Origin of the sequence: Pseudoalteromonas sp. NEC-BIFX-2020_015 (genome assembly GCF_012952265.1) — a bacterium.
Taxonomy (GTDB): Bacteria; Pseudomonadota; Gammaproteobacteria; order Enterobacterales; family Alteromonadaceae; genus Pseudoalteromonas; species Pseudoalteromonas neustonica.
The window spans coordinates 57,672-106,678 of the sequence record NZ_JABCJL010000017.1 but is presented as its reverse complement, the minus strand read 5'-3'; the positions used below and the strand labels follow the sequence as shown (position 1 = coordinate 106,678).

At 42.1% G+C, this 49,007-nt stretch carries 18 protein-coding genes and 1 pseudogene (1 of these 19 only partly in view); 7 read left to right on the top strand and 12 right to left on the bottom strand.

The annotated features are described in order from the left end of the window. Nucleotides 1-205 precede the first annotated feature (205 nt). Both HH219_RS13715 and HH219_RS13710 read right to left on the bottom strand, forming a co-directional pair. The gene (locus tag HH219_RS13715) at nucleotides 206-4,000 is read right to left on the bottom strand and encodes an AMP-binding protein (protein WP_169327792.1); all 3,795 of its coding nucleotides are present in this window, start codon (nucleotides 3,998-4,000) and stop codon (nucleotides 206-208) included. After that, on the bottom strand, nucleotides 3,997-20,364 hold the full coding sequence (locus HH219_RS13710) for a non-ribosomal peptide synthetase (RefSeq protein ID WP_169327791.1): 16,368 nt from the start codon (nucleotides 20,362-20,364) through the stop codon (nucleotides 3,997-3,999). Before HH219_RS13710 ends, HH219_RS13715 begins: the two co-directional genes overlap by 4 nt. A 591-nt stretch (nucleotides 20,365-20,955) precedes the next feature. Between HH219_RS13710 and HH219_RS22055 the strand changes: the two genes are divergently transcribed. The 4 genes and pseudogenes from HH219_RS22055 to HH219_RS13690 all read left to right on the top strand — a co-directional run bounded on the left by HH219_RS22055 (nucleotide 20,956) and on the right by HH219_RS13690 (nucleotide 23,960). After that, on the top strand, nucleotides 20,956-21,279 hold the full coding sequence (locus HH219_RS22055) for a transposase (RefSeq protein WP_249118527.1): 324 nt from the start codon (nucleotides 20,956-20,958) through the stop codon (nucleotides 21,277-21,279). A 97-nt stretch (nucleotides 21,280-21,376) separates the two neighbouring features. Beyond that, nucleotides 21,377-22,243, top strand: a complete 867-nt coding sequence (locus tag HH219_RS13700; protein ID WP_349251623.1) for a PhzF family phenazine biosynthesis protein — start codon at nucleotides 21,377-21,379, stop codon at nucleotides 22,241-22,243. A 266-nt stretch (nucleotides 22,244-22,509) separates the two neighbouring features. Further along, nucleotides 22,510-22,973 (top strand): annotated as a pseudogene (locus tag HH219_RS22050) (transposase); the annotation flags it as partial. 459 nt (nucleotides 22,974-23,432) lie between these two features. Next, nucleotides 23,433-23,960 carry an SMI1/KNR4 family protein gene (locus HH219_RS13690; RefSeq protein ID WP_169327789.1) on the top strand — a complete coding sequence of 176 codons (528 nt, stop codon included), beginning with the start codon at nucleotides 23,433-23,435 and terminating at the stop codon, nucleotides 23,958-23,960. Between the two features lie 653 nt (nucleotides 23,961-24,613). Here the strand turns inward: HH219_RS13690 and HH219_RS13680 are convergent. Genes HH219_RS13680 through HH219_RS13660 form a run of 5 tightly spaced genes read right to left on the bottom strand, consistent with a single transcriptional unit; the run spans nucleotide 24,614 to nucleotide 37,742 of the window. Next, nucleotides 24,614-29,044, bottom strand: a complete 4,431-nt coding sequence (locus HH219_RS13680) for a type I polyketide synthase (RefSeq protein WP_169327787.1) — start codon at nucleotides 29,042-29,044, stop codon at nucleotides 24,614-24,616. Nucleotides 29,045-29,046: 2 nt separating this feature from the next. Beyond that, entirely contained in the window at nucleotides 29,047-34,290 is a 5,244-nt protein-coding gene (locus HH219_RS13675; RefSeq protein ID WP_169327786.1) for a non-ribosomal peptide synthetase, read from the bottom strand. A gap of 11 nt (nucleotides 34,291-34,301) precedes the next feature. Then, nucleotides 34,302-35,027 (bottom strand): alpha/beta fold hydrolase, encoded by a 726-nt coding sequence (locus HH219_RS13670; protein ID WP_169327785.1) that lies wholly within the window; start codon nucleotides 35,025-35,027, stop codon nucleotides 34,302-34,304. Then, entirely contained in the window at nucleotides 35,014-35,244 is a 231-nt protein-coding gene (locus tag HH219_RS13665; RefSeq protein ID WP_169327794.1) for an MbtH family protein, read from the bottom strand. The genes HH219_RS13670 and HH219_RS13665 overlap by 14 nt, the downstream gene beginning before the upstream one ends. A 59-nt stretch (nucleotides 35,245-35,303) precedes the next feature. Then, the gene (locus HH219_RS13660) at nucleotides 35,304-37,742 is read right to left on the bottom strand and encodes a penicillin acylase family protein (protein WP_169327784.1); all 2,439 of its coding nucleotides are present in this window, start codon (nucleotides 37,740-37,742) and stop codon (nucleotides 35,304-35,306) included. A gap of 184 nt (nucleotides 37,743-37,926) precedes the next feature. Here HH219_RS13660 and HH219_RS13655 point away from each other — a divergent pair, with 184 nt between their 5' ends. After that, on the top strand, nucleotides 37,927-38,436 hold the full coding sequence (locus tag HH219_RS13655) for a sigma-70 family RNA polymerase sigma factor (RefSeq protein ID WP_169327783.1): 510 nt from the start codon (nucleotides 37,927-37,929) through the stop codon (nucleotides 38,434-38,436). Nucleotides 38,437-38,531: 95 nt separating this feature from the next. Next, on the top strand, nucleotides 38,532-40,556 hold the full coding sequence (locus HH219_RS13650; protein WP_169327782.1) for a S9 family peptidase: 2,025 nt from the start codon (nucleotides 38,532-38,534) through the stop codon (nucleotides 40,554-40,556). An 858-nt stretch (nucleotides 40,557-41,414) separates the two neighbouring features. Here the strand turns inward: HH219_RS13650 and HH219_RS13645 are convergent. Then, nucleotides 41,415-43,016: an isocitrate lyase gene (locus tag HH219_RS13645; protein WP_169327781.1), complete on the bottom strand. Its 1,602-nt coding sequence runs from the start codon at nucleotides 43,014-43,016 to the stop codon at nucleotides 41,415-41,417. A gap of 235 nt (nucleotides 43,017-43,251) precedes the next feature. On the opposite strand from HH219_RS13645, the gene HH219_RS13640 reads away from it, so the two are divergent. Next, nucleotides 43,252-45,438, top strand: a complete 2,187-nt coding sequence (locus tag HH219_RS13640) for a malate synthase G (RefSeq protein ID WP_169327793.1) — start codon at nucleotides 43,252-43,254, stop codon at nucleotides 45,436-45,438. Between the two features lie 751 nt (nucleotides 45,439-46,189). Here the strand turns inward: HH219_RS13640 and HH219_RS13635 are convergent. From HH219_RS13635 to HH219_RS13620, 4 genes are all read right to left on the bottom strand, one after another. Continuing rightward, on the bottom strand, nucleotides 46,190-46,915 hold the full coding sequence (locus HH219_RS13635) for a YebC/PmpR family DNA-binding transcriptional regulator (protein ID WP_054203953.1): 726 nt from the start codon (nucleotides 46,913-46,915) through the stop codon (nucleotides 46,190-46,192). 164 nt (nucleotides 46,916-47,079) lie between these two features. Continuing rightward, nucleotides 47,080-47,724 (bottom strand): HAD family hydrolase, encoded by a 645-nt coding sequence (locus HH219_RS13630; RefSeq protein ID WP_169327780.1) that lies wholly within the window; start codon nucleotides 47,722-47,724, stop codon nucleotides 47,080-47,082. A gap of 165 nt (nucleotides 47,725-47,889) precedes the next feature. Beyond that, the gene (locus HH219_RS13625; RefSeq protein WP_054203951.1) at nucleotides 47,890-48,408 is read right to left on the bottom strand and encodes a DUF6702 family protein; all 519 of its coding nucleotides are present in this window, start codon (nucleotides 48,406-48,408) and stop codon (nucleotides 47,890-47,892) included. Then, nucleotides 48,408-49,007: the 3' portion of a M1 family metallopeptidase gene (locus tag HH219_RS13620; RefSeq protein ID WP_054452533.1), read on the bottom strand. It continues 1,842 nt past the right edge of the window; only the last 600 of its 2,442 coding nucleotides appear in the window; its start codon lies beyond the right edge, outside the window; the stop codon is at nucleotides 48,408-48,410. The genes HH219_RS13625 and HH219_RS13620 overlap by 1 nt, the downstream gene beginning before the upstream one ends.

The following is a 49,007-nucleotide window of genomic DNA, read 5'->3' as shown; positions in this document are numbered from 1 at the left end:
TGAAATCATTGATGACGATAGGTATTTCATACCATTAGAAGAGTACATTTATGTATTGTCCGAACTCTCAAATTTAACAGTCAATATTGAGGGATTACATGAATAAATATTCGTGGGGATCCCTCAGGTTTGGGTATATATGAAGTAATAAAAAACCGCGTCATTTTACTGCGCGGTTTTTTACATCATGAAATAGCCCGCGATTCTAGATTGTCAGTAACTGGGTTAATTCAGTGCTGCTGACAATTTGTTCATGGGTCATATCAAGGTATACAGAAGTAATAGACGCACCTTGCGTTGCTAATGTCGTGGTAAATTGTGTACATGCCGAAGAAGCACGCTCACTTGCCCACACCACTTGTACATCTTGCATATTGCGAGGTAAATGCGGTACACGACAGCCTTTATCTCGTAACACTAATAGCCTATTACTCGTGGCATAAGTACGCGCAACTTGCTCACCTCGAATTGCGTTAAATGGTTCAGCTAACTGTGCAGCATGAAGATCCCAACACTTGGCAATACACTGGCTTAAATTATCTCCAGATAATCTCTCTACGCTCTGGTCAGTTAAGAAAGCCGCAACAGATTTTATCCATTGGGTATTTTCCCCATCAACCAAATCTTCTATAAAGCCCCTAACAGACATATTCTCATCAATACGGTTATTCACATTTGCTAACCACGTATCTGCAATCACTAACCGGTTGACCTGTACCCCCATATTGCTTAAGAGTGCACTTACTTTAGCCGCTAACACCCCGCCCATCGACCAACCGAGTATTTCTACTGCCTGCTGATCAAACTGAGATGCAATTGTAGTTGCATAGTAATTCGCTAATTCGTCAAAGTTATCGACTTTGGCTAAATCTGCAAGCTGTGGTGCTAATCCATAAACGTTTACATGTTTAGGAAGTTGCTCAGCCAATGCTCTATACGCTAAGGTCAGACCTAAGCCATCGTGAATACAAATCAATTGCTTCGTTGCAGATTGACTATATTTGAGTGGTTCAATTAGTGCGTGCACTTGCTGTCCAATCGCCTGTGCTAGCAAAGCAACACTAGGCGCTTGAAATAACGTAGCAAGCTCAAAATGCAACGAGCTATCGTATTTATCAGCCCACCGTTTTACTAATTTAATAGCCGCAATTGAATGACCGCCCAGTAAGAAAAATGACTGATCTGTACTGACTCTTTGCACGCCTAAAACATCTGTAAACATCTGTGCTAAGTTTTGTTCTAATTCACCTTTTGGTGCAATAAATGTTTCACTCATGCCATGTTGATATTTGGGTAATGATTTTTTGTCAATTTTGCCATTGCCCATTCTTGGCCATTCATGCACATAATAAATACAATTAGGGATCATCACATCAGGCAAGCTCTCACGCAATTGTTGCTGTATTTCAGCTATGCGCTCTGCACTAACTTGTCCTACTTGTGAGTCAGTACCGTACAAGTACGCAATCAACACATGTTCGTTGTTAATCACATCACTTAATACGACACAATGTTCAACACCCAAGGTAGATTCAATAACGTGAGCGATTTCTTGTGGCTCTATTCGAACACCACGAATTTTAACCTGATCATCTTTTCTGCCTAAAATCATTACTGAATTGTCAGGCATATACCGCGCCAAGTCACCCGTGGCATAAATACGTTCTGCCCATGGTGTATCCGTAATAAACGCTGAGTTTTGTGCGTTCAAATAACCTAAAGCTAGCTGTGAGCCCGCAATATATAATTGCCCAATTTCACCCGTCGCACATAGCTGTTTCTGATCATTTAATATGAAGATTTCAGTTCCATTAAATACTTCAGATAACTTCGCTACACCTCCGCCATTTCTAGCGTATAAATGACTCATCACGCCAACCGTTGCTTCGCTCGGCCCGTAATGGTTATACACTTCACTGTTAGGAGCCCATTGCTGCAGGCTGCATAAAAATGTGGCTGGACACGCCTCCCCACCCAATATCAACTTGCTCGGTAAGTAGGTTAATGCCGCGGTATCGCATAATGCTTGTAAATGTGAAGGGACTATTTTGATGCAATCAATCTCATTAACCGTCAAAAAGGCTTCAAATGCGCCACGCTCTTTACTTTGCAATTCATCTGCAATATGTAACGATTTTCCTAAATACAAAGCGTTGAACAAGCAGGTGTAACCCAAATCAGCAGTCACGGCAGCGGTCAATGCAAAGTTTGATTGCTCATCTAATTTCATAGCATTAGACGAGGCATAGCAATACTGCGCAAGTTGCTGTTGGTTGACTTGCACACCCTTTGGCGTGCCCGTTGAGCCAGACGTAAAAATAACATATGCCAGCTCCCCTAATGCATGGGGCGTAGTCGTCGCATTTACTCCTAGCTTGGCAATTGTTGAAAATGCATGGCCTATATTTCCCTCTAGGTCTATCACCTGCATGTTATTAAACTGCCTCAACACTTGCTCAATGCGAGTCTTAGGCCAATCAGGATCAAGTGGCACATAACCAATCCCCAATTGCATCGCAGCCAACATCGCTACCACCATGTCTGCACTGCGAGGCAACAGGAGTGCGACAGGTTGATTTATACCCTGCGTTTGGATATGAAGCCCAACTGTAAATTCTGTGACCTGTGTTTGCAATTGCGCATAAGTGAGACTATGATGACCATCATTAATGGCCAATGCATTTGGCTGAGATACCGCAAAGTGTGCGATTCGTTCATGTAACAATGCAGGCTGACTACTATCCGCTTTATTAAGCGCCAGATGTAGTTGCTTTTCACCCTCACTCAACAACGAGATAGCAGCGTTAATTACTTCACCACCGGTATCAATAACCCCTTTTAATACCTGCTCAAGCTGCGTTAATATACTTGAAATCGCTGCATTTGAGTAACACTGGTCTGCGAAGCATACCGATACAGTGTGCGCACCTAACATTGTGAGTTGTAGCTCTGATTGCTGCTCACTTACACACTCTAATGTTGCTGTACATCCGCTATTTACCGCTCCATTATGCGTCGCAACTAGCGCCAGCTGATCAACGGTAATACATTCAGCCCACTGAAAGTGACGTTCTATAACTTCAGCTGTGTTCATCAACCATGATTTGAACGTTTGCTCTGCGTCATACTTAACGATGATAGGTAAGCCTTTGTTATAGCAACCTAAAGCGCCCTCAAATTCCTCACTTTCCGAGCGAGGGTCATAATTAAGCTGCGTTAAGAAAGTATGTTGTGGTGCTAATCTTGCCAATAACCACCACCATGATAACTGTATTACTTGAGCTGTTGTCAGGTTGAGCGTTTCAGCGAACCCTTGAAGCTGGCTTAATAATTCATCCGTAAACTGATGACTCAATTGTGAATAAGTAACCTGTGACGTGTCTATTTCACGCTGTTTATACGGTAAATTAAGTGCATCAGGTAAACTATTGCTCAAATAGTGCTGCCAATAAGCTTGACCGGCTAAACCCTCTTCGTCATTAAACATATCTAATTGCCATGAAACAAAGTCAGGAAATTGCAGTGCCTCTTCCAATTCATCATCACTGGTAATGTACTGAGCAATTAATTGTAAAGAGGTAATGTCTAACGCCAATGCAAACGATCGCACAGCAATATACATGTCACCTGCTGATGTTACGACACAAACATCAAGATTAACCCCTTGCTCAGGGGCAACATCTAAGGGGGCACTCAAGTTCAATTGTGCTAAATTCGGCTCACGCTGGAAAGGCCAAACACATTCTTGAACATTAACGCTCGCACCAATAAAAGGCACTCCCCTTGGAGAGGTAAAGCCCGCTATCTTTTTATAACAAGAAGAAACACTGATATGACCCGCCAATAACGACTGTGCACGTTGACGAATAACATCAATAGCTAACACCGTTTCACATTTATACAGTATCTGATTTACCGCAGAGTCTTGCTTATTAAGCAATTGCTGGACTTCCGTTAGCGGAACACCTTCTTGATATTCTTCGACGTAATCTGCAATCATGCGGTTTCTCCACTTTCATATACTTTGGCTGATGCTAAATCAGCTTGGTTCACCATATCGCCCATCGCGACAACAATTTTACGTGGCCCTTCATATGGGTCTCGCGCATGTGCTGCAAGCATATTATCAACCATTACTACATCACCTTTTTGCCAATCGAAACGCACGGCACAATGCTCATAGGCTTCACCGATGATTGCCATTTCTTCGTAACTGATCGCAGAGCCATCACCATAAAATACATTTCTTGGTAATAAGTCTTGCCCAACCATAGCAATTAAATCACTGCGTACGTCAGGTGCTAAACATGATTCATGATGCAGCTGTACTTGGTTAAAGAAGCTGCGAGCCCCCGTGTTCGGATGCGCTATCACACCATGCGCCTTAGTTCGCGTCTGCAAACCATCATTATCTAACCACTTAAACTCGGTATTACTTGCACGCAGTAAACTTTCGACTTCCTGCTTAGAGTCTGTTTTATAAAAGTCTTGCCAGCTTACATCTAAATTTTTTATAAAATTACGCACATACAGCAACCCTTTGGTAGAAAATTTTTCAACTATGTCTGCCGGTAAAACCTGTAACATGCGTCGGCAATCAACGATAGGAGTTGCTCCACCAACGACTGATGGCAGTTCACAAAAGAACCACTGTTTGCGTGGCCACTTGCTTAAATGCGCACTTTCATTGTGATAAAGGATCATTTGTTTTTCTGGATACGGGGTCGATTTATACGTTTTCTTGCCCCCTTCTTTTTTAGGTAGATCTCCATACTGACCATACAACCCTGGCTGAATAGCATCAGCAAACTTCTCAAAGTCTTGCGGTGTTGCCAGTGCAAAGTTTCTAAAAATAATACCTGCTGACTGATTTAAATACTGGTCGATGACATCACGGTTTTGCTCAGCCCAAGCAATCGGATCTAAGTCCGGAGTGCTCGGTTCAATGATCACTGGAAATGATTCTGTGTCTGGTAAAAATCGCGTTTTAATTGCCGCCACTTTTTTTACTGAACGTTTTTTTAAGCCTTTCTTTAAGCCTGAGAATTTTTTGCCTTGAGTTGCTTTTTGCATGGTTTTAATGTCCTGATTCATTGGAGAAAGCAAGTCGCGAATGGTTTTTTCGCTCTCTGTAATGAGTTGCATCACACACTGCTGCCAGCGCCCCAATAATTGCTGCATAATACTTGTGTTGTAGAGCTGTTTTCTAAACACCCAACTACATTGCAACTCATTTTCATCCATGACGAAAAGTGCACTATCAAATTTACTGTTTATTACTCCTTTACTTTCTAGTGGCTCAAGCGATAGAGCTGCCACTGGCCACATTTCTTGAGGCGTATTCTGCATAACAAACAACTGCTGAACCAGTGGTTGAACCCCTTGAATTCTATCAACTTTTGATATCTCAATGAGTGTTTCTAAACCAAGCGCTTGATGCTCAACCATGTCTAATGAACGTGCTTGTGTTGTCCGTAAGTAATCTGCCAAGGTTTGATTTGGATCAATAGTACTGCGCTGTGGTAATACCCGAATAAAGAAACCAATGAGCAATTCTAAATCAGGGTGATCACGGCCCGCCAAATCAGAGCCTATTATCACATCATCTTTTGCCGTCACTGCATGCAGAAATAACTGATAAGCCGATAATAAAACAGTATGCAAAGAGATATTACGACACTTCGCAAAGGCTTTTATTTGCGCCGTTTGCGTTTCATCGAAATTAAGTTCAACACTCGCGCCATCAGAACTAATTTGTTCAGGACGTGGAAAATGAGGAGGTAATGCACTATTCGCTGGTGCAGACGCCAATGATTCACGCCAAAACTGACGAGTGTCTTCACCTTGCGAACCGGTCAATTGTGCTTGCTGCCATGTGGCATAGTCCACATATTGAATAGGTAATGCATGCCAACTAGGCGCAGTGCCGTCTAGCAACCCTTGGTATGCTAGCCCCAAATCTTGCACTAAGACACCAATAGACCAACCATCAGCAATAATATGATGCAGATTCACATATAAGTGATAAACGTCGGTCAACTTCACTAAACAGGCTTTGATCAAGGGTGCTTTTGTTAAATCAAAAATGGCGTGCTCTAACTCAGTTTGTAACTCTTTGGCTTGTTGCTGAGCAAGCTCTGGCGCTAATTGACTGAAATCATGAAGTGGTAAATCAAACGCCACATGAGACAGGATCTCTACACTCGCATCTCCCAAATTATCAATAAATTGCATTCTTAAGGTTTCATGTCGTGCAATGGTCGCGTTGAAAGCGCTTTGCAATGTATCTGCGCATACATCACCCATCAAGCTCACACCACCAGAAATATTGTACGCTTGTTTATCCAATGGATTATCTATCAATTGATCATTGAGCCATAAGCTCAACTGTGCTGGAGATAACGCATGCTGCTTCACTCTCTCAATAGGGACTAAATTCGGTTTTGTCGTTGTACCAAGCGCCGCAACTTTTGTCGCCAATTGTGCTAATACAGGTGCTTCGAACATCACTTTAACTGGGCATTTAACAGAGAGAGCTTGCTCAATTCGACTCACTACTCTTAGGGCGGAAATGGAATCGCCTCCTAAAAGAAAGAAATTATCCAACCGTCCAATCTCCGATCTGCTGAGGACCTCTGACCAAATCACAGCTAACTGATTCTCCACCTCACCAATGGGCGCTTCATAGTGGCGGTCTGAACCAAAAGTGACGTCTGGTAATGCCTTACGATCTATCTTCCCGTTAACCGTAGTTGGCCAGCGCGTTAGCACCATGATCGTTTGAGGTACCATGTATTGTGGTAATTGTTCTGCTATCGCTTGGCGCAATTGTGCTTCATCAACCTGCGCACCCACAACATACGCGACTAACCGTGCGTGTTCCCCGCTGTTATCTACCATCACCAATGATGAGTCAATTCCTGCTTGTGCATTTAATGCCGCTTCGACTTCACCTAGCTCAACCCTAAACCCTCGAATTTTAACTTGGTGATCGATACGCCCTACGTACTCTAATTCACCCAACTCATTCCAACGTGCTAAATCTCCAGTGCTATATATCCGCTCTCCTGTATCGGCAAATGGGTTGGCAATAAACCGCTCTGCCGTAAAGTCAGCACGTCCTACATACCCTCGAGCCAGCGCTGAACCACCAATATAGAGCTCTCCTGTCATACCTGCTGTGAGTAAATTCAGCTGTGCATCTAAAATATAAAGGCACCGCTGACCCACTGCTCTCCCGATAGGTACGTACGCTGAGTTCACTTGTGTGCGCGCATCGCCACGCCACAAGGTGGGGGTGATCACAGCCTCTGTAGGGCCATACGCATTCACTAAGGTCGCATTTGATAGTTGCTGCTGTGCATGCTCAAAATCATGCTTTGACCACGCTTCTCCCCCCACTATGCCTAACCGTACATTAGGTAATGGCGCTAACTGCTTTAAGTACACACTCGGTAAATCAACCGTGGTAATATTTTGATTATGGCATAATGCATTAAAGTCATTGGGGGTTGTCTGTTTTGCATCCACAATAACCACTTTGCTGCCTGCCATAAGTGGCACCAATAATTGCTCAAGCCCCGCATCAAAGCTTAATGATGCAAATAACACGCAGCTATCTTGTGGGGTTAATTGATAGCTGTGTTGCATTGCTTGACAATGATGCGTCAGCGCTTCATGTGACACCGCAACCCCTTTAGGTACCCCTGTAGAGCCTGATGTGTAAATAACATAAGCGGTTTGTTGAGGGTGAATAACTAACCGCGTATCTGACCCCGCTAATTGCTGGTAATCACACGTACTGATATCAATGACTGGTACTGTGCTTGTATGCGCAAAATGCCCATCACTTATCAATAAAGCCAGATCACTTTGTGCGTTAATTTGCGTAAAGCGTTCCACAGGTAAATCAGGCTCCATCGGGATAACACATGCCCCGGCTTGCCAAGCGCCCAATAGCGCAATCACTATGTCGTGAGAACGACTGCACGCGATGCCAATAGGGGTCTCATGGCCTACTCCTTGAGCCCTTAAATAATGCGCGAACTGTGCTACACGATGTGTGAGCATTGCATAACTCAGAGTAACCTCATTACATACAAGTGCTGATTTTTCACCACCTTGTAACGCTTTTTCCACAATGATTTGATGCGCGAGTATTGGTTCCCAGTCGCACACTTGTGCTTTACCGAGTGCTAATATGTCTGCTGTGGTATTGGCTGGCAACACTGCAATATTGGCCACACTCTCATGCGAATTCTCAGCAAAGCTTGTCAAAATTGTCTGATACCCATCAACCAACATTTTCATGCGCTGTGCGCTGAATAGCTCTACTGCATATTCAAAACCAATATTAACTGGCTTATTCGGTGCCTCTAATACATTTAGTACCAAGGCAAATTGTGCACTGGTATTAGGCAGCTGTGTCTCAACAATATCTAAGCCTGGTAGTGTCGCCAAATTATCTTCTTCTTGACGCTGATGGTTCATCATCACTTGGAATAAAGCGTTATCGCCCAGACTCCGATCTAATTCAAAGCTATTAACAAGTTTCTCAAATGGTAAGTCTTGATTTGCCTGCGCACCTTGCAACGCAGTAACAATCAATGCCATTACATCATCTAATGTTTCTGCTCCAGTCATGTGGGTTTTAATTATTTGGGTATTAACAAAAAAGCCGACCATGTCTTGCGTATCTGCATGCTGACGATTCGCAATCGGCATGCCCACTCGCACCTCTGATTGCCCACTTACGCGTTGTAATAACACATGCCAAGCAGCCATTAGCACACTGAATAATGTTGTTTCATGACGTTTAGCGACCACGACTAATTTGGCGTATAATGATGGCTCGATATCAAAGTTCGATTCTGCACTGTGATATTCTTGCTCAGCACTGTGTAAGTCCGTTGGTAACGTAAGTACCGGATGCTCATCTCCCAGTACGCTATGCCAATAGGTTAGCTGGCGCTGCTCTGCGCCATCTTCTAACCAAGATTTTTGCCATTTAGCATAATCACTATAGCGTGCAGCCTGGGCATCAATGATTAACGCTTGCTGCTGCTTCGCCGCTTTATATCCAATCACAAAGTCATTAATGATTAAATTCATCGACCAACCGTCAGATATAATATGATGCATCACAACGATTAATTCATGTTGTTCATCATCGTGTGCAATGACTGCAAGTCGATACAAGAGCTCATTAGCAAGGTCAAAAGGTTTTGACACTAAAGCCGTGCGTAATCCCTGTTGTTCTGTTGCGGATGCAGAAGCTGGTAATGTTGTAATATGACAGGCCGTATGCGCTTGCACAAACTGTGTTACGTCGCCATTGTTATCATCATGGAAACGTGTTCTCAAGGCACCATGCTTACTCACAGTGTGATCCAAAGCACTTTGTAACGCATGCATATCCAGCTGTCCGCGTAACATCAAACCACCACAAATGTGATATGCGTCACTGTCGGGGGCTAATTTCCATAAAAACCACTGCCTTTGTTGAGCATACGATAACCCGCTATATGCAGGCTCTAACCTTGCAAGTGGCTGCAGCTTTTCAGGTGCTTGCGTACTGGCCAACAACGCCAAAGCTTGTAAATTGTGCGCTTTAAATACATCTGCAATATCTAAGTAAACCTCGGCTTGTTTAGCCGCTGCAATAAAACGTAAACTCGTGATCGAGTCGCCACCTAATGCAAAAAAGTTATCCAAACGGCTAATTGATTCCTGCGAAAATAGTTCGGACCAAATGGCTGCTAATGTGTGCTCAATTTCGCCTCTAGGCTCAACAAATTCACTTTGTACAACATAATTTGCTTCAGGCAATGCCTTACGATCTATCTTCCCGTTAACCGTAGTTGGCCAGCGCGTTAGCACCATGATCGTTTGAGGTACCATGTATTGTGGTAATTGTTCTGCTATCGCTTGACGCAATTGTGCTTCATCAACCTGCGCACCCACAACATACGCGACTAACCGTGCGTGTTCCCCGCTGTTATCTACCATCACCAATGATGAGTCAATTCCTGCTTGTGCATTTAATGCCGCTTCGACTTCACCTAGCTCAACCCTAAACCCTCGAATTTTAACTTGGTGATCGATACGCCCTACGTACTCTAATTCACCCAACTCATTCCAACGTGCTAAATCTCCAGTGCTATATATCCGCTCTCCTGTATCGGCAAATGGGTTGGCAATAAACCGCTCTGCCGTAAAGTCAGCACGTCCTACATACCCTCGAGCCAGCGCTGAACCACCAATATAGAGCTCTCCTGTCATACCTGCTGTGAGTAAATTCAGCTGTGCATCTAAAATATAAAGGCACCGCTGACCCACTGCTCTCCCGATAGGTACGTACGCTGAGTTCACTTGTGTGCGCGCATCGCCACGCCACAAGGTGGGGGTGATCACAGCCTCTGTAGGGCCATACGCATTCACTAAGGTCGCATTTGATAGTTGCTGCTGTGCATGCTCAAAATCATGCTTTGACCACGCTTCTCCCCCCACTATGCCTAACCGTACATTAGGTAATGGCGCTAACTGCTTTAAGTACACACTCGGTAAATCAACCGTGGTAATATTTTGATTATGGCATAATGCATTAAAGTCATTGGGGGTTGTCTGTTTTGCATCCACAATAACCACTTTGCTGCCTGCCATAAGTGGCACCAATAATTGCTCAAGCCCCGCATCAAAGCTTAATGATGCAAATAACACGCAGCTATCTTGTGGGGTTAATTGATAGCTGTGTTGCATTGCTTGACAATGATGCGTCAGCGCTTCATGTGACACCGCAACCCCTTTAGGTACCCCTGTAGAGCCTGATGTGTAAATAACATAAGCGGTTTGTTGAGGGTGAATAACTAACCGCGTATCTGACCCCGCTAATTGCTGGTAATCACACGTACTGATATCAATGACTGGTACTGTGCTTGTATGCGCAAAATGCCCATCACTTATCAATAAAGCCAGATCACTTTGTGCGTTAATTTGCGTAAAGCGTTCCACAGGTAAATCAGGCTCCATCGGGATAACACATGCCCCGGCTTGCCAAGCGCCCAATAGCGCAATCACTATGTCGTGAGAACGACTGCACGCGATGCCAATAGGGGTCTCATGGCCTACTCCTTGAGCCCTTAAATAATGCGCGAACTGTGCTACACGATGTGTGAGCATTGCATAACTCAGAGTAACCTCATTACATACAAGTGCTGATTTTTCACCACCTTGTAACGCTTTTTCCACAATGATTTGATGCGCGAGTATTGGTTCCCAGTCGCACACTTGTGCTTTACCGAGTGCTAATATGTCTGCTGTGGTATTGGCTGGCAACACTGCAATATTGGCCACACTCTCATGGGTATTATTGATAAGCTCTGCCAGTATCTGTTGATAACCGGTGGCGAATGATGCGATGCGTTGTGTACTGAATTGCTCTTTCGCATATTCGAGGTCACAACTAATATGCCCATCTTGATCTTCCAAAATATTTAATATTAGCGAGAATTGTGCATTCCCCGCAGGCAATTCACCTTCTGATACATTTAATCCAGATAAACTGACAACCTCTGAAGATTGAATCTTTTGATGATTAATCATTACTTGAAATAGTGGGTGCTCACTTTCTCTGCTGACATCCAAATTATCTAGTAGCTTTTCAAACGGAATGTCTTGATTTAACTGTGCTCCATGCAATGCATCCGTTACTGCACTAACCACATCTTGTAATGATTCAGCACCGCTAAACTGGGTTTTAATCACTTGCGTATTAACGAACAAACCAACCATGTTCTGAATACCCGCAATATGACGGTTCGCAATCGGCATACCAGTACGAATATCTGATTGACCTGTCACTCGGTATAGGAAGACTTGCCATGCAGCAAGTAACATCCCAAATGTCGTTACGCCTAATGTATCGGCTTGCTGCGATAACTTTTGTAATTGCTGTTCACAAAGCACAATTTCCTGCTTTGCACTGGTCAGGTTTTGCTGTGATGTTGTTAAATCTTTCGGTAATACGAGTTCAGGGTGTTCACTACCTAAAACCTCTTGCCAATACTGCAATTGCTCATTTTGTACATTATCCACATGCTGCTGTTGCCAAAGCGCAAAATCGCTATAGTCTAGATCTACACTGATACTCGGCAACTCGCGCCCGACGATACACGCTTCATAGATAGTCATAAAATCTTGCACAATCATAGAAATAGACCAACCATCAGCAACGATATGGTGCATTACCACAACCAATTCATAAACATTAGGCCCAGTGCGAACTAGCCCAACTCTAAAAGCGCCTGACTGAGTTAAATTAAATGGCGTATTTTTCCATGACGACTTTAGCGATTCTAAAGTCTGGGTATTTTCACGACTCGTTAAATCGACAAGCTCTACCTGTAAATTAGAGTCTGGTAATAAAGATTGTCTCGGTGTACCATCTTCGGCTTCACTGAATATGCTACGTAATACGCTATGCTTTTTATAGATATACTGTAACGCTATATGGCATGCAGATTCATCCAGTGAACCCGATAGAACTAATGAACCTGAAATATGATATGCACTACTTTGTGAGTCCAATTTCCACAAAAACCACTGTCGTTGCTGCGCATAAGATAAGCCACTATAACGCTCGATATTACGGATAATCGTTAAGTTATTCTGCGCGTCCTCACGCATCAGCTCAGCCATAATGTGTAACACAGGCTCAGCAAATATGTCTTTTATTGATAATTGATACCCAGCTTCTTGCGCAGAGCCAATCAAACGCAAGCTGCTAATTGAATCCCCCCCTAAAGTAAAAAAATTATCAGTAGTACTGACTTCATTACACCCTAGTATTTGTTGCCATAACCCAGCAAGAACCTGCTCTTTTTTCGTTCTTGGTGCGATAAACTGCTGCGCGTTTTCTAGTACAGGGAGTGATAATTGCGCACGATCGATTTTACCATTTTGATTTGTCGGCATACTAGACATGATAGTAATGTGACTTGGCAGCATATACTCAGGCAAGGCTTGAGACAGTGCATCCATTAACTTCACATCAGATAAATTAGCACCTGCAACATATGCAATTAGCCGTGATGAATGACCAGAGTTATCAGCGATCACCAGTGCGTTCACTACCCCATCTTGCGCCATCAATAACGCTTCTATTTCACCAAGCTCAATACGAAAGCCTCGGATCTTAACTTGATGATCAATTCGACTGACATATTCTAATTCTGCAGCACGATTCCAACGTACTAAATCCCCCGTACGGTAAAGTCGCTCGCCATGATCATTAAAAGGGTTAGCTATAAAGCGTTCAGCGGTTTGACCTGCCCGATTGACATAACCTTGCGCAAGGAGTTCACCACCAATATAGAGCTCACCGACTTGCCCTGACTCTAGTAAGTTTAAATGTTGGTCTAATATAAAGACACTTCTGCCAGGTAGTGCTTGACCAATTGCGACATAATTAGCTGTTGGCGCTTCATGTAAGGCACTGTGCCATACAGTTGGCGTGATCACCGCTTCTGTTGGGCCATATGCATTCACAAACTGAACATGTTGATTTTTTTCACTAAGCGATAAGTAATCACTGGCAAGCCATGCTTCTCCACCTACAATACATAATCGCGTTGTTAACGGTAGCTGTGGCATTTGCTGCATATATGCAGGTGGGCAATCAAGTACTGTGGCCTTGCAAGCTTCCATTTTCTCATATAATGCTGCGGGAGTTGTCTGCTTTGCATCAAGTAGGATTTGTGATGCCCCACTTAATAAAGGTAACCAAAGCTGCTCTTGAGCCGCATCAAACCCAACCGATGCAAACATCACTGATATATCTGTTTCACTGTAACCATACATCACTTTTGCTGCACATAAATGATGTGCTAAAGCCTTATAACTTACCATGACCCCTTTCGGCTCGCCGGTAGATCCTGAGGTATAAATAATATATGCCTCTAACGAGTCTGAATACACAGCTGCCTCTGTGCATATCGCAATATCAGTATATTGCAGTGCTTGATATTGCCACTGCTCACATTCACTGAACATCTCTTCTAGCTCACAGATCAATAAACGCACCTGTGCATCTGACAGGATATATCGCTGTCTTTGCACCGGTAAGCTTGGATCTATGGGTACTAACGTTGCGCCAATATTAAACACAGCCAATTGGGCAATAACCCAATCAACTGACTTATTCATCTTGATAGCAACACGGTCACCGGCGGTGATCCCCTTTCCACTAAGCAATGTGCCAAGCTGGATTGCTTTATGGTAAAGCGTGCCATATTCCACCTTTTGCTCATTATAGATGACTGCCGTTTTTGCTGCGTGATGCTCAGCTTGCTCGTACAGTGCATGCCACAATGTCACAGACTCCAAAGACTCCAACGCAACAATCTGTTCTGTTCCTCGGTCGAGTAACGTGGCTGCCATTTGTTCATCGACAAGATTAATTTCATTGATCGAGACTAATTCTGTGATTGAGTTTAATGCCCTCTCTAATAAAGAAAGTATCTTTTCAGCTAATTCAGTATTAAGTAGATGACCTTGATAAGACAGTTCAAATTGAACTGCCTCCGCCAAAATCACACTTAACGTCACAGGATAAGTGGTTTCTTCTTTTGCCGCCAAGAAACTAAACTCACTACCTCCATTGCCTAGTGCATCTAGCGCCTCAGACATTGGGTAGTTTTCAAACACTAAAATGCTATCGAATAAACCCCACTGCTCTTGCTCTATGTGTGAAGCACCACGATTTTGTAACGTCGTGAGCGAGATAAATTCGTGTTCTCTGCTTGCAAGGTTTTGTTGTTGGAGATCACCTAACCACTTAACAGTTTGCATATCTGACAAAGTCACGACAATCGGCATAGTATTGATAAACATACCTTGAATGGTGTCAATACCCGTTAATGTGGTTGGCCTTCCAGAAGTTGTTGCGCCAAAGCACACATGATTTTGCTGACAAAGATGACCTAATACTAACGCCCATGCACCTTGCACCAACGTATTCAACGTCAAGCCTTGGTCTTTAGCAAAAGATTGCCACTTTTGTACTTGCAAACCCACCGGGCACCATATTTGTTGCGTATACCCAGATGTTAGTGGCATATCTGAAAAGCTTGCCGCCGTGCTATGTATATAAGTTGGGGTGCTAAGTGGCGCTAATTGCTGTTGCCAATACGCTAAACTCTGCGCTTCATCTTGCTGACTCAAATACGCTATATAATCTTGATACTGAGCATTTTTAGGGGGTAGCGCATCGCCTTTATATGCCTTGAGCAACTCACCAAACAAGGCTGAACTACTCCAACCATCCGTAATTAAGTGATGACACGTCCAAATGAAAATATATTCATCATCAGCTATCTGAATTAACGTTAAATCCATCAACTGTGCATCATTAAACTCAAAATTTTTACGTCTCAGTTCGTCTGAATACTCCGCTACTGCAACCAACAATGTTGCCTGTTCGCGATATCGATCACGCCAGTCTAATTGCTGCCATATTGGCGTGTTTGCTCTATAAACGAATTGCAAAGGCTGTGCCGCTGTATTAATAAAACCAGTGCGTAATACATCGTGTTGGCTTATTACGTGAGACCACGCATCTTGAAACGCAGTTACATCTAAACGCTTTACTCGTAAGCATGTTTGGTTGATATATGCTTCACTATCTTGGTGCTGCATACCGTGAAAGAACATACCTTTTTGCATCGGAGAAAGTGGGTAAACTTTGCTGACTTCGCTAAGGTTTAACCCTAGTCTTTCCAAGTCATCTTGCGTTATATCCACCAGCGGTAAGTCTTCAACCGTCAAGTACGTCACAGCACTTTGCAAATGAGCCACTATCTGCTCACAACTAAGAATCAGCTGTTCTGCAATGGCGTTAGCTTCAGTGGTCGCTATTCGATTACCATCATAAACAAAATCAAATACTAATTGATCATGTTGTATTTTGGCATTAATCATTAACGCTACATGCAATGATTCACGCGCGTCAATAAATGAACCAACTGGCGCGTCACTGACCACCCAACCAAGTGGATTAGCCATATTATCTAGTTGCCCTAGATAATTAAATTCTATGTCAGGAAGTACTTTGTGGTGCTCGGTTAAAGAAATTCTCTTGCTGTCTACTAACAATCCATATCCAACACCATGCTCAGGTACACGGTGTGCTATGCGCTTGTGAGCTAACAATAGTGACTTAAGGTCATCATCAACTCCTAACTTTACTGGATATCTCGCTGTAAACCACCCCGCAGTTTGGCTAACATCTAGCTGAGTATTATGGGTGGTTCTACCATGCCCTTCTAACCAGATACTGGCTGCCTGTTCTCCACTAAACGGTCGTAAACTAACGCTTAAAGCCGACAATAATATGTCATTAATTTTTACATTGTACGGTTTACCCACATCTTGAATCAGTGCTTTTGTCATTGGCGCTGCAAGCTTAACTTGCAAAGATTCACTATCGCCAAATGTAGCCGGCAGTTTATCCGAAGAAAACACGGTGGTGTCCGATAATTGTGATAACCAATAAGGAACCTGATTGCCTAGATCAGACTCATGGAGTGAGCTCATATAACTTCGGGCGCTGTCCGTTTTGAGTCCAATTGCAACAGATTGCCCTACGATAATTTGTTGGTAAGCTTGGGCCAAATCACTTAATAAAACTCGCCAAGAAACACCATCGACAATTAAATGGTGCGCCACCCATAGTAAGCGATTACCAACACCCTCGATATTACACAACGACACAGTATGTAAATGTGCTTTCGAAATAGATAAACTGGCCTGCTTTATTTCGCAATGTTCAACCCATTGTGTTTGGTCACATACCAATTGATCGAAGCACTCCTGTGCTTCATCTGCGTTTGATGCATGATATGTTTGTACCCAGTTATTATTTTCCTTACTAAACCTGCTTCTTAGAACATCATGTTTTTCTATCACCGCTTGCAAAGCCATTTTCAACACGACTGCATCGGTACCTGTTGGTAAATCAATCGCAATAGCTTGATTATAATGATCAGGGTTAATGCGCTCTGTATTGAAAAATGCATTTTGCATCGGTAGTAATGGTACGATGCCTTCAACAATTTGCTCAATCGTGGGTTGTGCTATCACCTCAACCTGCTGAGCTAATGCTGCAATAGTTTGCACCTCGAATAAAGTTGCTCCACTAAAATGCAAACTGTGTTGCTTTGCTTTTGCGATAATTTGCAGACCAACAATGGAGTCACCTCCCAATGCAAAAAAGTTGTCAAAACGTCCTACTTGAGTAATGTTAAGGGCCGCCTGCCAAATATTTGCAAGGGTACGTTCTACATCTCCTTCTGGCGAGAAATAGTCAACATCACTACTGATCGTAACTTTTGGTAGTGCTTTTCGGTCAATTTTACCATTACTGCTCAATGGCAATTCTGGCAATACCATGATCACGCTAGGCACCATATAATTTGGTAAACGTTCTCCAAGAGCGTGTTGCAACTCTTTGCTATCTACATCAGCGCCATTATGTCCTGATACATACGCGACTAAACGTTGGCCTGACGGGCCTTGTTCTGCAATAACCACCGCTTCGCGCACAGCTGAAATACCATATAAGCTAGCTTCAATTTCACCAAGTTCAATTCTAAAACCTCGGATTTTGACTTGATGATCAGTGCGCCCCAAATACTCTAATTGGCCGCTGGTATTCCAACACACTAAATCACCCGTGCGATACAAACGGCTGCCATCGCCCGCAAATGGATTAGCAATAAACCGTTCAGCGGTTAAATCAGGCCGGTTCACATATCCTCGAGCTAACCCGATCCCGCCTATATATAATTCACCGGCAACGCGATTTGGGCTTAGATTAAGAGCGTGATCGAGTACATATAACTGAATCCCAGCAATAGGCTCACCAATGGGCACTGGCAAGCTCGCATTGCCATGACATGTAAAATGACTCACATCGACCGCAGCTTCTGTAGGTCCATATAAATTATATACATTTGCATTAGGTAACTTTTCTAACGCCGTAGCTTGCACTTCACTCGGTAGCGCTTCTCCGCTACACAATATATGTTTGATACTGGTTGCACTTCTTACATCTACATGGCCTATAAAAGCCTGTAGCATTGACGGTACAAAGTGCAACGTTGTAATGTTATTTTCAATGATAATATCAAGTAGCTGCGTACTATCTTTATGAGCATTGGGCGGAGCAACAACTAATTGAGCACCGTACATTAACGGCCAAAAGAACTCCCATACGGATACATCAAAACCAAACGGTGTTTTTTGTAATACCACATCCGCTGCAGTCAAAGGATACGCAGACTGCTGCCAAGCAATACGGTTATATATTGCTTCATGGGTATTCCCTACCCCTTTTGGTTTTCCCGTAGATCCCGAAGTATAAATAGCATAAGCCAACTGAGTTGGCGCAATGGTTATATCTGTCGCTTTACCTGCATAGGCACTCAATGGAATATCGTCGAAACAACAAACCGACGCAACCGCTTTAAGACTTGCTAACTTCTGAATAGAATCATCGCATAGTAACAAAGCCAGCCCGCTACTTTGGGCAATATACTCAACCCTATCAATGGGTAAATTTGGATCAATGGGTACATACGCCGCACCCGCCTTAATCACGCCAAGCAGGCTTATTACCATTTCCAAACTACGTTCAAAGACGACCCCCACTTTATCTTCCGCTTTAACCCCTTGAGATATTAAATAATGCGCTAATTGATTTGTTTTTGTCTCAAGCTGCGCGTAACTCAATAGCGTGTCAGCAAAACGTACTGCGATCGCATCTGGCGTTTTGGTACTTTGCGCTGAAATAACTTCGTGAATGGGCTGTATAAATGGATGCGACTGTTTACCTTGGCTTAGGCTGTGCAACTGTGAAACTTCCGCGTTAGCCAATAATGGTAAATTAACTAAGGGCGAATCAATATCCCTCAAAACACGCTTTAATAAAACATCCAAAGTTGCTAGGCATTGCGTAGCAAATTCCTCATTATATAGTTCATTGGCATAAATTAAGTTAAGTATTGTCCCTTCTACTTTATCCTCAATAACATCTAACTGCAGGTCAAACGGGATCCCAAAACGATAAAATTCATAATCGTCTAACGCGACATTTCCTAATTGCTGTAGGCTGCTTTTATCTCTACGTAAGTAATTAAACATCACCTGAAATATTGGATGAACCCCGGTTTGACGTTCTGGGTTAAGGGCTTTTAATAACAGCTCAAATGGGAGATCTTGATTGCCTAATGCAGTGCGTGACGTTTGCGATGCTTGACTCAGTAATTGCGAGAAAGTGTCTGTATTGTTAATGCTCAAAGGGATCACTTGAGTATTAACAAAAAAACCGATTAAGTTCAGTGTTTCACTCATATGCCGATTTGCAACCGGAACACCTACATTTACTCTGTCCGTGTTTGCAAAGCGAGAAAGTAATAATTGCCATGCTGTTAAGATAATCAAGTATGGGGTGACGTTACGCTCATGTGCTAATTGTGTGATCTGCTGCCAAGTATCCCCCCCCATTAACTGAGTCGCTGTGCTCACTTTATAGTGTACTTGCTGACGTGATTGGTTATTGGCTGGTAACCTTAGTTGCTCATCATCATTAAGTAACTCACGCCATACCGTCAGTTGTGAATCATATAATGCGGTTTTATCTTGCTTATTTAACCATTTTGCAAAATCAAGATAGCCAACCTGCTTTTCTACTACCTGCACAGCATGACCCGCATCCAGCGATACATAAATAGCGACAAATTCATCGAGTAACTGCTGCATCGATGTGCCATCGGCGATGATATGGTGTAATGTGACAACAAGGCTACTATCACCATTGATAGTAACTAAGCCGACTCGTAACAACTGCCCAATCAGTAAATCGAATGGTTTCGATACGACAGCTTTTAATTTTTCGTCTCGGCTTGTACGACACTCTGCCTGGGTTTCATAGAGCCTAAATGTACGGTGTGATACATCGAGCTGCCATACATCTTGTGCTTCATCTTCAAAGAATTTGATGCGTAAGGCATCGTGCGTCTGGCACAAGTAATCAAATGCTTGCTCTACTAAAGCTGCGTTTAATACACCTTTAAAATGCAGTGTCCCACCAAGATTATACGCCGTGTCTTTTGGGTCTAATTTCCATGCATACCACAATATTTTTTGTGCCGGTGTTAATGGGATCAGCTCACCTTGGGCAACGCTTTCGGTTATTTGAGTGGTCTCGCTGGCTTCTGCACCGCTAATAAGTTGTTGTAACTTGCTGCGTTCAGCTTCTGATAAAGAAGAAAGCTGTCTATTTTTTCTAGTACGTCTTTGGCGTGACATTCTGGCTCCACTCAACATAAATTGGTTCAAATTTAATATGAGAGATAGACGAATAGAAACCAAAAAAATCAAGCTATGCAGCGCCTTTATTTCTACCTAAGACACCACACTCGCAACATAATAGAGAATACACAGTTCAGCTTGATTCGTTATCTGCTCACAGATACAGCTAATCTGTATACCCAAGCCACCTCAAGATCTAACCGTCCCCCTTCTAATACCTCATATTCGGTAAGAGCTGACAAATCGCCACTTGATAGTGCATAGGTAAATTACATGAATAGAGCGTTGAGTGCGTATAATTACCCCTTGCAAGAACTAACAGCACCTTTTTCGACTTGTTGTTTTTAAAGTCAAATCCACAGGATTGCTGTGTTCTAATAGATATTATTCGTAAACTGTTATGGCCAACTATAAGCCTGGTTTCTCCTGCCAAAATAAATTCATTCCTATCAATCTTTCTGAGCAAATCCTGCCAGGCACATTTGAGTATGCGCTTGTTATATTATCGAAAATAAGCTCGATTTATCAGGATTAGATGCGTGGTATAACAACGATAAAACGGGGGCTGCGGCGTATCAGCCTTCGGTGATGTTAAAGGTTATTTTATTCGGTTATGCACATGGTTTGATCAGCAGTCGCCGTATTGCTAAAGCGTGTGAGACTAATGTTTTGTTCATGAGTGCGTCAGGTGATATCCAACCGCATTACACATCGATAGCAGGCTTCGTGGCCAAAATGCATGAACAGATTGAGCCGTTATTTACGCAAGTATTAATGATATCCGATGATGAAGATTTGATAGGCCGCAACATGCTTGCCATTAATGGGTGGCACTTTATTTTAATACCTTCCAAAACGCCCATTAAAACAACACCAAGTCTTCTTTTTATATTGTACGTAAAATGGAAGTAACCAATTGAATCAAAATTTAAACTCAGTTATGGTTGATGCATCAATAAAAATAAATTAAAAACGAGTTATTCTACAGGCTCGTTATACGGGAGACTGAGTGTTGGTTAATATCGAAGTTGCTTTGGTAAACTCATTTACAATAAATGGAAAAGGCGGAAACCCTGCAGGTGTTGTCTTGAATGCCGACCAACTATCGGATGCTCAAAAACTGAAAATTGCACAAGCTGTAGGATATTCAGAAACGGCTTTTGTTTCCAGTGATGACGAAGCTGATTATGAAGTTTCTTTCTATACTACAACAGGCGAAGTTGACTTTTGCGGCCACGCTACATTAGCAACTTTTGCTATTCTGTACCAAAAGGGTATTCTTGCAGCAGGCTCTTATGTTCAACGCACGAAAGTTGGAATGTTACCAGTGATCATCGAGTCAAATGGTAAAGTAGTGATGGAGCAGCAATTACCGCAAAAATTAGATACCTTTTCATACCAAGAAATTTCAAAAGTTATTGGTATTGAAAGCAGCATACTAGAAAGCACGAAGTTACCTATTGAAGTCATTTCAACGGGGCTACCTGATGTGATTATTCCTGTTCCTAACGGATATTTAGATGTAATAGAACCAAATGATGAACTAATCGCTAACTTTTGCGAAAAGCATAAAGTTGTTGGTTTTCATGTTTTTGAGCTTTGTGACCCTGAAAGTAAACTTACAGCAAGCTGTCGTAATTTTGCTCCATTATTTGGTATCTCAGAAGAGTCAGCCACGGGCAGCTCTAGTGGTGCTTTAGCATGTTATCTCACAGAGTATCTAACTTTGGGATGTGACTATGTTTTTGAGCAAGGTAGATCTATGGATTGTACTTCTATAATTACAGCATCTGTTGAATCTGATAACTCTACTGTAATCAATGTAAAAGTTGGTGGTTTTGCGAGTACCATTGGTAAGGTGGTAATTCCCGTATAACACATATGAGCCTTAAATCTGTCAATAGGCACTAGTGTTCTTTTTGGCCGTTTTTATACAGTGACGGTCAACTCTAAAGCAATAAACAAATTCGTTTATTTCGTCTGTGGATGTGGCAGTTAAGCAAGTAGCTTCTTACGGCAAACACATATAGCTGCTCTCTTATTACGATCTCATGAAATAAAGCAAGACAGGCATAAATTTTTTGCAAAATCTGCAGCATCAATTACTGTTATATTATCCAGCTGTTGATGATTTTATATTTTATGACTCGCGCAAAGAAAAAGCTTATTGATTTAGCATCCACATCCTATTACCACTTAATCTCACGATGCGTGAGACGCGCATTCTTGTGGGGTGATGATAAATTGATCACCGTAGGAGTGGCCTGTAAAGCGAATTAAGTTATTAAGTAATGTGTTCGCCATAGAAATGGCTGCCTACGCGATAATGAGCAATCACTACCACCTTGTCGTGAACGTCAATAGGCGCCAAGCACTTGATTGCTCTTATGATGAAGTAATTAAACGCTAGTATCAGCTTTATAGCGGCCATGTTTTGGTTGATCGTTACTGAAATGGTGAGCAGCAAGATATGGCAAGTGCGTTCTTTTTCAATGAGATCATCGCTAAATGGCGAAAAATTGTATGACATCAGCTAGTATATGAAAAATCTCAATGAATACATTGCACGCGAAGCCAATAAAGAAGATAACTGCACGGGCAAATATTATTCACTGCCATCCTTGGTGCCCACCTAATTTAGCCTTTTTTGCCTAAAATTCCTGCCAAACTATTCAATTCTAAGCTCTGTAACTAACAGTGTGCAAAAGAATAATGATAAGGCTCCCCACGACGGGGAGGTGCTAAATTTTCTGTCAAAATATATGCCTGTCTTTTTTACTTTTTGTTGCCTTGTTCATAATCTAGAAAAGCTGAGAAACACGATGCATTACTAAGGATAAACACTTACTACCTCAAATAAACCACTCACACCTGCAATCCCTTCCAAAACGCCCATTAAAACAACACCAAGTCCGCTTTTATATTTTACGTAAAATAGAAGTAACCGATTGAACCAAAATATGAACTCAGTTATGGTTGAGGCATCAATAAAAACAAATTGAAAACGAGTTATTCTACAGGCTCGTTATGTTTCAAAATCAAATTTAGGTGTACTCAAGATAATTATGGAAATACTCTACGAAGGTTTCGACCTTAATAGCTTCTGGGAAGAATGTGAATATGCCGAAAAAGAATATGTTTGTGAACCTTTTACGGATCAACTAGTTGAAGAAATAGAAATTGAATTGGGCTATAAATTACCTCCTTCTTATATTGAGTTAATGAAAACTCAAAATGGTGGAAGCCCCAATAATACAGCTGTACCATGTAACGAACCTACATCGTGGTCTGATGATCATGTGGCAATTACTAGTATCTTCGGTATTAGTAAAAATAAAAGTTGGTCTCTTTGTGGTGAACTCGGTAGCCAATTTATGATCGACGAATGGGAGTACCCTGAAATTGGAGTGTATATCTGCAATTGCCCATCTGCAGGACATGACATGGTCGCTCTAGATTACCGTAAATGTGGTAATAATGGTGAACCTGAAGTTGTACATGTCGATCAAGAGTCTGATTATAAAATTACATTTCTCGCTTCTAATTTCGAGAGCTTTATAAAGTCACTTAAACATGACGATTATTACGGGTAAGTGAACATAATAAATAAGGATAGGTTGCGCGAAGCCGCTACTTAATCCTATTGCTGGACAAGCCCGTTGCTAATGTTGACGCTTATTTATAGTAAATAAATTGATAGGCGCTTTGCTTGGCTGCTTGATTATTTTTTTCAGGCCGAGTGTGGCTAAGGCTGCGTATTGGTTTAATTCACGCGTTTAGTTTTGTTATTACGTCGACTCCAACTCCTTAGAATAAGATCACATCCGTGTTTTATATCGTCAGCCCGACAGCGCGTATTGGCCTCATAATATGACGGCCAATACGCGCCAGATACAACGTCATGTGCGCTTTGCATTGCCATGTAGAAACCCGCAGTTACGCGAACGTTGAAAGCCTTTTGACAGGACGTGCTTTATACTCGCCATAAAAAATCACAGCCTGGCTCAGTGATGTATTTATCTTATTTGGTGGCACTCTCGCGGTAACGAAAGGTCACATTCCCGTGTTGATTTTCAATGATGTTTTGCTCATTAATCACCCCGCGATACAAATAACGCGCTAAATAGGTGAGGACAAAGCCATTGTCTGTATCGCCAAGTTCATGGGCCGCTATTTTTTAATTTTAGCCTCTGAACAATTGCAATAAAAAGCCCAAATCTATTCAGATTCGGGCTAACATTTTCTTCTATGATGAAAGCTGTTCTATAAGCTTTCCTTCAATAATATAGGCCAAGTTATCAATGCTCGGATCTTCAAAGAACTCCGCTGGCTCTAATTCAATGGAGAACTGCTGCTTTACTTTCGCCAACATTTGAATCGCTATCAATGAGTCACCACCCAAGGCAAATAAACTGTCAAATACACCTATTTGATCAAAACCAAGAAACTCGCGCCAAACAGCTACCAGCTTATGTTCAAGTTCACTCTCAGGTGCTTCATATTCGGTGTCTAAATCTGGGCGACCATGTCCTGCAGGCTTCGCTTTAGCGTTTAAAATCGCCTGCTCCGTCTCGCGCGTTACCCGTACTAGTTGTGACCAACTCATGCTCGCTGCATACACTTGCGACTGACCACAAGCAAAAATATCAGCCAACATGGCAGCGCCAATATCACCTTGCAGCCCTACCCCCTCAGGCAAGTCAAACTTAGCAGCCATCCCGGTTTGAGCCCAAGCATCCCAGTTAATACTGACAACGGGGAAATTATGTGATTGCCGAGCCAATGTATCTAAATATACGTTGGCCGCACAATAGTCACTTTGTCCATATGCGCCTAATACAGAGGCTAAAGAAGAACACACCGCGAACTGCTGTAAAGCATGCTCTTTAAACACATGTAAAACGTTCTGCGTACCTTGAATTTTGCTCGATAAGGTCACGCTAGCGTGTGCCATTGACATCCCAGCAATGAACCCACCACCCGGTAGCCCTGCACTATGAACAACATGCGTGATCGTGCCAAATTGCTGCTCAGCTAACTTTACAGACTGCCCAAGCTGTACGAGGTCCAGTACGTCAGCAGTGATCACCATTACATCAACATTCTGCGCCTGCAGTGATAATAAAGCCGTTACCTGCTTATGTAACTTCTCGTCAGTATCACTGGCTTGCTGTAATGCTTGCCACTGAGACTCAGGTGCAAACTGGCTACGAGTTTGCAAAATAAGCTTGTGACCTTGCTCACCTAGGTATTTAGCCAGATGTAACCCTACACCACCCAAGCCACCGGTAATTAACGTAACACCCGACTCTATCGATGTATCAGCACTCACAGGAATCGCTTGCTGACTGAGCACAAAACGTTGCTTACCTCGATATGCAATTTCATTATGTTCTGGCTTATCAGCCACTAAATCAGCCACTAATTTTGTCAATACATCTTCACTGAACGTCGTATCTGCATCTGTGAATTCAATCACACGCGTGACCGTATTATGCTCTAGAGGCAACCCGCGGGTTAGACCCAAGAGCGTGGCCTTCTCTGGTGATAAACTTTCATCATCCAATACTGAGAACAACTGGGTAGCTAACACACTTAAGCGCACATTAAAGGTGGCGACTAGGTGCTGTACCAGTGGCAGTAATGCCTCATAACCAATGACATCATCCGATTGTGCCGACATAAAAAAGCGCGTATCTACAAAATGTGTTACCTGTGTACCATCCGCTAAATAGGCATGTAACTTTTCCCAATGAGTGGGGTTTTTGTGATCAAAATTAATGTGGCCATTGTCTTGAATCGTAAACTCTATGTGACCTTTCTGTACTGCCCATAACGTGGTTAATTGTGCGCCACGTTCAATAAGCGCCGTACTCAGTGCGCTGCATACCTGAGAGTCTGAAGCCAATAATAAAAAGTGCTCTGCGCTCAAATCTTGACGCTTAGCATTCAACGGCTGCTGTTGCCAAATAGGTTGCAATAATTGCGGCTGTAAACTAGATGACTCTGTTCCCCGTGTCGCTGACACACTACGGTCTTGATTTACCTCAACCCAATATTCTTCCTGGCTAAACTGATATTCTGGCAATACTTTAGCCATACTCGGCGTAAGCTCTCCAACAAGTTGCCAATCAATATTTAATCCTAATTGCCATAACGTTGCAGCCGTTTTAGCAAAAGGCGCTATGACTTCTTTAATATCGCGCACATGAGCAATAGAGTTTAAAACCGTCAACTCTTTCGTAATACCCACCTGCTTAACCAATTTATGCAGCGTATCACCAGGCCCTGCTTCAATGAGCACATCACACTGCTCAGATAACGTGTGTACCCCTTCGGCAAATTTGACTGGCTGACGAATGTGATCTAACCAATACTGTACCGATGTTGCTTGCTCATCTGTGATCAACTGTCCAGTGACATTACTCACAAACGCAATGTCAGGCGCACTTAAGTCCGCTTTCTCTAAAGCAACTTTAAACTCCGGTAATACCGATTCAGTTAAATGGCTATGAAATGCATGAGATACATGGAGTCGTGTGCAACTTATCTGTTCAGCCTTTAATTGTGTCTGTAATGCTTTTATTGCCTCTTTTGTCCCAGCAATCACCGTATTAGTCGGGCTATTTAACGCGGCAATATCCAGCTCAGCAGTTAAATAAGGGGCAATACTTTGCTCATCTGCCACGACAGATAACATGCTACCAGGTGCCATACCTTGTAGCGCTTCTCCTCTGGCCGTTACCAACGTAACCGCCGTTTCTAATGACATCACATTTGCCAAACATGCTGCGACATACTCGCCGATACTGTGCCCTAGCATGCCCGTAATCGTTACACCTAATGCCTGATACGTACGCGCCATCACATAACCTACTATAAATAATGCAGGCTGCGTCACTCGCGTTTGGTTAAGGTGTTGATTCGCTAATAAAACTTGATCTTCATCAGGTGAAAACACCGTATTAAGTTGCTGTTGTAATTGTTCAGAAAAATGGCTCATTGTGTCGATAAACACGGATTTAAAATACGCGTTATGTTTGAGCAACGGCTGAGCCATCGTTACATACTGAGAACCCTGTCCTGAAAACAGTAAGCCAATACGCGTATCCGTTACTCTCTTAGCAACCACTTCACGACTTAGCATCGCGACTGCTTGTTCTTGGTCTTTGACCACAAACGCTTTTCTATAGGCCAGTGCTGCACGCTTTTGCTGTAATTGAGCAGCTGCCTCAGGGAGATTATATGGCTGCGCGACCAACATCTTTTGAAGCGCAGCAACTTGATCTATCAGCCCGCTTTTGGTCGCAGCGCTCACGGGTAAGATATACCAAGGAGCTCGAAGTGCTGACGCTGCTAATACCGGTTGCTCCTGCGAGACATATTCTTCTAAAATAACATGTGCATTGGTACCACCCATCCCTAACGAACTAACAGCCGCCCTGCGAGGTGTATCACTTTCCCATGCTTTTAATGTGTCATTAACATAAAATGGACTCGTCGAAAAATCAATGGCCGGATTTAACGGCTTGCTATACATACTCGGAGGTAATTGTTTATGTCGCAAAGCTTGAACCGCTTTGATCAAACCAGTCACACCTGCAGCTGAATCTAAATGCCCAATATTGGCTTTAATAGAACCAATGGCGCAATATTGTGTTTTATCTGATTGATATGCATCGCGAAGTGCTGCAATTTCGATAGGATCACCGAGTTTAGTACCTGTGCCATGTGTTTCAATATATCCAATTGAACTTGGGTCCACGTCAGCAAATTCAAGTGCAGCAGTCACCGCGTTGGCTTGGCCTGTTACACTCGGTGCTGTATACCCAATCTTATCTTTACCATCGTTATTAACCGCTGAACCTCGGATCACTGCCAGAATAGTATCGCCAGCATTGCGTGCATCTTCAACACGCTTCAATACCACTGCTGCACTTCCGCTACCAATTAAGATACCATCGGCATTTTCTGAAAATGCACTTAACTGTCCGGTGGGAGATAAACTCCCCCCAGCGGGTGCATGATACCCCTGCTCAGATGCCAAATTTAGCCATACACCGCCAGCGAGTGCTGCATCACTTTCAAAGTTTTGCAGTGAACGGCATGCCATATGAACCGCAACCAACGAGGTTGAACAGGCTGTTTGCACGGTGACCGACGGGCCTTTAAGATCGAGCTCATAGCTCACCCGTGTTGCTAAAGAGTCTTTATCATTACCGTTTGTTAAAGCTAACAAACTCGTTATGTCATTCTGCGTGTTGTTTGATAACAGATTTTGCAATAAATAACTCGGTACGCCACACCCCGCAAAGACGCCTGTTAAGTTATCAGCACTTGGCGTGATGCCCGCATCTTCTAATGCATGCCAACACGTCTGTAAAAAAATACGCTGTTGAGGGTCAAGTTGCTCAGCCTCCTTGGGACTATAGCCAAAAAAGCCGGCATCAAACGCTTTAATACCAGAGAACGGGATCCCTGCTTTGACATAGTCAGGATCCGCCAACGTGTCACTATCTACCCCAGCATGACCCAATTGCTCATCACTATATGATGTGATGCTACAATGTTGCTTTGCGACATTTTGCCAAAGCTCTTCGACGTTATTTGCATCAGGAAAACGTCCCGCCATACCCACTATAGCGATGTCTAATTCATTATATTCTATATCTGACATATTTATGATTCTCTTGATTTTTTACGACGAGCAGCCAATGCATTCATGCCTTTCTTTTGTTGTTTAGCTGATGGTTTAGACTGAGATTTTACCGTTACTGATGACCCAGAAAGGTGCTCTGCCAATGTGGCAATACTTGGATAGGTAAACAAGTCTGTTAATTGCACGTTGGGGTAATAAGTTTGAATTGATTCATGTACTGCCATAAGTAGTAAAGAATGACCACCGATGTCAAAAAAGTTGGCTTGACGGTCAATCTCTGCCTGCTTTAAGTGCTGCTGCCATATTTGACTAATTAAGCGCTCAACATCATTACTTGCCAGTACAACCTGAGACGGAGACACCGACTGCTCTGACGTTATCTTTGGCAGCTTATGTCTTTCTAATTTACCGCTGGCGTTAATAGGCAATTGAGCCATTACGACGATGTGTTTCGGGATCATGTAATGTGGTAACTGTTCACTCAACGCGCGTTTAATACTATCGCCAGTTGGTAACGCCTGCGCATTACACTCCACATAAGCGATAAGCTCTATACCATGCTCACTGTTTTGCGTAACAACCACCGCAGCATCAACAATCGGCAATTGCGTTAAACACAGCTCCACTTCACCTAACTCTACTCTAAAGCCGCGTACTTTAACTTGATGATCTCGACGGCCGTGATACTGTAGCTGGCCATTATTCCAACTCACTAAGTCCCCAGTCGCATACATACGCGCGCCATTGGTACTGAATGGGTCTGCGATGAATTGACTGGCCGTTTGTCCAGCTCGACACCAATATTCACGCGCAATAATCTCACCGCCAACATATAGCTCACCGATCTGCTTTTCGGCGACTAATTCAAGGTTGTGATCAAGTACATACAATTTACGTCCGTGTAACGGTTCACCTAAAGGAACCGCATCAACAGGAGGATTAGCTTGGCAATCGTAAATTGCTGCTTCCACCACTATTTCAGTCGGCCCATATGTATTTAATAAGCGAACATGCTCAAGTCCTGCGCGTCGCCAGTCTGCAATAGCAGTGATAGACATTGCTTCACCACCAGAGTGAACTTGCCTTAGTTTAGGCAGCGAGATCGGCGCAATATTCTCGTGATGATACGCCCAACTTGAGGCAATACTGCGCCAATAAGCCGCACTTAAATCCATCACCGTAATATTATGACGTTGCGCCTGTGCATAGAGTGTTTTCGCATCCCATAACGCGTCATCTCGCAATACAATTGCACCGCCTGCAGACCACGTCGGAAACACTTGCTCGACAAACGCATCAAAATTAGCGGTCGCGAACTGTAGTACCACATCTTGCTCACTGAGCGAAATAAACTGTTTCGCAGACTCGATATACTGCGCCAATGCATCATGACTAATCGCCACACCTTTGGCTTGACCAGTCGAGCCTGAGGTATAGTTTAAATAGGCAATATGTGCCGGATGCTTTAATACGGTAGGAATACTGGTCTTTTTATAATGCTGATTTAGCAGCTGCACAGGTGCTAGCAATTGCCCAGAAAAAACAATTCCAGTGTGCTCAAGGTCACTGATCACGGCGCTGCATACACTGTCTTTAAGCATATAGTTTAACTTTTCAGCGGGGAATTGGGCATCTAATGGGAGATAGGCAATATTGGCTTTTAAACAGGCTAACACACTTGCCAACATCAGCGGGGTACGCTCCAACAGTACACCCACAACAGGGTTTTCCCCTAACTCTTCAGCCAGTAAAGCATGGGCCAACCTGTTTGAGGTTTGCTCTAACCATTCATAGCTAAATTGTTCGTCTTTATAGATCACCGCTGTACGCTGTGGATATTGCCCTGCATATTCACTTAATTGAACCAGCCAGTGACTAGATGGCGCTATAACATTACTACCTTGGCCTTGTAAAAGCATACGTGTTGTATCACTAAGGAGTGCCAAATTACCGATTGCGTGATCTGGGTGCTTCACTACTTGAGCGAGTAAGCTAGCCCATGCATTTTGCAAATATTCAATAAATGAGGCATCAAACAACGCTTCATTGTACTGTAACTCAAGCGCCAATTGACCATTATTGAATAAGCGTGAATCAATACTTAAATCAAACTGCGCTTCATGTTTTAGCGGTGCTACCTCAACAAGCGACACATCAGGTAACGCATCTAGCATGTCTAAACTATGCTCAACATGATTGAACATCACTTGAAATAAAGGCGTTTGACCAACATGGCGCTCTGGATTAATGATTTCCACTAATTTTTCAAAGGGGAAATCTTGGTTATCTTGTGCAGCCAACGTGCGATTTTTACACTGTATCAATATGTCACTAAAACTATCGGCGGCATCAATATCTGAATTAATTAGCTGGGTATTTATAAAAAAGCCAGCCAAGCCATGTACTTGGCTATTATTTCGATTGGCCGTTGGGATCGCTACTCGTGGGTTCGGTTTATTGCCCACACGGTAACATAGCGCTTGGAAACTGCTTAATAGCAACATAAATAAACTGGCACTGTGTTTATGTGCTAGCGTCTGTAAACTTTCAACTTGTTGATAATCTAAGTGTAATATTGAGGTAGCTAATGGCACCATGTCTACTTGTCGTGGGTGTTGAGGCTCAAAGAGTAATTCATCAGCCGGTAAGCTCAGCGCGTCCTGCCAATAGGCTAATTGCTGCTGCGCTTGCTCAGTTGCTAACCACTGCTGTTGCCACTGAGCATAATCACCATACTCAATTTCAGACTGGTGATTGTCTAATGTTCGGCCCTGAGCTAACCGCTGATAGTGCAGACTTACCGCACGCAGTAATAAATCAAATGTCCACGCATCTGATGCAATGTGATGCATGCTCATCACCCAGATATATTCTTCATCTGTGCATTGTACGAGCCCAACACGGAAATTTTCTCCTTTTTCAAGGGCAAACGCTTTACTGTTCAACGTCGTTATCCAGCTGTCAGCTTGTGCTGCAATATTCTGCTCAGACCTTAAATCAACATACTGCCAGTTTAGATTTTGCTTCGTTACCGTTTGACGCCATTGCCCTTGGTCATTTTTATAATAACGATGGCGTAAAACAGCATGCTCTGATAAAACCTGTTCACACGCTTGCTGTAACCATTGCTGTGAAAGCTTTCCTGTGAGTACTATCTGAGCACCAATATGGTATGCATTACTTTGCGGCTGCAATTGCCACAGAAATAGCTGGCGTAATTGCTGAGCGCTGAGTTCACTGCTAGACAGCTGCTGAGGCATAATCTTTTGCAGGGCTTGGGTATTGTCCAATGTGCTTTTTAGCAAAGCACAGAATTGGCCAAAGGTATGCGCTTTAAATAAACTGGTTGGCGCAATATGACACGAGAATTCGGCTTCCACTTTCGCCAAAAGTTGCACCGCTTTAATGGAACTTCCGCCCAACGCAAAGAAGTCTGCGCCGTCATGACGTATCGGGTAATTAAGCGCCGATTGCCATATCGTGGCTACTGTTGTTTCCAACTCACTCCAATGGCTATTATCGGTCTCTTGCACGCTCTGTAATTGCCCTAGTGCATCACGATTGAAGTCGCCATAAATCGCCAGCTTTTTAAAGCCATATAACTTTAAACAAGCACTGCGCTGCAATTTACCACTGGACGTTTTAGGTAAAGCACCTTGATCAAGCAATAGGACTAGTTCAGGACTTTGCCCAAAGTGTTCAATAACATAATCTCTGACGATTAAAGCGACTTGCTCTTTGGGCATCTCGTCCCGAAACTTATTACTGGTTTCAATGGCTAAGCCAATGCCCTCTCCCTGCTCGACACTTGGCACAGGAAATGCCGATACTCGCCCTTTACGTACAAAGCTCAAGCCAGCCTCAATACTACGCTCAATATCCTGCGGATAAATATTGTGACCATTGATAATGATCAAATCTTTTTGACGCCCAGAGATATACAACTGGCCTTTGTATAGGTAGCCCACATCACCCGTTCTAAGCCAGCGATGATTATCGCAATCTACAAATGTCTCAGCTGTCGCTTGCTCATTCTGCCAATACCCTACAGCGATACTTGGCCCAGCAGCCCAGATTTCGCCAATTTGACCTTCATGCAATTCAACGAATGTATTGGAGCACGTGATCCTAAGTAAATGCTGAGAAGGGGGAGTGCCACAACTTACTTGATGGCTATATTCACTGTTATTACGACGATCTTGTGTGGGGACTTTAATAGCTTTGCCTTGGCTTAATGCATCATTACAAAATGCATTTATGTGCGCCCCTGCACTGGCTTTACTGCCAGTGACTAATAATGTCCCTTCTGCTAACCCGTAACATGGATACAATGCACCTGGTTTAAAACCTGTCATCGTAAAATGATCAGCGAAGTCTAACAACGTATCATGGCGAATTGGTTCTGCACCAGAAAATGCAACACGCCAACTCGATAAATCTAATGTCGCTTTGTGCTTTTCTTTGATCCGTTCCATACATAAGCGAAAAGCAAAATCAGGCCCACCAGAAATGGTCCCTTTGTATTCACTGATCAACTCTAACCACCTTAGTGGTTTTTCCATAAAATAGCGTGGTGATGCCAATACCAATGGAAAACCCGTAAATAAAGGCTGCAATAAACCACCAATAAGGCCCATATCGTGAAATAGCGGTAACCAACTAACAAATACATCTTCAGTTGATGTCTCGAGTGATTCAGCAATCGCTATCTCATTAGCAATTAGGTTTGTATGGCTGACCATCACACCTTTGGGCTTTGCTGTCGATCCTGATGTGTATTGTAAAAATGCAATGTCGTTTGGCTGTGCCTCATAACGAGATGGGGTTTCATAGCTGTCAACAAGCTCATCAACCACCAATATTTGGCTGCCTGCAAGCTGTTCGCACATTACATTTACGGTATCTGCGAAACGACGACTCGTAAGCATTAACGTCGCTTGCGAATCTTCAGCAATGCCGAGTGTACGTGCAATATGTTGCGCTTTAGTTGATTCTGGCGCAAAACTGGGGATCGCTGTAACTCCCAAATACTGACATGCTAAAAAGCTAGTGACGTAATCAATTCCTGTATCCATAAGAATTAATACACGTTCTTTTGCTGAAACTAACGGCGCAATGTGACTCGCAACAAGCAAGCTTTGTGCATAAAGTGCTTTATAACTATAGGTGATTTGATTTTTACGATCGACACAGATCAGCGCTCGCTGCTCTGGTTGTTGCTCGACATGGACATATAGATAATCCATGATGGTAATAGCAGCCATGATTTACTCCATTAAAGTGAACAGGCAATAGCAGTTGAATGGGTTAGTTTATTGGTAATGTAGGCTAATAAAGCGTCTTGCTGTGGTTGTAAATAGAAATGCCCTCCGCAAAAAATTCGGTAATCAATCACTGAATTTGTAATATCTTGCCAAGCCAAATAATGTTGTTCGGTCATACTATCTTGATCACCAGCAAGCACAGAAACAGGCACTTTTAAAAGTGGGTGTGGTTGATATTTAAAACTCAGACATACAGCAATATCAGCAGCAAAAATAGCCACGACCATATCCAATAGATCTGGGTGTTCAAATACCTCCTTGGGCGTTCCACCAAGGCATTTTAAATCTTCAATAATTGATTCATGTGTATCTAAATTAGTAAATCGCTGATTATTGCGATGAGTTGGCGCTGCGCATGCTGAAACAAACAAATGTTCAGGCAATGGTCGGTTTTGTTGAACTAGTTTTAAACAAACGCCATAAGCTAGTAACCCCCCCATACTATGACCAAATAATGCAAAACGTGCAGGAAACTCAACTGGCAGTTTCAGGATAATATCGTCAACCATATCCGAAAATGTAGTTCTCAACGGTTCACTAAAGCGTGAACCTCGACCTGATAATTCAATGCCTACCACATTGATATTTGCTGCAAGTGAAGAGCCCCATCGTTGATACATTGCTACAGAACTGCCTGCACAAGGCAGGCAATATAAAGTAATCTCAGGCTTCATCATGACTTTGAGCTGCTTGCTCTGCCATTGCTTGACGTAAACTCAAAGGCCGCATATCCGTCCAATGCTGATTTATATAATCTAAACAAAGGGTTTTATTTCCCTCAATGCCCACATCACTCCATCCTCCTGGTACCGTTTTATATGCAGGCCATAAGGAATACTGTTCTTCATGGTTAATTAATACTTTAAAGACACCATCTTCATTATCAAAACTCATGCGCTGACCTCTATTCATTTTTAGTTGTTGATTGTGTGACGTACAACAATGAAAAATTTTTAGTCTTTTTCAATAATCAAATACTGTTCACTCACTACTTTTTCTGCCAATTCATCAGCCGTAAAAGGTAAATCGAGTAAGCGCAAATTCTTGCTGTAATACTGACTTTGATCAGCGAAGTGGTCTGAATTATCACTTGCAGATTGTGAAAAGCTTAATAACCCACGCGCTTGAGGACCGCCTTCAGTAAACTCAACAACCATCATCCAGCTAGACCCAAAATTAATATCAAAACCACGCTGACTTAGGCCTGAGTAGGTTGGCCGCCCTGATACGATATCTATAATTGGTGGTTCAATATTAGGTGAAAAACTAGTTGAATCCATATTGTTAGATGTTGAAAACACATTAAAGCCCCCAACTCGATGAGCCGCACCCGGCCACGGGATCCGTTGCTCTGCTTTTTGTAAAAATTGCACTTGCCCTAGCTCTGCGGTTAAAGAAAATCCTGCAATTTCAACATTTTTTGCTGCAATTAATAACTTGCGTAAAATGGTTTCTTGTTGAGGTAACCCACGAGGTGTCGTTTGCGGTTGTAAAGGGTCAAAAGGAATAGCAAAATCAGCTTTAAAATCTAGCTGCTCTGCAAATTCTAAAATAAGGTGGGCCGATTTAGAGGTTAAATTAAATGTACCATCCCATAATGTGATAGCTGCACAAGCAGGATCAACACTCATATTAAGGCCATCTTTAATGTTTAATGTTTGACCCGAATAGTCGGCACACAATTTCAAAATATCAGGCATAAAACGTTCAAAATACGTTTCGTTATTGAGCAATGCCGTTTCTACTTCTGAGCTATTAAATAGGCCATCAGTGCCCGCTGCGTGCTGTAGCATTGCTAAACTTTGTCGTGTTCGCAGCGACTGTTGGCTATTAATTTTTCCATAAAGAGGAGAATGCGCGTGCAAAGGTGACTGAGCATTCGTTAACCAATATGAATCATTTGCATTTTGCACATAATCAGTACGTTCAAGTTGCGGTGCATTTTCAAAACTGACTTCTTTTGAATAAATATATTCACTGTTATTTCCTGGTAATACTGCCATACCTGTCTCTTTGAAAACCTGTGAAATAACAGGGTGTTCATTTAATAGTTGCAGTGCTGAAGCGGAGAGTTCAGGGACATTAGAATCGTCGATATAAAACGTGCTACCTAATTTATCCACTGCAAGAGTATTGTTAAAAAGCATACCGTTAAAGTCTTTAAAGGTAGCTTTCAATTCAGTCATTGAACCAGCCTGATTTAGCGCAAGCCAGTGGTCAATAGCATCAAAGCTATCTAAATTTGCTTCTTTAACGACATAGACAAACTCATGATCCCAAGGAAAGCGCTGCGCATCTTCAATCACAATACCGACGTCAGTGTGATAAACAGTTTTCACTAAATGAATAGGGCCAGCTGCTGTTTTTACTTCAAGTTCGATTTCTTGTTGTTCAATATCATGCCATTGCCCATCAATTTGATAACGTAATGAATTATCAGGATCGAGCGAAAGACGATAGATAACGGCATGTTTAGCCGCAGAAAAAGTATGTGTCCATGCTAGTTCATTATTAAAACCAATATTTACAACACCGGGAAAGCCTACAACTGATGCCCCCATTACATTCATTTTGCCGGTAACTTCAGCTTGATGTGCCCAAAACCTAAAATTACCACCGAATGGAAAATGCGGATTTGCTAGTAAAACGCCCTTACCACTTTCAGTTTTTTCTCTGCCCAACGCCCATGCATTTGACCCTTGGGTTTGGATTGGTTGTTCCAAATATGAGTGTGAGATAGCTAACGGCCAATGAGTAAACTCTTTTTCGACTCGTTTTGGTAACCATTCTTGCTCTGTACCAGGATCTGCATGAAGCATTGCAGGCATTAAACGCCCTGCACTACTTTGTACTCCTAACATTAAAATATTAGCAATTACATCAATCGCCGTAATTGGCTTTACCCATTCTTGTCCGGCACATTCCTTCGCTAAGGATTCATCACTTCGCTCTACTGCCGATAAATACGCGTTATACCCATCAGCAAAGCCCGTTGCGAGTGCTTGAGTTTGTTCAGATAAGCCTGCATATGCGCGCTCAGTTCTGCCAATTACATCTAAAATCCGATGACCAAAATCAGATTGCACATAATAGTTGTCACCTGATTTTTTATCCGCCCCCAAATATTTAGCGCGTTGCCCCTGTATACGTAGGTAACCATCGGCCAGAATACATGCATGATCGTGCGCTTGTGCATAAGCATTACCATACCCCAATCCATAAAGACTATCCGCTTTGATATGCGCGATACCGTATTGACTACGTTTAATAGTTACTTTTTCAAAAGTCGATGCATCTTCAGATAACGTTTTGTCATTTTTTTGCTGACAACCAGACAGTAATTGCAAACCTGCGATAGTAATAAATACAATGTGGAATCGTTTTAAACTCATGTTTTTCTCATTTATTGGTAATTTATAAATGACGAATGAATAAATAATAAAATAACGATAAAACTTCATTTACATTTTTAAACTTTATATTGACATTTGATACCAGTCCAAACAATAATGCCAACTGATAACCATTAGCATTCGCAGTTGCGGATGTATTTAAAGTACAAAAAGGAAGTTGGTAGTGTCAGTATTTGCAGTTAAGTGGTCAGAAGTTATTTCTCAAAATAAACCCAAATTACAGGCGTTTTTAAACTCTATTTTACATTGCCCTTACCTAGCTGAAGACGCATTACAAGATACTTATTTACGCTTAGCAGCTATGAGTAAACAACAAAATAACGACGTAAAAAATGCCACTAGTTTTACTTATCAAGTGGCACGAAATATTGCGATTGATATGCTTAGAAAGAAAAAAAGAGATGCGTTAATCGATATTGAGGGGATCCCACTGGATGAACTCCATGACGCCTATTCTGATATCGAAGAACATTATTCACACAAACAACTATCTGAATCCATCAGCAATACGATGAAAAAGCTATCAACTAGGCATCAAAACATTATTAGCTTTTACCGTAATGGCCGTTTTAAACAGAAAGAGATAGCCAATGTTTATAAAATCTCCCCCACCCTTGTCAATTTTATGATTAAAGAAGTGATTCATTCATGTCAGGTAGAACTCAGACATTAATACATTGTGTAATGTGCATTCATCGCAACTAGGTGTATTTTTAATCACTGTTATTTTATAACTAATGCAATACTGTTTAATAACAAGGAATAGAAATGAAGTATATTATCCACCTTACACTTTTAGCGACTATTAGCTGTGCAGGTGTTGCAAGTGAAAATTTGCAAAACCTGCAACTTGAAAACGTATTCGATCTTGAATACGCCAATCAACTTGAAATGACGCACGACGCTAAAACCGTGTATTTTGTGCGTAATCGTATGGATATAAAGTCAGATCGTAAAGTCAGTAATATTTGGTCTGTCGATAGTAATTCAAAACAACTGCAACCGCTTACTTCTGGCGTGCATATGGATTATTCGCCGGTGTTATCTCCTGATGAAGCGAGGTTAGCATTTATTTCAACGCGTGATGGTAGCAGTCAGATTTATGTGAAATGGTTAAAAACAGGCGCTGTTGCAAAAATAAGTAATTTAACCAAAAGCCCTGGCAGTTTACATTGGGCGCCAGATGGTAAAAAACTTGTATTCAGCCAGTTTGTATCAAGTAAAGTATCATCTCCTGTAAATCTTCCAGGAAAACCTGAGGGAGCTGATTGGGCAAAACCTGCGATGTTTATCGACAATGTTTATTATCGTGCCGATGGCGGTGGCTACACTAAACCGGGCTTTAATCACTTTTTTACTATTGATGCCAATGGCGGTAATGCACAGCAGTTAACCTCTGGCGACTTCAATCATGGTGGCTCGATAAGCTTTGCAGATGATGGTAAAAGTCTATATTTTTCAGCAAATCGTCACAATGAATATAAACTCAAACCAACTAACTCAGAAGTTTATAAGCTCAACTTAACCAACCTAGAAATAACCCAAATAACCGACAGAGTCGGCCCTGATAACCAACCTCTCGTTTCGCCTAATGGCCGTTACCTTGCCTATACTGGGTATGATGATAAACGCACTAATTATGAAAATACTCAGCTGTATATTCGTGATTTAAAATCAGGTGATACCAGCAGTCTAACGGCAGATTTTGACAGAAGTGTTGGGGAAATTAAATGGGCAGATAACTCAAAAGGTGTGTACTTTAGTTACGCCAGTGAGGGACAAACCGTGCTCGCTTATCAACCACGAAACGGTAAGCGTAAAATAGTGACTGAAAATATTGGTAGTGTGTCATTTGGTCGTCCATATTCTGGCGGCGATTTTGATATTAGTGATGATGGCGAAGTGGCAATTACTCTTGCCGATACACAGCGCCCGTCTGATGTCGCAATAATTAAACGAGGGAAAACTCAACGTTTAACAAAGCTAAATGACGATGCCCTTGGCAATAAAAAGCTGGCAAAGGTAGAAGAAATTTGGCTTAAATCAAACCACGATAGTTTACCTATTCAAGGTTGGATTGCCTATCCTCCGGGTTTTGATAGCAGTAAAAAATACCCGCTTATTCTAGAAATTCACGGCGGACCCGTAGCTAACTATGGCCCTCACTTTAGTGCTGAAGTTCAGCTTTTTGCTGCCAAAGGGAGTGTCGTTTTATACATGAACCCACGTGGTAGTGATTCATACGGAAAAGAGTTTGCACAAACCATCCATCACAATTACCCAAGTAACGATTTTGATGACTTAATGACGGGAGTTGATGCACTAATTGCTAAAGGTTTTATTGATGAATCTAAACTGTTTGTAACTGGTGGTTCAGGTGGCGGTGTATTAACTGCATGGATTGTTGGCCATACTGACCGCTTTGCTGCGGCTGTAGTTGCAAAGCCGGTGATCAACTGGATCAGTTTTGTACTCACTGCTGACTTCTACCCGTTTTTTGCCGATTACTGGTTCCCAGGTAAACCATGGGATCATATTGAACATTACATGAAGCGTTCGCCCATCACTTATGTTGGTAATGTTAAAACTCCAACGATGCTACTAACGGGTGAAGCTGACTACCGCACACCGATTTCAGAGACAGAGCAATTCTATCAGGCACTTAAGCTGCAAGGCGTTGATACCGCAATGGTGCGCATTCCTGATGCCTCACATGGAATTACAAAACGCCCATCAAACTTGATGGCTAAAGTGGCCTATATTCAATGGTGGTTTGATAAGCACAGTAAATAAAAAGCTTCTAAAGACTAGGGCGTGTTGACCTTTCGTGATTGATTTTGCAGCAGTATGTTTGGTATTTAGGCAAGGCAGAGCCTATGTAGTGTGGTTGTTCCCCATAAATAGGCGATAACGCAGTATAAATGCCAAACATGCGCTGCCCAAAGGGTTCTTCCTAGGGGCGATTGACTCTTTGTTGCTCGGTTTTTACTTAGCCCGCTAGGTTACAAACCTCGCGCCGCGATTAAATCGCCCCTAGGTTGAACAAATTTCAATCCACAAAGGTCAACGCGCCCTAGGTTTTAGGGAAAACCTAGCGCCATCATTTAGTAATTACAATTTATCTTTTACTAACTCGCACTCATTACTTTTTGTAAACCCCCTTTACAAAAAGTGAGTGCTCATTTACATATCATCAAGTTTATACAAATATCGGACTTTGTGTGTAAAGTGAGTTAGTAAAATTTCGGTTTATGACATTTTTTGGTCGTTGAGTTGGTAAAAAATCGGTTTGAGTCACTGTTTATGGCGTTTAAGTTGGTAAAAAAGTGGTTTGTAATCAGTTAGAGTTAGTAAAAAATCGGTTTATATTTTTATTTTTATGCTCAAAAGCGCAGCTAAACATCGCATTTTGTACCTGTGATACTAAAAAACAGCCATATTTTCCTCTTAAATATGCCATCAGCACTCAGCTGATAAAAATCTGATCCATAATCATTATAAAAATAGCAGCTAGTTAAATACTGATCTGTGCTTGGTTAAATACTGATCTGTACTTAGTAAAATACTGATCGGTGTATAAAGCGCATTAAAAAAGGGCCTAAGGCCCTTTGCAACATTGTTGGATTGGATTTTTATTGGTTATTAAACCTATTAGAATTGATTCATAGTGTTTGCTTCGCCACCGGCTTTAAGCGCATTCTCACCTGAAAAGTATTCTTTATGTGTATCACCCATGTTAGAGCCCGCTAAGTCCTGATGTTTAACGGACGCTTGTTCACGGCGAATTTCTTGGCGTTGAACATCACGTACATAAGCCAGCATACCTAAATCACCAAAATAACCTTCAGATAGAATATCAGTGCTTAGTGCCGCTGTATGGTATGTTGGCAATGTGATTAGGTGATGGAAAATACCTGCTTCACGTGCGCCATCACGTTGGAAGTTCTGTACTAACACATCAGCAGCGACTGCAAGTTCAGTGGCATCCATCTCTGGCGCCATCAGTGCTTTATTATCATCAATATTTGGGTACGCTGATAGGTCACGACCTGCTTCCTGCCATTCTTGGTACACTTGCTCACGGAACTTAAGTGTCCAGTTGAATGATGGTGAATTGTTATAAACTAATTTAGCATCTGGCACTTGCTCCTTAACACGGTTAACAAGTTCAGCAATCTGTTTTACATGCGGTTTTTCAGTTTCAATCCACAGTAAATCAGCGCCTGATTGCAGGCTAGTGATACAGTCTAATACCACACGGTCTTTTTCTGTGCCTTCACGGAACTGGAATAAACCATTATCAAGACGAGTTGGCTTGCACAACTGACCGTTCAGTTTCATGGCGGTATCACCTTCTTTTAAGTCTTCTACACCATTAATTGGCGTTGTTTCTAAAAAGGCATTGTATTGACTCGCCAAATCACCTGGGGTTTGTGATACCGGTACTTTTTGGGTAAGGCTTGCACCCAATGAGTCTGTGCGCGCTACGATAATGCCGTTATCAATTCCTAGTTCTAAAAACGCATAACGAACGGCGTTAATTTTTGCTAAAAAGTCTTCGTGCGGCACGGTTACTTTACCTGCTTGATGGCCACATTGTTTAGCATCTGATACTTGGTTTTCGATTTGAATCGCACAAGCGCCTGCTTCAATCATTTTTTTAGCGAGTAAGTAGGTCGCTTCTTCATTACCAAAACCAGCATCAATATCAGCAATAATTGGCACTACGTGGCTTTCAAAATTATCGATTTTATCAAGTACCGTTTGTACATCGCCGCCTGTTGCTTTGGCGTTATCAAGATCTTTAAATAAATGGTCAAGTTCGCGGGCATCAGCTTGCTTTAAGAACGTATAAATCTCTTCGATTAGGGCCGGTACAGAGGTTTTTTCATGCATACTTTGATCAGGCAGTGGACCAAACTCAGAGCGAAGAGCTGCAACCATCCAACCACTTAAGTATACATAACTGCGCTTAGTGGTTTTTTGGTGACGCTTAATTGCCATCATCATTTGTTGGGCAGTAAAACCGTGCCAGCAACCTAGTGATTGTGTGTATTGGCTAGTATCAGCATCATAAGCGGCCATGTCTTCACGCATAATGTCGGCAGTGAATTGTGCAATTTCTAACCCTGTACGAAAGCGATTTTGTAAACGCATACGACTTGCGTATTCAGGGTTAATTGCTTGCCACGTTTTACCTTGTGCTTGGCAAAGTGTTGCTAATGTATCTGTTTCACGTTGATAAGTAGTCATAATAAAAATCCTTTGAACGGGTTAAAACTAAAGTTTATATATGTGAGAGAGGCCCAAGAGCTCATGCTCCGTAGCGCTTACATCAACATTAGGCCGATTTATAAAATTTAGTAAATTTATAGTTGTTATGCTGGCTATACATTTTATGAATGGCCAAAAAGCATCCATGGCAATGTTTTTACGTTATGGTTAGCACATAAGAAATTTATGCATCGCGACCGTTTAAAGGATAGCAATTATGACAACCTCCTCTCACAATCAGTTTGGGTTAACTGTAAATAACCAATTAGCCGACTTTATTAATAATCAACTATTACCTGGTACAGGTATTAGTGAACAACTTTTTTGGCAAGGGTTTACTGACATTATTAATGACCTTAGCCCTATCAATCGTGCATTATTAGTTAAGCGTGAAGACTTACAACATCAAATTGATTGCTATCATTTAACCAATAAACACTGGGATGCTGCGCAATATCAACAATTTTTGACTGACATTGGCTATTTAGTTCCTGAACCTAATGATTTTTGTATTGAGACTGAAAATGCCGAGCCTGAGATAGCCCTTACCGCAGGCCCTCAGCTCGTTGTGCCAGTAAGCAACGCACGCTTTGCACTTAATGCAGCAAACGCGCGTTGGGGCTCGTTATACGATGCGCTCTATGGCACAGATGTACTAAGTGAAGAAGATGGCGCAGAGAAAGGCAATACCTATAATTCGGTGCGCGGCTTTAAAGTAATGGCCTACGCGAGACAATTTTTAGACAAAGCCTTACCGCTTGAGAATGGCTCTCATATTGAAAGCACTAACTATTCAGTAGTAAACGGTCAACTCATTATCACCTTACGAGATAGCTCTCAAACAGGCCTAAAACAGCCAGAACAACTCACAGGCTTTCAAGGTGAAGCACAAAACCCTAGCGCCATTTTACTAATAAACCATGGTTTACACATTGAACTGCAAATAGATCATCAACACACTATTGGTCAAGCTGATAAGGCGGGTTTAAAAGACGTTGTACTAGAGGCGGCACTCACCACTATTATGGATTGTGAAGACTCAGTTGCCGCAGTAGATGGTGAAGATAAAGTGCAAGTTTATCAAAACTGGCTCGGCTTAATGAAAGGCACATTGATTGAATCATTTACAAAAGAGGGAAAAATCATTGAACGTACCCTTGCCACAGATCGTCATTATAATGGTGTAAATGGCAAACCTCTGAGCCTAAAAGGCCGTAGCATGATGTTTGTGCGTAATGTGGGCCATTTGATGACAAACCCAGCAATACAAGATAGCCAAGGCAATGATGTATTTGAAGGTATAATGGATGCAATGATCACGGTAACCGCCGCACTGCATGACTTAAACGGGAATAGCCCTGTAAAAAACTCCACCGCAGCAAGTATTAATATCGTCAAGCCAAAAATGCATGGCCCTGAAGAAGTTGCATTTACTAATACTTTATTTAGCCGAATCGAACAGGTTCTACAACTACCAACAAACACTATTAAGATGGGTATAATGGATGAAGAACGCCGTACCTCAGTCAACTTAAAAGCCTGTATAGAAGCGGCAAAACAACGCGTGGTATTTATCAATACCGGATTTTTAGATCGCACAGGTGATGAAATCCATACTTCAATGCAAGCAGGCGTCGTCCTACCAAAAGCAGCCATTAAGCAACAACCTTGGATCAGCGCTTATGAAGACAGAAATGTCGATATTGGCTTACAAACAGGATTAAGTGGCCGCGCTCAAATAGGTAAAGGGATGTGGCCAATGCCTGATAAAATGGCACTGATGATGGAGCAAAAAATTGCTCATCCACAATCAGGTGCCAATACAGCATGGGTGCCCTCCCCTACGGCAGCCACCTTACATGCTATGCATTATCATGATGTGGATGTATTTACCTGTCAAAAATCGATTTCGCAACGCCAACAGGCAAGCTTAAGCCAATTACTAACTCCTCCTTTGATGGTAGATGCAAACACGCTAAGCAAAGAAGATATTCAAGCTGAACTCGATAACAACGCGCAAGGAATATTAGGCTACGTAGTACGTTGGATTGACCAAGGTGTCGGTTGCTCTAAAGTACCTGATATTAACCACATAGGCTTAATGGAAGACCGTGCTACATTACGTATTTCGAGTCAGCATATGGCTAACTGGCTACAGCATGGGGTATGTACGCAAGCACAAATTGAGAATACGATGGCAAAAATGGCAAAAGTCGTTGATGGGCAAAATGAAGGTGATCCGGCTTATATCAATATGGCGGATTCAACCCAAAGCCTAGCAAGCAGTATTGCCTATCAAGCAGCTCTAGCCCTTATATTAGAAGGCGTTAAACAACCCAGTGGCTATACTGAACCATTGTTACATTCCTTTCGTATAAAATATAAAGCAATGCAAAAATAACTCCCCTTCGAGTTTATACCCAAACCACCTCAAGATGCGAGTTTCAGTTGGAATTTAAAGCGATTTAGGCAAGGCATTGATTGCAAGTAATAGTGGTTCTATTGTGAAAATCAATAACGCAGTATAAATCGCTTTAAAACCAACCCGTTGGGCGTTTCACAGGCACTTACTCTCATCGTTGTTACTTCTTAAAAGGGACTGCCATTGTTGCAAAGTAACGCCTTGATATTAAGCCCCTGTAAAACGCTGAATTCTGCATCTTGAGGTGGCTTGGGTATATTTGTGTCATATAGCCAACCTTCGGGTTGGCTTTTTTTTGCTTATTCATAACTACAATCATAACTACAATCATAACTACAATGAATGGCTAACATTCAGCAATGATTACCAACCAACAAAAAGCGTATTAAAAGTACGGCGCTTTATAAATCATCGCGATACTTCAATGAGTAAGCTCGTACTGGCAGTATGATATGAAATACCTTGAGCGCGGTGTTTCAGTTCCCATAGGTACAGGTTTATAAAATTCTTTAAGTGATTTGTCCACCACTGAGAATACACAGTTCACTGAGAGGAAATTAATGACTTTTTTACTTAAGCTTTCTCGGTGTAGCGCGCAGTGCACCCTGCCCTCGCTGGTAAAATAGACTTGTCGTGTATAAATGACTACAGGAGCGCGGTGGATATTACTTTTAAGAGAGTATATTGCCACCGCGAATCTCATTGTCGCGAGATAAACTCGCTGCTACCTTTAACTAACAACCGTAGCGTTGTGATAAATGTTTTGTACGTCGTCGCAATCTTCAAGCATGGTAATAAACTTATCAAAATTAGCAATGTCATCTACATCTGTAATATCTATGTGTACTTGTGGTACAAACGTAATTTCGTCAACTTCGAAATTAATGCCTTCAAATGCTTCCTCAAGAGCTGTTTTTGCCTTAAAATATTCTGTATGCGGGGCAAAAACAGATACTTTACCGTCTTCCACTTCTACATCGGTTACATCAACATCAGCCATCATCAGCGCTTCAAGTACGACCTCATCATCATCACCACTAAAACCTAATACAGCAAAGTGGTCAAACATATGGGCAACACAGCCTGGAGTGCCTATTTTTGAATCTGTTTTAGTAAACGGTAAGCGCACATCTTTAATGGTACGATTAGGGTTATCTGTTAAGCAGTCAACAATTACCATGCAGTTACCAGGGCCATAACCTTCATAACGGGCTGTTGAATAATCTTCCCCAGCTCCGCCCGCTGCTTTTTCAATTGCTTTTTCGATTACATGTGCAGGAACTTGGTCACGCTTCGCACGCTCAATTAAACGCTTAAGCGATTGGTTTACTTCTGGGTCAGGCTCACCGTTTTTTGCAGCAACGTAAATTTCTTTACCGTATTTAGAATTAACTTTGGTTTTAGCATTGGCTGTTTTAGCCATTGAACTTTTGCGGACTTCAAATGCTCTGCCCATCTTACGCCTCTATTGTAAACTCGATATATTGAAAACATTTTAACAATTCACGCTGTGTTGGGCTAGTAGTTAAATGAGTGTCAAATAACAATTATAATGTTTAATTTCTCATGGTCTAATATTTAAAAACATTAAACAACACTCTATTTAACATAATAATGAAATCATTGAACGCTGGAATGTGAAACAAGTAACTCTTGCTGATCTTCACTCAACTGATTTATTAACTTAGGCAGTTCACTAAAGTGACGAAGAATGTAATCTGCTTGATTGGCATACAAAGGCATTTCATCAGGTGTGTATAAGCACGCTCTCATATTTGCATTATGTGCAGCTTGAATATCATAAAGATAGTCTCCAACATACAAGAGATTTTTCTGGTCTATACTCCACAGCGTGGCAATTGCATTTAACGCACTCGGATCGGGTTTCGGTGGGGCATCACTTCGCGTAAGTACCGTTTGTATTGGCAGCGGATTATTTTTTAATTTAATCGCCACAGCGCGGTCATAATTGCGTGTCACAATTGCCATTGGTATAGCAAGCTCTTTAAGCTGTGTTATAGCTTTCGCAACACCGGGTAGTAAATAGGCATGCTGGGCATCCATAAGCTCATGCTGGTGAACAATGTTCATTGCTTCTTCGCGCATATATGGTGACGGTAAAGTGGCTATATAACTGAGTAAGTCAACCTCCTCAGGGCAGCCTATTTGAGCTCTAATTAATGTAAAATCAAGATCAGATGACACTAAAGTCCCATCTAAATCAAAAATAACCCCTTCAACAGAATGATGATGATATGTGTTCATACATTTCCTTGTATCTGATGTTCAGCGTTGTGTTCGCATCTTAGTAACTTACTTTAAGATAGTGTACGTGCTCAAATATGAAAAGGAACAAATCTAAATAATTTAGGATAAAAAACGCGCACAGAAGAAATGTGCGCGTTGGTTGGGGGAACAATCACTAATTAATTAGTCAGAATCTTTCTCTTTCTTTGGAAGTGGCTCAAAGCGCGCTTCTAGCCACGTGTCGTCTTGGGTAAAATGCAAGGTCTTGACCTTACCTTTACCTTCAACATTTACCATATTTACTTGTGCAGGCCATAACTCTCTCAAAGCCCCATGGCTCATGCGTATTCCTTCAATCCCTTGCGGAATAGGTGCTTCTTGATAAACCCAAAAGAATTTACCATCAATTTGTGCACCTACTTTACGTAACTTCAAAGGAACGCCTGCTAAGGTTTTCAAAGCAACATGCGATTCAATATATTCAGCAAAGCGTTGTTGATCTTTTTTGTTACTAATAATGTCTGCATTGCCCGCAAATAAATGCTCTACTGCATGTTCGGTATCATGTAAATAAAAACGATGCATTAATTCAATATTATTAGTGCGTTTATTGAATAAAACAGTTGTTACAGACGCTTTTAATTGATGTGCAAAACTGGGCGCTGCAATTAAAAAACATAAGGCAACAAGCAAGAATCGCATTATTGTTGCTCCTCATTAGCGTCTTTCGGCTCATCTTTTTTTAGCTCAGTTTTAATATCCTGCATGATATCGCGGCTAACTTTGGCTTTACTTTTATCACGCTTATACACTTCGATTCGTGATGGAATAATGCGACGAGGGTAATTGTTGTTCTCAACATCAACGTCCGCAGTTTCCCAGCGAGGGTCAACCGTTACAGATACCAAAGGCTTGTTTTTATCGGTAATAATAAGCTTTTGTACGTGCTTGTGATTACGACGCCAAATTTCCGCCGGGATTGCACGTTCTTCTTTGCTACCATCTTCATACGTTAACTCAAGTAAGATCGGCATAACTAAGCCACCTAAGTTTGAAAATTCAAGTACATAATAGTTTTTATCTTCTGCAACAGCGCGATCTAGAACTTTGCGTTCCCACGGCTTCAAGCCTTTTAAAAATTTGTTGTACGAGTTACGCTCTTTGTTGGTCACTGTAAAACGATCGTTTTCATCATAAAAATCGGTCACATCTGTGTTTTCATCAACCCACAACTTTTTACCTTCCGCTTTATTTCGTTCAATAAATAGTGGTGTAGGCTTAGCCGCTTCAATATCACGCAA

Excerpts from the sequence above, each read along its gene's own strand:
- HH219_RS13670 (WP_169327785.1), bottom strand. The coding sequence starts at position 35,027 with ATGATGAAGCCTGAGATTACTTTATATTGCCTGCCTTGTGCAGGCAGT.
- HH219_RS13660 (WP_169327784.1), bottom strand. The coding sequence starts at position 37,742 with ATGAGTTTAAAACGATTCCACATTGTATTTATTACTATCGCAGGTTTG.
- HH219_RS13675 (WP_169327786.1), bottom strand. The coding sequence starts at position 34,290 with ATGGCTGCTATTACCATCATGGATTATCTATATGTCCATGTCGAGCAA.
- HH219_RS13635 (WP_054203953.1), bottom strand. The coding sequence starts at position 46,915 with ATGGGCAGAGCATTTGAAGTCCGCAAAAGTTCAATGGCTAAAACAGCC.
- HH219_RS13710 (WP_169327791.1), bottom strand. The coding sequence starts at position 20,364 with ATGTCACGCCAAAGACGTACTAGAAAAAATAGACAGCTTTCTTCTTTA.
- HH219_RS13690 (WP_169327789.1), top strand. The coding sequence starts at position 23,433 with ATGGAAATACTCTACGAAGGTTTCGACCTTAATAGCTTCTGGGAAGAA.
- HH219_RS22055 (WP_249118527.1), top strand. The coding sequence starts at position 20,956 with ATGTTAAAGGTTATTTTATTCGGTTATGCACATGGTTTGATCAGCAGT.
- HH219_RS13665 (WP_169327794.1), bottom strand. The coding sequence starts at position 35,244 with ATGAGTTTTGATAATGAAGATGGTGTCTTTAAAGTATTAATTAACCAT.
- HH219_RS13625 (WP_054203951.1), bottom strand. The coding sequence starts at position 48,408 with ATGCGATTCTTGCTTGTTGCCTTATGTTTTTTAATTGCAGCGCCCAGT.
- HH219_RS13645 (WP_169327781.1), bottom strand. The coding sequence starts at position 43,016 with ATGACTACTTATCAACGTGAAACAGATACATTAGCAACACTTTGCCAA.
- HH219_RS13715 (WP_169327792.1), bottom strand. The coding sequence starts at position 4,000 with ATGATTGCAGATTACGTCGAAGAATATCAAGAAGGTGTTCCGCTAACG.
- HH219_RS13680 (WP_169327787.1), bottom strand. The coding sequence starts at position 29,044 with ATGTCAGATATAGAATATAATGAATTAGACATCGCTATAGTGGGTATG.
- HH219_RS13650 (WP_169327782.1), top strand. The coding sequence starts at position 38,532 with ATGAAGTATATTATCCACCTTACACTTTTAGCGACTATTAGCTGTGCA.
- HH219_RS13630 (WP_169327780.1), bottom strand. The coding sequence starts at position 47,724 with ATGAACACATATCATCATCATTCTGTTGAAGGGGTTATTTTTGATTTA.